Here is a 54,350-nt window from a genome sequence, read left to right as displayed (position 1 = left end):
AACCCAGAACTCGAACGGTTCCGGCGCCGATAGTGCTCACCTGCTGGCGGCTATGGAACTGAGCATTCCCCGGTTCCATAGCTCCCATTAGGCGCGTACGGCGGCGGACTCGTTCGCGGGCCGCTCGCCGTCCCGCGCGGGTTCCGGGCCGGTCGGGGCCGCCGGGTCGGCCGGGTCTGCGGGGTCGGTCGGGGCCGCGGCGGTGCGGGGCCGCTGGGTCTGGGCGGCGACCAGCGAACCGAGCACGATCACCGCGCCGAGCCCCTGGACGGGGGTGAGGTTCTGTCCGAGGACGAGCCAGCCGAGGGCGGTGGCGACCACCGGGCTGAGCAGTCCCAGGAAGGTGACCGAGGTGGCGGGCAGCGCCCGGATGCCGCGGAGCCAGAGCGCGTACGACAGGGCCGCGCCGATCAGGCCGAGGTAGCCGTAGCCGAGCAGGTTGTCGCCGGTGAGGTGGGAGGGCGGGGCGCCCTCGACGACGAGGGCGACGGGCAGCAGCAGTAGTCCGCCCGCGGTGAGCTGCCAGCCGGTGGTGGCGAGCAGTGGTGCCGGTGAGGTCCAGCGCTTGGAGAGGACGACGCCGGTGGCCATCACGACCGCGCCGCCGAGCGCGGCCGCGACCCCGAGGGCGTCGAGCTGGGCGTCGGCGCGCAGGACCAGCAGGCTGACGCCGGCGATCCCGGCGATGCCGGAGAGGAGGGTGCGCAGTGAGAGCCGGTCACCGAGCAGACCGGCCGAGAGCCCGGCGGCGATCAGCGGCTGGACGGCGCCGACGGTGGCCGCGACCCCGCCCGGCAGTCGGTAGGCGGCGATGAAGAGCAGGGCGAAGAACGCGCCGATGTTGAGCGCGCCCAGGACCAGTGAGCGCCACCACCAACTGCCCTTCGGGAGCCGGCGGGTGAGGGCGATGAGCAGCAGCCCGGCGGGCAGGGCGCGGATCACCCCGGCGAGCAGCGGGCGGCCGGGCGGGAGCAGTTCGGTGGTGACGAGGTAGGTCGAACCCCAGATGGCGGGGGCCAGCGCGGTCAGCAGGACGATTCCGAGTCGTCGATTCCTTAGCACTAAGCCAATGTATCTCAGCACTAAGGCATCTCGGGTCGGCGTCGGCCGTTCGGTCGTGTGAGGTATCTCACCGCTAAGGCATCGTTTAGGCTGGGGGCGTGGCAGATCATGTGGACCGGCTGGTCAAGCAGTGGGGCGCCGAGCGTCCCGACCTCGACGTCTCCCCGATGGAGGTGATCGGCCGGCTGAAACGGCTCACCTACCTGGTGGAGGCCGAGCTCAAGCGGAATTTCGCCACCCACGGTCTGGACGCCCCCTCCTTCGACGTCCTCGCCACCCTGCGCCGCAGCGGCCCGCCCTACCGCCTCACCCCGACCGGCCTGATGCGGACCGCGATGGTCACCTCCGGTGCCATCAGCCAGCGGCTCGACCGGCTGGAGGCCCGCGGTCTGGTCACCCGCACCCCCAGCGACTCCGACGGGCGGAGCCGGGACGTCGAACTGACCCCCGAGGGCCGCGCCCTGGTCGACCGGGCGCTCCCGGACCACCTGGTCACCGAACGGCGGCTGCTGGCCGGCCTGGACGAGCGGCAGACCGAGGCGCTGATCGACGCCCTGCGCACCCTCCTCGCCTCCCTCGGGGACAGCCCGGAGTAGCACAACCGGGACCGGGGCGGGACCGGGGCGCCACCGGCCCCGGGCGGCAACGGCAGCCGGACGGTCAGGGGTTGACCGCCACCGCCTTGAAGAAGGTGTAGTGGAACGTCCCGCCCTCCTCCGCCGTGCGCCGCAGGTCGGCGATGCCGCGGTCGAACGCGGCCGCGGTGCTGAGCCCCGCGGCGAGGGCGTCGGCGCGCACGGACTCGACCATCGCGACGAAGGTCCGCCGGGTGAACCCCTCCACCAGCGCCGGCCGGCTGTCGTCCACCGAGACGGTGAGCGGGCGGACGGCGATGTCCCGGAAGCCCGCGGCCGCCAGGACGGGGTGCAGCCGGCGGCCGAGGAGCGCGTCGCCGCCCGCGTCGGCCTGGAGCCGGACCAGGTGGTCCACGGTCGCCCGGGCGGCGGCGCTGTCCGGGTGGAAGAACGTCGACCCGTGGTCCCCCTCGATCACCGTGACGGTGCCGCCGGGCCGCAGCACCCGCCGCAGCGCGGTCAGCGCGGCCGACGGATCCGCCAGGTGCTCCAGCACGAAGCAGACGAAGAGGTGGTCGAACGAGTCGTCCGGAAAGGGCAGTTCGTGCAGGTCCCCGTGGTGCCAGGTCACCTGCGCGCCGGGCGCCTGCGCCGCCACCCGGGCGCGGGCCTGGGCGAGCGAGTCGGCCGAGATGTCGGCGGCCGTCAGCTCCGCGCCCGGGCTGGACGCCAGCAGGTGCACGGTCTGCGCCCCGACGCCGCAGCCCGCCTCCAGGACCCGGCTGCCCGCCGGGTAGGCCGTACCGGCGTGCAGCAGTTCGGCGAGGGTGTCGGCCTGGTCGCCCAGCCGCAGCGCCTCGGTGGGCGAGTAGCCGTGGACGTAGGAGTGCTCGCCGGCCTGTTCACCGCCCCGCTCGTGGGCGTGTGCGTGGGGCTGGCGGTCGTCGTGCGGGAGCGGGGTGCTCGCCCGTCCGGCGGTGGGGGCTGCTGCGGGGTCCGTCGTCTCCGTGGTCATGACCCCACCCTGGCCCGCACAATGGTCCGGTGAACAGGTCCAAAGTGACGCCCGCTCAGGGGTCCATAACCGCCGGTGCGGACTTCCTCCAGCTCGACGCCGCCGACGCCCCGCCCGGCGGCCTCGGCGACTGGCTGGCCCACCGCCTGCGCGAGGCGATCTCGGACGGCCGGCTCCCGGCGGGCAGCCGCGTGCCCGCGACCCGGGTGCTGGCAGCGGAGCTGCGGATCTCCCGGGGGGTCGTCACCGACGCGTACCGGCGCCTCACCGAGGAGGGCCGGCTCGCCGGTCGGGGGCGCGGCGGCACGGTCGTCCTCGCCGCGGCCGTCTCCGTACCGCCGCCGCCGTTCGTGACCCCGGTGCCGGCCGCGCCGGAGCCCGCCCTGTTCGCGGCCGACCCCGTCCCCGCCAGCTTCGACGCGCTGCGGGCCGCGCCCGCCCGGATCGACCTCTCGCCCGGCGTGCCCGACCTCGCCGCCTTCCCCCGGGCCGCCTGGCTCCGGGCCGAACGCGCCGTCCTCGACGCGCTCCCCGCCCACGAGTTCGGCTACGGCGACCCGCGGGGCAGCGCCGCGCTGCGCCGCGCAGTCGCCCGCTGGCTGGCCCGCAACCGCGGCATCGGCGCCGACCCCGACGAGGTGCTGATCGTCGCGGGCGCCGCCCAGGCCCTCGCCCTGCTCGGCCAGGTCTTCGGCCGGGCGGGCATCAGCGAGGTCGCCGTCGAGGACCCGGGCTCGCTCGGCACCCGCCAGCACCTCGGCCACTGGCTCCGCGCCACCCCGCCCGTCCCGGTCGACGCGGAGGGCATCCGGGTCGACGCACTGCGCGCCACCGGCGCCCCGGCCGTGCTGCTCACCCCCGCCCACCAGTTCCCGACCGGCGTGGTGCTCGGTGGCCGGCGCCGCCGCGAACTGCTGCACTGGGCGGGCGAGGGCGGTCTGGTGATCGAGGACGACTACGACGCCGAGCACCGGTACGACCGCCCGCCGGTGCCCGCCCTGCGCGCGGTCCTCCCCGAGCAGGTCTGCTACATGGGCAGCGTCTCCAAGCTGCTCGCCCCCGCGCTGCGGACGGGGTGGCTGCTCGTCCCGCCCCGCTACCGCGAGGCCGCCCTCGCGGCCAAGCGTTTCGCCGACCTCGGCAATCCCGTGCTGCCCCAGCTGGTGCTGGCCCGGCTGATGGACTCCGGCGAGCTGGAGCGGCACCTGCGTCTGCTGCGGCCCCGGCACCGGCGCCGCCGGGACGCGATGATCGCCGCGATCGGCGCGCACATGCCGGGGGCCGTCGTGCACGGCGCCGCGGCCGGGCTGCACCTGATGGTCACCTTCCCGGCCGGGCTCGGCTGCGGCGACGCCGAACTCGCCACCGCGGCGCTCGCGCACGGCGTCAAGGTGCAGCCGCTCTCCTGGCACGCCCGGCTGCCGCACCCGCCCGGGCTCGTCCTCGGTTACGCGGCGGGCACGCCGGGCGGGATCGAGGAGGGCATCGCCGTCCTGGGCCGGCTGCTGCGCGGGCCGGGGTGACGGGCCGTGGAGGCGCCCGGGGCCGGGGGAGGGCGGGTGCCGTCCGCCGTGCCGGTCGGCCGCCACCCCGGTAGCGTGGCGGACCGGGCGCGCACCTCGCCCGGTCCGCTCGAACCCGTCCGCCCGTACCCGTCCGCACTCGTCCCAGTCCCGGGGAGGCCCGATGCCGTCGCTGCCGCGGACCGCCGGTGTCGTGCTCCCGGCGCTGCTGCTGACCGCGGCGGCCCTGGTGCCGGCCTGTTCGGCGCAGGGAGGGCAGCGACCGCCGTCCGCGGCGGAGAGGACCACGTCGATGGCCACCGGTCCGGATGCCGCGTCGCCCACCACCGCGGGCTCCCCCTCGCCCACCGACCGGACCGCCGGTCTGGACTCCCGGCAGCTCGCCGGCCGGCGGATCGTCTACTCCTACCCCGGCCCGACGCCGTCGCCCACCGTGCTCCGGGCGATCCGCGAGGGCCGGGCGGCCGGTGTCATCCTGTTCGGCGAGAACGTCACCTCGCCGGAGCAACTCAAGTCAGCTGTCGGCGAGTTGCGGCAGGCCGCAGCCGAGGCGCCGGACCCCCGCCCGCTCCTGCTGCTGACCGACCAGGAGGGCGGTCAGGTGCGCCGCCTGCCCGGCGCGCCCGTGCTCTCCGCGCGCCGCACCGGGGCGTCGGCCGATCCCGTCGGCGAGGCCGCCCGATCGGGAGCCGGGGCGGCCCGCACGGTCGCGGACGCCGGCCTGAACGTCAACCTCGCCCCCGTCCTCGACGTCTACGACGCCCCGGACAACTTCATCGACCACCGCGAGCGCTCCTACGGCCAGGACCCGGCCTTCGTGGCCCGGCTGGGGAGCGCCTTCCTCACCGCCCAGCAGGACCTCGGCGTCGCCGCCACCGCCAAGCACTTCCCCGGCCTCGGCTCCGCCCCCGGGGGCCTGGACACCGACGAGGGCCCCGTCACCCTGCCCGTCCCCCTCGCCGACCTCCGGGCCCGGGGCGAGGAGCCGTACCGGGCCGCCATCGCCGCCGGGGTCCGGCTGGTGATGACCTCCTGGGCGGTCTACCCCGCCCTCGACCCCGACCGTCCGGCGGGTTTCTCCCCGGCCGTGGTCCAGGGCGAACTCCGCGACCGGCTGGGCTTCCGGGGCGTCACCGTCACCGACGCCCTGGAGGCCGGGGCCCTCGCACCCTACGGCGACACCGGCGCCCGCGCCCTGGCCTCCGCCGGGGCGGGTATGGACCTGTTGCTCTGCTCCGCCCGCGACGCCGGCCAGGGCGAGGCCGCCGCGACCGCCCTCGCGACCGCCCTCGACGCGGGCGGCCTGGACCGGACGGCCTTCCTGGAGTCCGTCCGGCGGATCGACGCCCTCCGGGACTCGGTCGGCGGGAGCTGAGCGGGAGCCGGGGGAGGGCGGCTCAGCCGTCCAGGAGGGTGCGCAGGTCCAGGATGCGGTAGCCGCGGTCGCGGACGGCGTCGATGATCAGGGGGAGCGCCTCGGCGTCCAGGCAGCGCCGCTCGGCGCTCGCGTCGGACGTGCCGACGTGGAGTTGGAGGATGGCACCGGGGGCGAGGGCGGCGAGGGCGCGGTCAACGGCCCCGGCGGTGGTCATGCCGCCGGCGGCGCCGAGGTAGCCGTTGGTGTCGGTGGTGAACTCGAGGTCGGCGAAGCCGAGCGCGTTGACGTCGGCGATCCGCTGCGGCGTCGTCTCGCTGTAGGGGAAGCGGAAGAACGGCAGGGGGTCCGTCCCGGCGGCCTTGCGGATCGCGGTGTCGGCGCGCAGCACCTCGGCCCCGGCCTGCCGGGCGTCGAGCTCGGTGAACAGCGGGTGGCTGTAGGAGTGGTTGCCGAGCCCGTGCCCGGCGGCCGCCATCGCGCGGACCGCGTCCGGGTGCCGCTCGGCGTACTGGCCGGTGGGGAAGAAGGTGGCCGGCGCCCCGCGCTCCCGCAGGGTGCTCAGCACGGTGTCCAGACCGGTCTCGTCCCAGGCGGCGTTGAAGGTCAGGGCCAGGACGCGATCCCCGGTGGGGAGCAGGCGCACCTCCGCGCCCATCAGCGGTACGGGCACCGGCCGGGCGGCGACGAGGGCGAGGGCGGCGAGCACGGCGGCGAAGGTCGTGCGGAAGGGCTTCACGCCTGCCCAACGCGTCCGGACCGGGCGGGGCACGCGGCGCACCGCCGACCGGGTGTCCCGTGCGCCCGGACCCCGGGCGGCTCGGACGGTCTCGGTCGGGACGGGCGGGGCGGCAGTGATCGCGCCATCGAAGGTCGATTTCTGGTCTGTTCAGGTTTTCCGGGGTGGATCACCACTCAGGTGTTCGAATCCCATGCCAGGGTTGAGGCATGGCACATGTGAAATGTCACATGTGAATGAGTCGATGTTTCAGAAGACGGAGAATCCGATGAACCGAATCGCTCTGCTCGCCGCCGGGGTCGCCGGGGCGGCGACCCTGCTGGCCGTTCCGGCGCAGGCCGGTGCCGCCACCACGACCGCCACCGGCACCGTCACCACCTGCGGTGCCTCCGGGCTGCAGGCCGGCCTGGCGACCAAGGTGTGCGTCGAGGTGACCGGTGACCAGGTCCAGCTGTACGGACAGGTCTCGCTGGCCGGTCCGCCGACCCCGGGCGGTCCCGCCCCGCAGACCAAGGAGCTGCTGACCACGCTGTCCGGTGAGGTCGTGGGCGGTGCCTCGCTCGGCTCGTCGAACGGGCGCACGCTGTTCACCGCCAGCACGGTGCAGGTCCGTGGCGTCGGCGGTACGGTGCCCTGCGGGTCCACCGTCCACGGCAGCTTCGGCGTGGCGTCCTTCCCGTGGAACCCGGCTCCGGTGACCGTCGACGTGGTGGTGGCCTGCTAGGCGGCACGTGCGCGGCGGCCGGGCCCGGGGGTGGTGCGAACCCCCGGGCCCGGCCACCGCGTTTCCCGGGGGCGCCCCGGGCTCGGCCCGGCGCGCCCCCGGGGTGCCCGGGCTCCGGATGATGATGACTTGAAGAAATCTTCATCTGCCAGGATGATGCTTCCCGGTCGTGGCGGCCGGGGCACGGCCCCGCCGGCGCGGGTGTGCACACCGGCACCACCGAGCAGCAGGGAGCGAGCGGACGATGGCTGTCCCGCTGTACCAGGCCAAGGCGGAGTTCTTCCGCACCCTCGGGCACCCCGTCCGGATCCGGGTCCTGGAGCTGCTCCAGGACGGGCCGCGGCCGGTGCGCGAACTGCTGGCCGAGATCGGGATCGAGCCGTCCAACCTCTCCCAGCAGCTCGCCGTACTGCGCCGCACCCGGCTGGTCACGGCCACCCGTGAGGGCAACACCGTGGTGTACGCGCTGAGCACGCCGGACGTCGCCGAACTCCTGCGGGCCGCCCGGCGGATCCTCACCGACCTGATCACCGACCAGGGCGCGCTGCTCACGGAGCTCCGGGGGCCGGACGCCGCCGGGGCGCCGGGCCCCCGCGCCGAGCGGGTGACGAGCGGATGACGGCCGTCCGGCCCGACGCCGCCGCCCGGCCGTCCGATCGCGCACCCGGCCCCCGACCGAAGGAGAACCCGGCCATGGCCAGCGGCACCAGCGACGAGAAGAGCAGGCGCAGGGCGATGCTGATCCGCGCGGGCATCTACGTCTTCGCCACCCACCTGTTCGCCGGGTTCGTGCTCCTGCTGTTCACCCTCGGCGACCGTCACTGAGGTAGCGGCGACTGGTGCTGGTCCACGCGTAGACGCCGTCGACCAACTCCCGGCTGCCGTCGAGGTACCAGTGCCCGGCGGGGTGGCGGCGCCGCAGCCGGCGGCGCAGCGTCCGGCTCTCCTCCCGCAGCCGCGCGATCCGGGCGCGCACCGACAGCTCCGCCCGGCGGCGGGTGCAGCCGCGGACCCGCTGCAGGGTCAGCACGGTGTTGAAGGCGGCGGCCGGCTGGCGCTCCTCCCGCTCCAGCGAGTAGAGGTCGTTGATCAGCGTCGCGGCGTCGGCCGTGTGGGCGCGCAGCCGGTGCAGTTCGGGATCGGCGTGCAGCCCGGCGGGCGCGTCGGCGCCGTGGACGCGCTCCAGTATGTTCATGAACGGGTAGAGGCAGCTGGCGTGGCGGCGCAGCCGCATCGTCTCGGGGAGGCCGGGGGAGGTGCCCCGCGACCGGTGCACCGCCTCGGCGATGAAGGTGTCCAGGCAGGACCGCCACTCGGTGGCGCCGCGCGCGCGCCAGGCCGGTGACATGCCCTCGTTCTGCCGCAGCCACAGCTCCCGCCAGGCACCCAGGAGCCGGTCGTCGCCGGGGGCCGGTCCGGCGGGCGCGGTCGCGCGGTCGGGGCCGGTGAGGACGGCGAGCAGCGGATCGACGAGGGCGCGGGCCCGGTCGGGGTGGCGGCCGGGGGCACCGTCGAAGCGGTCGTCGAGGATGGTGAACCAGCCCAGGACGTCGACGAGCAGGTCGAGTTCGGCGCCGCGGGCCCGGGGGTAGGCGTGGCCGATCAGCTCGGGGAGCGCGTAGGCCTGGTAGCGCGGCAGGTCGGCCGGGGTGAGCAGGCCGTGGCCGACCACCCAGTCGGCGTGCCGGGCGGTGGAGGCGCGCAGTTCGGCGGGCCGGCGTGGGCCTCCGGGGGCGGGCGGCCGGGCGGCGGGGTAGGCGGGCGGAGCAGGCCGGGGGCCGAGCGCGGCCCGGGCGGCGACCGCGGCGGGGCGGGCCGGCACCTCGTGCGGCGCCCGGTCGTCCGGCCGGCCGGCCGGTCGGTCCGGGGCGGGGGAGGTGCGCGGGGCGAGGCGGACGCGCAAGTCCTGGGCCTGGACGGTCGTCCAGACCACCTCGCGGGCCCGGGATCCCGCCACCGCCGTCGGCCGCCAGCGGCGCAGGATCGCGGCGGCGGCCACGGTCAGCTCCGCCCAGGCGAACGCCTCGCCGATGCACTTGTGCTTGCCCGCGCCGAACGGCAGGAACGCCTGCCGCCCGGCGGTCGCGGCCGAGCCGCCCTCGCGCCAGCGGCCGGGGTGGAAGCGCAGCGGCTCCGGGTAGAGGTGCGGGTCGCGGTGCAACGCGGTGAGGCTGTACAGCAACTCGGTGCCGGCCGGGATCCGGTACGGGCCGAGCTCGACCGGCACGGTCGCCGTCCGCATCAGGAAGGCGTTCGGCGCGTGCAGCCGGACCACCTCCTGGGTGACGCTGCGGGTGTAGCCGAGCCGGGCGAGCGCCTCGGGGGTCGGGACGGTGCCCGCCGGGAGGTGTTCGTCCAGCTCGGCCAGCACGCGGGCCTCCACCCCGGGGTGGCGCAGCAGTTCGTCGAGCAGCCAGGTGAGCGTGGTGGAGACGGTCTCGGTGCCCGCGCCGAACATGGTGATCGCCTCCGACCGGACGTCGGCCTCGGTGAGCGGCCGGCCGGTGGCGGGGTCGGTGGCCGCGCGCAGCAGCGCGGGGAGGGTGCGGTCCGCCGGGCCGGAGGGCCGCCCGCCGCCCGCGGAACCGCCGAACGGGCAGCCGCCCGCCGGCGCGCCGCCGGGCCGGGTGCTGCCGTCGACGGCCTGGTCGACGACCTGGTTCAGCACCCGGACGGCGGCGTCGAACCGCCGGTTGACCGGCAGCGGCAGCCGGGCGAACGCCGGGTGCGGGTACAGCGACTGGACGATCTGGCCCTTCACCAGGTCGGGCAGCGCCCGGTGGAAGGCGAGCGTGGCGTCCTCGCTCAGCCGGGCGTCGAACAGCGTGCTGGTGACGATCTCCAGCGCGAGGTGGTTCATCTCCTTCGCGACGTCGAGGACCTGGCCCTCCCGCCAGCTCCCGGCCCGCTCCTCGGCGACCCGGTGCATCACCGCGAGGTACTCGGCCGTCCGCTCCGGGCCGAAGGCGGGCTGGACGGTCCGGCGGCGGTCGCGGTGCGCCTGGCCCTCGGACATCAGCAGGCCGTCGCCGAACGCCGTCCTGAGGGTGTCCTGGACGGCGCCGCGCGGACAGTCGTACGCGAGCGCGACCAGCAGGGTGTGGACCAGGCCGGCGTCGGTGACGACGCAGACGGTGCGCGGGCCGAGCCGGATCCGCACCACGCCGCCGTGGCGGGCGAGCGAGCCGAGGAAGCCGAGCGGGTCGCGCAGCAGGGCGGGTGCGTGGCCGAGGCCGGGCAGCGCGCCCGGCGCGAGCGGGGGAGGGGCCGCGGGGGTTCTCCGGGGGGTGCTTCTGGGGGGAACGGTCGATCTCCGGGTCTCAGTCGTCAGGACCATGACATTACCTCTCACCAGATGAACCGTCGCGGCGGCACCGCCGGTGTCGTCGCCGCGACCGGGGGGAATCGGGGGCTCCGCGGAGCGGACCCCGCGCGCACCACTGCCAGAGGGCGCACGACATGGGAAACGCGCCGGTCCGGCGGGCGTTGCGCCGTACTCCGGTGGATCACCCCATCGGTGGAGCGCGCGGCGTGCGGCCCGCGAGCGGCGCCCCGGCTGCCGGGGGCACGGCGGAGGCGCGTGACGGGGACCCCCGGAGGCCCGTGCGGCCGGTCCGGTGCGGCCGGGCCCGGCCCGGTCGTCCGGCCCGGGCCGGGTGGTCCCGGGCTGCCGCACATTCCAGGTCTTTCGGCCCTCGGCGGGAGGGCCCCGGGCGGTCCAGCATGGTCCCGGACCGAGGAGGACCTGATGACCCGTCTGCACCACCCGCCGGCCCCCGACCTGCGGGTGGAGATCCGCGGCGAACTGCCGCGCGCGGATGCCGAGTACGCGCGGGCGCGGGCACTGGGGCTGGGCACGGCCCTCGGGCCGGGCGCGCACGCGGTCCGGATCCGGCTCACCCGGCTGCGCCACCGCTCGCTCACCCGGCCGGTCGTGGCGCAGGCCGCGGTCGAGCTGGACGGTGTCGGCCCGGTCCGGGTGCAACTGGCCGCCGCGACCGGGGCCGAGGCGGTGGACGTCGCGCTCGGCACGCTGGCCGGGCGCGCCACGCGGCTGCGCGAGCAGGGGGAGATCGGACTGGCCGCGGTGTACGAGAGCGCCTACCGGCCGCAGTACGCGCCGCGCCCGCTGGCCGAACGGCAGCTCGTCCGGCGGAAATCGGTCACGCCGGCCCGCTGCACCCCCGACGAGGCCGCCCGCGCGATGCTGGCCCTGGACCACCGCTTCCACCTCTTCGTCGACGCGCTCACCGGCCAGGACGCCGTCGTCCATCGCGGTGCGGTGAGCGGCGGCCTCCGGGTGGTGCGCGCCCACGCCGGCGCGCGCGCCGGCGGCTCCGGGCTCCTCACGACCGAAAGCCCGCGTCCCGCGCCCACGTCGGACCTGGCCGAGGCGGCCCGCCGGCTCTGGCTCACCGGCCGGCCGTTCGTCTTCCACACCGATCCCGGCGATGCGCGGGGCCGGGTGCTCTACCGCCGCTACGACGGCCACTACGGCTTGATCACGGCGGTAGCGCGGCCCTGCTGAGGGGCAGGTATCGGACGGCACCGGTCGCCCGGGAGGACCCCGGCCGGTCCGGTACCGCAGGACGCAGGACACAGGACGAACGAGGCGAGACGCAGGACGCACGAGGCAAAGCGCAGGACGCAGGACGCGGCACGGCACCGCCCCGAACGAGTGACGAGCAGACGAGCACCCGACCGACCGGCACACCCCTAGCGCAAGACGGGAACTGGGACCATGGACTGCGAAGAAGTCATGCTGACCGTCCGGATCTCCGCGGCCGAGCGGGCCCTGCTGCGCGCACTGGCCCGCGGCCACCGCGGTGACGTGTCGGAGGTCGCGGTGGACGGCCTGCTGGACGTCATCCCCGCCCTGCACGACGACGCGGGCGTGCCGGGGCTGCTGCGCGTTCTCGCCCGGCCCGCGCCCTGCGCCGTCACCCTCTGGCTGCCCCTGCCGGTCGCGGACCTGCTCCCGCTGGTCGGTGAGCGGGTCACCCGGGCCGCCGGGCTGCCGGTCGGCCCCGCCAGTGCGGCGCTGGCGGCCGGGCTGCGGCTCTGGTTGGCGGGTGACCCGGACCGCCTGGCGGCCTCCCTCGCCGCCATGCACGCGCAGGGTGTCCACTCCTACGGCGTGGGGCACCTGGGCGTCGCGGCCTGAGCAACCCTGAGCAACCCTGAGCAGCCCTGAGCAGCCCCGACCCGCCGTGAACTGCCCTGAGCCCGTGCCCTTCGTGCGGGGGCCGCGGTCGTCGCACCCCTCTGGTACTCCTGACGGCATGACGGAACACGCCTCGGCCGCCGACCTCGCCCTGCTGGGCGCCGCGTTCGGTGCCGACCGGGCCGGGTCGTCGCGGACACCACCACTCGGCCGCGGCGGGGTGCGCGCCTTCGAGGCCGAGCACGGCATCGTGCTGCCAGAGCCGTACCGGACGTTCGTGGCCGAGATCTGTGACGGCTTTTCGGACGGCCCGCCGCACCACGGGCTGATACCGGCCGCCGCGCTCCCGGCCGACTGGGGCGCCGGCCGTCCCGGGCAGGTCCTCGCCGAGCCGTTCCCGCTGTCGGCCGCCTGGCTGTGGGACGACGATCCACGGCCCGAGGAGGAGGTCGAGGCGCTCCTGGAGCGGGTCTTCCACCACGGCTCGATCGTGCTGGGCACGGACGGCTGCGGGATGTACTGGCACCTGGTGGTCTCCGGCCCCCGGCGCGGCGAGATCTGGCTGATCACGGGTGAGGGCGCCGTCCCCTACCGCGCCCCGGACGGCGGGTCGGCGGGGGAGCCGGGCTTCGCGGGCTGGGTCGCGCGCTGGGCGGCGGGCCTGCCGTGGTGGTCGGAGTGACAGCAGGGGCCGGGCGGGCCTGCCGGGGCGGTCCGAATGGCATGTCCTGGGCGGGAAGTTGGCTGGTCGGAGTTCTGGTCACGGCGCCGGCTCAGGTCTAGCATTCCGGTCACGGCAGCCGTGGTCCGGGCATTCGGACCAGCCGGCCGGGTGGCTCCGCCACCTCATGCCGGGGAGCGCGTACCCCCCGAGCGCGCTTCCCGGCGCCGCCGGCCGACCGTCGGCGGCGCCGTCGGCGACCGGGGCCGGGCGGTCGGTACGGGCCGGTCAGAACAGGTCGGTCAGTACGGTCCGGTCAGTACGGTCCGGTCAGTTCGGCCACCCGCGGGAACCGGGCGATCGCCTCGCCGAGGGTCGGTGGGACGGTCCGGCGGGGCCGCAGCGTGGCGAGGGCCACCGCGGGCGAGGTCAGCCGGCCGGCGGGGGCGGCGAGCGAGAAGACGTCGAAGTAGGCCGCCGAGACGGCCGGGTCGGTGAGGGCGGCGCGCAGCAGCCGCTCGGTGTACCAGCGGCCGAGTCGCGCGGTCGGCCGCTGGGCGGGGGGTTCGTTCGACCGTGCGCCGGGGAAGTCCCGGTCCTGCTCCTCGGCCATCTTCCACGGGGTGTCGACGGCGCGGGCGATCCGCCGCTGCACGGTGGCGCTGACGTGCGGGTGGAGCCCTTCGGCGTCGAGGGTGGTCCGGATGGCGACGGCGCACTGCGCGGCGACGGCCATGCCGTGGCCGTAGACCGGGTTGAGGGCGGCCAGCGCGTCGCCCGTCGCGGCGAACCCCGCGGGCGTCCCGCTCTCGTAGCAGCGGCGGCGGTTCAGCGTGCCGCGACACGTGCGGATCGGGCCGACGGGGCGGGCGGCGCGGGCCAGGTCGTGCACGACCGGGTGGGTGAGACCCTTGAGGAAGGTGTGGAACTCGGCCTCGGTGCGGGAGGGTTCGCCGGCCCGGGTGCCGGAGAGGGTGATGATCCAGCGGTCGTTCTCGATGGGGACGACGGTGGCGCCGCGCCCGGGTGTCCGCCGGCCGGGGACGGGGACGATGCTGACGACGGGGAAGCCCTGGTTGCCGCGCGGCGCGTCGAACAGGCGGGCGGCATAGGCGAGTCCGGCATCCACGGTGACCTCCCGCGGACCTGTCGAGCCGAGTGCGCGCAGCCAGCGCGGGGCCTGGGAGCGGCGGCCGGTCGCGTCCACGACCAGGTCGGCCGGGAGGGTCTCGCGCGATCCGTCCGGGTTCCGCACCAGCGCCCCGCGGACCTGGGCCGCGTCGCCGGTCAGGCCGAGGACGGAGGTGCCCTCGCGGATCGTGACGGCGGCCCGGCCGCGCAGCCGCTGCCGGACGATGTGGTCGAGCAGGTGCCGGCTGCAGGCGATCAGATAGGCGGTCGACTCGAAGGCCTGGAGCCAGCCCGGGCCGAGGCGCATCAGCATGCCGGAGGGCATCGGCCGGCGGTGTGCTCCGGCGGCCAGTAGCGCGTCGACGGTTCCCGGCAGCAGCGCGTCGAGGGCGTCGGCTCCGCCACCGAGCAGGATGTGGCTGAAGTCGCCCTGCGGTAACCCCCGGCGCGGGTGCGGCCCGTCGGGGAGGGTGTCCTGCTCGACGACGGTGACGCGGCGGGCGTGCGGTTCGAGGGCCGCGGCGGCCAGAAGCCCGGCGAGTCCGCCGCCGAGCACGACGGCGGTGCTCACCGCGCTCCGGCGGAGCGGTCGGACGCGCGGTGGTCGAACAAGCGGTGGGTGGGCGTGCGGTGGGCGGTGAGGCGCTCGGAGCCGGGGTGCGCCGAGCCGCGGTGGGCCGTCGGGCGTGGGGCGTCCGGCGGGTCGTGCGGGAGTGGCACCAGGTGCCCGACGGGCGGCCGGGGAATCATCGAGGAGCCTCCGTGCGGTAGCGGACGGCGGGGCCGCCCAGTGGACGAGGGCGCGGACGAACGGGTTCCGCTCGTGCACGAACTCCGCTTCGGGGGAGCCGACTTCGCGAAGCCGCGAGGGGGGTGCCGGCGGGGTGGGGCGCCCGGGCAGCCCGTGGCGGTGGCACCGGTGGCGGCCGGACGGGCGGCCGCCCCGACCCCCCGACCGGAGCCCGGCGAACCCGGCTCCATGCCCCCACCCCCGCTCTTCGATCGCCGGTCCCCGGCCGCCGGTCACCGGACTCCGGCGGTCACCGGTCATCGGCCACCGGTCGGTCGGCCGAGGAAGCCCATTCTGGCCAGCGGCCGCAACTGTTCAAAGGACAACCTTCGTTCTTCCCTCGCACGGGTGACCACGGCCCCCGGGTGAACGGCGGTCACGCGGGTGACCGGACCGGTCGGGCGGGGCCGTCCGGGAGCCGGTGCGGTGCGGGCCGGGCGGCCCGACCACCGGCCCGCGCCGAGGGGTTCGCCGCGTGCTCGGTGGGCCCGTTCGCGCGCCGGTTCGAAGCCATCCGCAGATCTGCGCGAGTTTCGAAAGGAGGTTTCTGTTATCCGGCCCGGTCGGCCGTGGTCTCCCTGGTGTCGGACGGTCCGGCCGCCGCGAGCAGCGGCAGGCGGACCGTCGCACCGAGGAGAGGAGACGGACACATGGGAGACCGGAGCAGCGAGCGCCGGAGTACCGAGCGGCGTCGCCGCCGGAGCGGCAGGCCCGGGCGCCGGACGGCGCTCCTGGCCGCGGCCGTGGTGGCCGGGCTGGTCGCGGGCGCACTGGGGATCCAGACCGCGTTCGAGCCGGCCGCGGACCGCAGCGTGTCGGTGGCGGCGGACGCCGCGGCCGACCGGGCGGCGGGTGGCATGGCCGGAGTGGTCGCCGACGGCGACGACCCGGGAGAGACCGGCACCGCGGAGGGGGCCACCCAGGCGCCCGCTCCGCAGCGGGAGAAGAAGGCCGCCCCACTGCAGGAGATACCCAAGGACCAGCCGGAGCGCGGTCTCGTCTACGCCGGTCTGGCCCTGCCGAGCGGCGACCGGTGCGCCGGCTCGCTGGAGGTCTCGGGCGGGCAGCTCTGCAGCCACGGGCCGGACGCGCCGCCCAAGGACGTGGACATCCGCAAGGACATCCCGCCGGTGGCCGCCGCGGCCGACCGGGCGCCGGTGCTCACCCCGGCCCCGGACGCCCAACCGCCCGCCGCCGCAGACCTGTTGAAGGGTGCGGCGCCCGTCCTGGACGCCGGGCAGAAGGCCCTGCTGGGTGAGGCCGCCGCCGGAGCGCCCGCGCCCCAGCAGGCTGCGGCCGCCGCGGGCTCCGCGCTCGTCTGCGAGGGCGACGGCAGCACCGGCAACCGGGTCCAGGCGGTGTACGTCCACGCCCCCGGCAATGACCGGTTCGCCCAGTACCTGGCCTCGTTCAAGAAGTGGGCCGCGGACGTCGACGTCATCTACAACGCCAGCGCCCAGGAGACCGGCGGCGTGCGGCACGTCCGCTTCGTCACCGAACCCGACTGCACCGCCTCGGTGCTGAACGTGCAGATCTCGGACTCCGAGATCAAGGACTTCAACGCGAGCAACCGCGCACTCGCGGCGCAGGGGTTCAACCGCAAGGACCGCAAGTACATGATGTTCACCGATGCCAAGGTCTACTGCGGCATCGGCACCTTCGCGGGCGACGAGCGCCCCGGGCAGGACAACCTGAGCAACTTCGGCCCGTCGTACGGCCGGACCGACTCCGGCTGCTGGGGCGGCTCCACGGCGGCGCACGAACTCGGCCACAACCTGGGTGCGGTGAGCAACAGCGCACCCAACTCCAGCAAGGGCGGCCACTGCGTCGACGAGTGGGACCTGATGTGCTACTCGGACACCCCGTACTACCCGGCGATGAAGACGGTCTGCCCGGACAACGCCAGTGACAACCGGCTCGACTGCCACCACGACGACTACTACAACACCGCTCCCGCGCCGGGCAGTTACCTGGCCACGCACTGGAACGTCGCCAACAACCGGTTCCTGATCCCCGGGGGCGGCACCGGCCCGAACCCCAACCCGAGCCCCACCGCCACCCCGACGGCCACGCCGACCCGGACCACCACGCCGAGCCCGACCGGCACGCCGACCAAGACGCCGGCGCCGACCCCGACCGGGAGCCCGACGGGGACCACCACCCCGTCGCCCACCGGTACGCCGACCCGGACCGCCTCGCCCACGCCGACCCCGACCGCCTCGCCCACCGGTGGCACCGCGCCTGATGTGACGGCCAGTCAGCTCACCCAGAACTCGGTCATGCTGAGCTGGACGGCCGCGCCGGCGGCCGCCGGGTACGACGTCCTGCTGAACGGCCAGACCATCGGCACCGTCCGCTCCACCGTCGTCGGTGTCGTCGGGCTGGCGCCCAACACCTCGTACACCGTCGCCGTCGCCGTCCGCGACAGCGCGGGCAGCGTCTCCAAGCCCGGTCGCTCCGCCACCTTCCGCACCCTCGCCGACGCCGGCCAGCCGCAGCCGGGCACCCGCTACACGATGGTCAACGGGCTGACCGGTCAGGCCGCCGACCTCTGGGGCAGCTCGCTCAACGACGGCACGGTGGCCATCGCCTACCAGCGCACCGGCTACGCCAACCAGAAGTGGAGCTTCGAGGACGCCGGTTCGGGCACCGTGCGGATCAAGTCGGCGCGTTCCGACAAGTGCCTCCAGCTGGGCGGCACCCCGGTGGCCGGCCAGTACCTCGCGCAGCAGCCCTGCTCCGACTCCGGCGCGCAGAAGTGGCGGCTCACCCAGTCGGGCGGCGGAGTCACCCTGACGGCCGAGGGTTCGACCCTCGTCCTCGGGGTCAGCAGCCGCTGGTACTACGGCGGTTGGCTGCTGGAGCTGCAGAAGCCCAACGGCCAGGCCTACCAGTCCTGGACGCTCCAGAAGACCAGCTGACGGCGGCCCCGCCGAGGACCGTCCGACGGCGGGTCGCCCCGCCGTACCCGTTCCCCCGCCCGTCCCGATGACCCCGGGTGCGGCCGCCACCGCTCGACAGCGGGGGCGGCCGCACCCGGCCACCCCCGAGGATGCCCCACCATGCGCACCCGAACGTTCGCCACCGCCCTCGCCCTCGCGGGGGCGGTCGTTCTCGCACCCGCCGCACTGCCCGCCGCCGCCCACGGCGACACCGTCCACCTGGAGGTCACCGGGCAGGACAGCGGACACGTCACCACCGTGGCCACCTGGGAGAACGACCACGACCCGGTCACCGAGGAGTTCGCCGGGTCGCTCGCCGCGACCTCCGCCGACGGCCGCTCGGCCGGGCCCTGGCGTCTGGTCGCCGTGCCCGGGCACCCCGGCTCCTACACCACCCGGGAGATGCTGCCGGCCGGCCACTGGCGGATCACCGTGGACTGCGCGTTCCCCTCGCTCGGGCACGGCGAGCGGGAGCTCGACATCGAACCGGCGGTCATCTCCGACCCGCCCCTGCCGACCCCCACCGGGACGTCCGGCGCGCAGCCCACCACCGCCGGGCCCACGGTGGGGCCCACCGTCGTGCCCACGCCCACGCTCACGTCCGGAGCCACGCCCGCACCCACCCCTCCGGCGGGGTCCCCCTCCGCCGGACCGACGGCCGGACCCACGGCCGGACCGACGGCCGGACCGACAGCCGGGCAGACCGTGCCCCCTGCGCAGGACACCGCCACCGGGAGCGACGGTTCGTCCACGGCGGTCCGGCTGGCCGTCGGCACCGCCGTGGCCGCCGTCGTCCTGGCCGCCACCGGCTTCGCGCTCCGCCGGGCCCGCCGGCGCTGACTCCCGGTCGAAGGATCCGCAGGTCAGCGGAACCGGCGGGCCCGAACCCACCGTCCCCCCTCTCAACCGGACGCCGCCACGGCGTCCGACGGGAGCAAGGGAGCGTCCGCGTATGAAGAAGGTCCTGATCACCGGTGGCGCGGGATACATCGGCAGCACCGTCGCGTCCGCACTGCTCGACCAGGGCATCACGCCGGTCGTGCTCGACGACCTCTCCACCGGCCGGCCGGAGTTCGTCGAGGGCCGGGAGTTCTACCGGGGCGACATCGCCGACGCGGACCTCCTGGACCGCGTCTTCGCCGAGCACCCCGACATCGGCGCCACCCTGCACTGCGCGGCCCGGATCGTGGTGCCGGAGTCGGTCGCCAAGCCGCTGTTCTACTACCGGGAGAACGTCGCCAAGACCGTCGAGCTGCTGGAGGGCCTCCAGCGCAACGGCTGTACCCGGGTCGTCTTCAGCAGCTCCGGCTCCATCTACGCGCCCACCCCGGACGCCCGGGTCGACGAGAGCTGCCCCGTCGCCGCCGGCAGCCCGTACGCGCGGACCAAGCAGATGATGGAGCTGGTCCTCCAGGACTGGACCCGGGGCGAGGGCGCCGAGGACCTCCGGGTCGTCGCGCTGCGCTACTTCAACCCGGTCGGCGCCGACCCGCGGCTGCGCACCGGGCTGCAGGACCTCCGGCCGACCCACGCCCTCGGCAAGCTGATCGAGGCCCATGCCGACGGCGTGCCGTTCACCGTCACCGGCGCGGACTGGGCGACCCGGGACGGTTCCGGCATCCGGGACTACATCCACGTGCAGGACGTCGCCGAGGCCCACGTCGCCGCGCTCACCCGGTTCGACGAGGTGATCAAGCCCGCGGCCGAGGACCGCTACCGGGTGATCAACATCGGCACCGGAGAGGGCACCACCGTCCGCGAGCTGATCGCGGCCTTCGAGGCCGCCGTCGGCGCCGAGGTCGAGGTCCGGGAGGCGGACCCCCGGCCCGGCGACGTGATCGGCTGCTACGCCGCCGTCGACACCGCCCGCGAACTCCTCGGCTGGACCGCGCGGCGCACCATCGCCGAGGCCGTCGCCGACGCCCTCGCCTGGCGCGCCAAGTGGACGGCGCACCTCGCCTCCGCCTGACGGGCGGCCGGCGCCTGACGGGCTCCGTCCCGGCCCGCGCAAGCCCCGCCCGGCGCCGGACGGGGCCTGCGCGGGCCGGAACCGCCGCACCCGCCCACCGCGTCTTCCGGCGAAGGCGAAGGCGAAGGCGAGAACCGGGCCGACGGCCGCGCGGGCGGGCCACCGGGCAGCCCGCCGGCCGCACCGGACCGTGGGGAGCGGAGCACCCGGTGGGAGAGCGGGTGGCCGGAATCAGCTGGTGGACGTGGACGTGGACGCGCAGGGCGCTGATCGGACTCTGCGGGGCGGTCCTGCTGCTTCCGGTGGCGCTGGTCGAGATCCGGCTCGCGGCTGGGACGACGGCACCCCGCCGGCGCTCCCGAGGGTGCCGCTGCTGCCCTACGCGGCGGTCGCCGGCCTGGTGGTGCTGGGTGTGCTGCTCGCCCTGCGCCCGTGGTGGGCGGCGGCCCTGGCCGGGCTGCTCGCCACCGGTCTGACGAACACCCACGCCGAACTCGGCCGGGGCGGTTCGCCCGCCTGGCCGGAGGACAATGCGGACTTCCCGCACCTACCGCCGATGATTCAGATCGGCCATGTCCTCCGTGGTGAAGGTTTGACCGCCGTGGCGGTGTCCGGGCACCGCGTGCCGGGTACGGATCACCGTGCGGTGGTGGCCGAACTCGCCGTGACGGGCTGAACGTCGAACGGTCGGTGCGGCCTGCGCCGCGCCGGTCGTCGGCATGGCTCGGACCGGCCGGCCGTCCTTTGTGCACACGAAGAGCGACATGCCACAGGCGTCACTCCGGTCACAGAAATGATCACGATCATCACCCGATCGTGTTCGACATGACGTAGAGTCTGAATCGGCATGGACAGGCCAGGGGGCGCGTCCGAGTGCGTCTTCCGGCGGGGGCCGGGGGGCGACGGCCCGCGGTGCGGGCGGGGACGGGTCTTTCCGGCATGTCGCACAGCGGGCGAGGCTGCGGGCCGAGGGGGTGGATGCTGCGTGCGGATCGAGTCGGTGGTCGTGGTGGGTCGCGACGTGTCTGAACAGCTGCGGCGGCGAGACGATCTGTTCCACGATGTGGCCAGCCCTTTCCAAGGCCTCGGTGTTCTGGGCATGCTCGTGGGGGGCCTCCGGGGGGGCGCCGCCTTCGCCGGTCACGGCGACCGGGGTCGCTGTCGCAGCCCGGGTCACCGGCCGACGGGACATCAGGGTGCCTGCGGCGAAAGCCTCTTACAGATCGGACGGTGTTCGCTGCCCTACCGTTCGCGGATGACCGACGACCCGGTCATCGCGCATTCCTCTCCCCGTCTCCTCCCGCCGGCCCCGTCCGGTGGTCGGGCGGCTGTTCAGAGCCCCGTCGACATTGTGGTCGCACCCGGCACCTCGTGACCGGAGCGGGCTCTTCCGGCTCATCGGCTGCGCGCCGCCGCGCGTTCGGCGGCCGACGCAGCGTCGCGCAGTGGTCAATCTCACGTCAGCGCCCCAGGCGGCCCCGGCAGGTCTTCCTGGAGTCGAACGACGGCTCTGTGGAAGGGGGGTGCCGAATGTTGTCCAGACGTTCCGGCGCTCCGGAACCGGCCCTTCCGTCCTGCGGACCGGGCCCCGACCGCCGGTCGACGGGCTCGGGACACGGGGGCCCGACCATGCGTCGCGGACCGCCGGGCCGCCGCTCGTCCGCGACCGACCAGGCACCACCGGCACGATCGTGTTGCAGGCCCCACATTCCCATGTCGAATCGAGTGGCGTCCGACGATGCCCGCCGAGCAGCCGGGCAGGACAGGGCGGTACCGATTCCGAGTCGGAGGATACAGTGTCATTTCGGACTTACACGGCGCCCGGTCCTTCCCTGCAGTTATCCGACGAAGTCGTCCAGTTGGCGGCGCGTTCCGCCCAGTCGTGGCTCGACGGCCAGCTCGGTAGGAGTATGGATCTGGCTGCCGCCGCCACGGGCCGGGCGCAGGCCGGAGCGCCGGGCTCCTGCTCGCTGAAGGCGAGGATCTGGCACGCGACGCTGTTGACCCGCGTCCGCGGTCTGGGGGCGGCTACCAACATGCTCGCCGACGACACGTCACCTGTCCACGGATCGAACCAAGTTGAGAAGCGTGCCGCTCATTTGCTGTGCGAGGCGGAGCTGAGCCTGGCCAAGGGCGAGCTCGACCGGGCGGTCGCCTCGGCCCAGGCCGGTCTCCGGCTGGCCCAGCAGGCCGGCAACCGGTCGCTGAACCCGAGCGGGTTCCTCGTCATGGCGGTCAGTACGACCCGGCAGCTGGACCTCACCACCGCCCTCCAGTACGCGAACCGGCTGCGGGACCACGCCCTGCTCGGACGCGCGAACCTGATGGCCGGGCAGTGCGCCTGGGCCGTCGCCCAGGTGCTGGAGGCCCGGGACGGGACGGAGAGCATCGCCCACCTCCTGAAGGGGCTGGTGCACGACGGTGCGCTGGCCCGGGAGTTGCTGGTCTCGCAGCCGGCGGCGGCGGCCTGGCTGGTCCGCGCCGCGCAGCGGCTGTCGGACGACGAGATCGCCGTCCGGACGGTCACCCAGGTCAACGAACTGGCGGCGCGCAACCCCAGCTTCCGCACCGTCCAGGCGGCGTCCGCGCACGCCATCGGCCTGTTCGAGCGGAACGCCGCGGCCCTGGAGCGGGCCGCCGGCCTGCACCTGGACCGGTGGGCGCAGGCCTCCGCGCTGGAGGACGCGAGTGCGGTGCGGTTCGTCCGCCGCTCCGAGCAGGACCAGGCCGTCGAGCTGCTGAAACGGGCGGCGGACGGCTACGGGGCGGTCGGTGCCTCCCGGGACGTCCTGCGGGTGCGCAGCAAGCTCAGGGAACTGGAGGGCAACAGCGGGCAGTTCTCGCGCCGCCCGAGCCGGACCAGAACGATGGCCAGCCAGTTGACCGACACCGAGTACGCGGTGGCGGAGCTGGTGAGCCAGGGACTCACCAACGGGCGGGTGGGGCGACAGCTCTTCATGTCCCCGCACACGGTGGCGTTCCATCTCAAGAAGATCTTCCGCAAGCTCGACGTCGCCTCCCGGGTGGAGCTGGCCGGCACCTGGAACCGGCTCGTGGAGGAGCGGACGACCGAATTGGGCGCGGACTCCGCGTTCGTGCCCGAGGTACCGGCCGGGCGGTTGGCCGTGTGAGGCCCGCGCGCCGGTGCGACGGTGTGCGCACGGTCGCGGAACGGGCCCTTCCGACGGGGCCGCCGCGGCGTGCCGCCCGGCCGTCCGGGCCGGCGCGTGGGCCCGCCGCGCGGCTCCTCACGGGCCGGTGGCCACCCGCGCTACCAGACTGAGGGATGCCCGTCCGGGGCGCTTCTCCTTAGACTCGAAGAGCGTTGGAAAAGCAGTTCTCGGTGAATCGCTCAGGACAATCCAGGGGCCCTTTGTGTCTTCTCTTCTCCACATTGATTCGAGCATCCGCGCCACCGGCTCCGTGACGAGGCAGTTGTCGTCGTATTTCGCCACCCAGTGGCGCCAGAACCACCCGGGTGACGGTTACACCTACCGGGACCTGGCGGCCCAGCCGGTCCCGCACATCACCCACGCGGTGCGCGAGTCGCTCCTGGACCCCAGCCGTGACCACGGGCTGGCGCCGGCGGAGAAGGCGCTCACCGAGGCCGTGGTGGCCGAGGTCCGCGAGGCGAGCACGATCGTGCTCGGCGTCCCGATGTACAACTACGCCGTGCCGTCGACGATCAAGTCGTGGATCGACCTGCTGGTCAGCCCGGCCCACATGGTGCCCCCGGGCGCCGAGTCGGGCCCGCTGAGCGGCAAGACGGTCATCGTGGTCACCGCCCGCGGCGGCTCGTACGCGCCGGGCACGCCGCGGGAGGGCTGGGACCACCAGGAGCCCTACCTGCGCGCGGTGCTGAGCTCGATCGGCCTCGCCGACGACCTGAAGTTCGTGCACGCCGAGCTGACCCTCGCGGCGATCGTGCCGGCGATGGCGGCGCTCAAGCCGCTGGGCGAGCAGTCCCTGGCGAACGCCAACGAGACGCTCAAGAAGCTGGCTCTCTGATTCCACGGAACGGCCCGGCCGTCATTCGCGGCCGGCGGGAACATCGCGGCGGGCTTGTGCCGGATTCGCCGCGTGATTCGCCGTGCCCGCACACCGGTGCGGGCCCGGTGAATTGTCCGGGAAACGGCTCCGTACCGAACCGGCGGGGCTGCCGTTTTCGTGCGCAGGGATATTTCGACCCGAAACGGAGAAGGTGCGTCATGAGCGAGGCGATCTCTTACGAGGATGCCTGGGCGCGGACTGACAAGTTCGACCCGCCGGCGATTTTCGACGAGCTGCGGAAGGAGCGCCCGCTGGCGCGGATGGTCTACCCCGACGGGCACGTCGGGTGGATCGCCACCAGCCACGAGCTCGCCCGGCAGGTCCTGAGCGACCCGAAGTTCAGCCACAACCTGGAGATCGGGCACTTCCCGGTCACCAAGTACGGTGGCCCGGTACCGCAGTTCCCGGCCATGCCGGGGATGTTCATCCACATGGACCCGCCGGAGCAGACCCGGTTCCGCAAGCTGCTGACGCGCGAGTTCACCGGCCGCACGATCAACCAGCTGACGCCGCAGGTCGAGGCGGTGGCCGCCGAGCAGATCAAGGTCATGCGCGAGCACGGCAACTCCGCCGACCTGCTGGAGACCTTCGCCAACCCGCTGGTCCTGCGGGTGCTGTCGGACCTGATCGGCCTGCCCTACAGCGAGCGGGACCGCTACGCCGAGGCGCCGGCGGTCATGAACAACCCGTTCGGTGACGCGCAGGAGTCGATGGCCGCGTTCGCCCAGGTGGGCGCGTTCATCCACGAGACCATCGCGCGCAAGAAGGCGGAGCCCGGGGACGACATCCTGAGCCGGCTGATCGCCACCGGGGAGCTCAGTGACGAGGAGCTGGGCAACATCACCGCCCTGCTGCTGTTCGCCGGTTACGAGACCACGGAGGGCGCGCTGACGGTCGGCGTGTTCGCGCTGCTGCACCACCCGGAGCAGCTGGCCGCCCTGCGGGCCGACCCCTCGAAGATCGACGACGCGGTGGAGGAGATCCTCCGCTACATCACCGTCAACCAGTACGAGATCTTCCGGACCGCCCTGGAGGACCTCGAACTCGGCGGCCACGCCGTGAAGAAGGGCGAGACGGTCACCGTCTCGCTGCCGGCCGCCAACCGCGACCCGGCGAAGTTCGGCTGCCCCGCCGACCTCGACCTCTCCCGGGACACCGCGGGCCACGTGGCCTTCGGCTACGGCGTCCACCAGTGCATCGGCCAGAACCTGGCCCGGCTGCAGCTGCGGGTCGGCCTGCGGGCCCTGCTGGAGGCCTTCCCCGACCTGCGCCTGGCGGTGCCGGCGGACGACGTCCCGCTGCGGACCCACGGGTCCGTCTTCGCTGTGAAGTCCCTGCCCGTTTCCTGGTAACTCCCTGCTCTCCGGAAGGAGTTCGCGGTAAGGTGCGCCCCGATCTGATCACCCCGCTCCCGGTCATCCTCCGGGAGAACGCGGTCCGTTTCACGGACAAGATCGCTTTCGAGGACGACCGGCACGCGGTCACCTACGGAGAGCTCGAAGCACGGACGCGGAGGCTGGCCGGTCACCTGGCCGGCCTCGGCGTCCGGCGCGGGGACCGGGTGGCACTCTGCCTCGGCAACTCCGTCGCCATGGTGGAGGGCTATCTCGCCGTCGTGCGGGCCGGCGGCATCGGCGTGCCGGTGAACCCGCGGGCCACGGCGGCCGAGACCGAGTACCTGCTGACCGACAGCGGCGCGGTCTTCGCGCTGGCCGACACCGGTCACGCAGAAACGTTCCTGCGATTGCTGCCGGCCCCGGCCGGTGCGTCCGGCGTGCTGGTGGCCGGCCCGGCCCCGGCCCCGGCGGGCACCCTCTCCTTCGACGAACTCGCCGTCACCGAACCCGTCACCGAGGCCCCCGACGACCTCGGACTGGACGAGGTGGCCTGGATGTTCTACACCTCGGGCACCACCGGCCGGCCCAAGGGCGTGCTGTCCACCCAGCGCAACTGCCTCTGGTCCGTGGCCTCCTGCTACGTGCCCGTGCCGGGCCTGTCCGAGCACGACCGGGTGCTGTGGCCGCTGCCGCTCTTCCACAGCCTCTCGCACATCGCCTGCGTGCTCTCCGTCCCGGTGGCCGGCGCCACCGCCCGGATCATTGACGGCAGTTCCGCGGACGACATCCTGACCGCGCTCCGCGAGGACCGCTCCACCTTCCTCGCCGGCGTCCCCACCACCTACCACCACCTGGTCACCACCGCCCGGCGGACCGGTCTGTCGCTGCCCGACCTGCGGATCGGGCTGGTCGGCGGCGCCGTCACCGGCTCCGAACTGCGCCGCTCCTTCGAGGAGGGCTTCGGGGTGCCGCTGGTCGACGCCTACGGGAGCACCGAGACCTGCGGCGCGATCACCATCAACCCGCCGGACGCCGCCCGCGTCGAGGGCTCCTGCGGCCTGCCCGTGCCGGGCGTCGGCGTGCGGATCGTCGACCCGCGCACCGGCCTCGACGTCGCGGCCGGCGAGGAGGGCGAGGTCTGGGTCAGCGGACCGAACGTCATGGTCGGCTACCACAACAGCCCGGAGGCCACCGCCGCGGCGGTGCGGGACGGCTGGTTCCACACCGGCGACCTGGCCCGGCGGGACGAGGCCGGGTACTTCACCATCTGCGGCCGCCTCAAGGACCTGGTCATCCGCGGCGGCGAGAACATCCACCCCGACGAGGTCGAAGCCGTCCTGCGCACCGTCGAGGGCGTGGCCGACGCCGGGGTCGCCGGGGTGGCGCACGACACGCTCGGCGAGGTGCCCGTCGCCTGGGTGGTCCCCGGGCCGGCCGGCCTCGACACCGCCGCGCTGATCGACCGCTGCCGCGAGCGGCTCTCCGCGTACAAGCTGCCCGAGCGGGTCTACGAGGTCGCCGGGATCCCCCGGACGGCCTCCGGGAAGATCGTCCGGCGCCTGCTGGCCGAGCAGCCCGCCCGGCTGCGCTACGCCGCCGACGGACACCATGACGCCCTGCTGGCACCGGCCTGGGTGCCGGCGCCGCCCGCACTCCCGGCGGCCGCCGGAACAGCCGCACCGGGCTGGGCGGTGGTCGGCCCGGCCGACGCGCTCGTCACCGGCCTGCGGGCCGCCGGTCTCGACGTCCGGCACCACCCCGACCTCGCGGCCCTGGACGCCGCCGTGGCCGCCGGCGAGCCGGCTCCCGGCGTGACCCTGCTCGACCCGGTGGCCACCGCCGCCGAGGGCCGTGCCTCGGCCACCCGGCCGGTACCAGCCGGGGCCCGGCTGGTCCTGCTCACCCGCGGCGCGGTGACCGCCACCGAGGGGGACGCCGCGCCCGACCCCGCGGGCGTCCCGCTCTGGGCCGTCGCGCGCTCCGTCCAGGCCGGCAGTGACCGCCCCGAGGCCGTGACCGTCCTCGATCTCGACGCCCGGCCCGGCGCCGAGGTGTCCGCCCCGGAGCTGCTGGCCGCCGTCGCCTCCGGTGAACCCCAACTCGCCCTGCGGGCCGGGCAACCGCTGGTCCCACGACTGCTCCCGGTGCCGGTCGCCGACCGTCCGCTCGGCGGCGGCCCGGCCGGACTCGGCGCGACCGTGGTGGTCACCGGGGCCGACACCCCGGCCGGCGCCGCTCTGGTGCGCCACCTGACCACCGCGTACGGGGTGGAGCGGTTGCTGCTGGTCGACGCGCCGGATGCGGGCGAGCCGCTGGACGCCGACCTCCCCACCGGGCTGGAGCTCGCCCGGGTGACCGCCGACGGCACGGACCGGGCCGCACTGCGGACGGCGCTCGCCGACCTCGGCCACCCGGTCACCGCCGTCGTGCACGCCGCCGGGGACCAGGCCCTCGCCCGGGCCCTCGACGAGCTCACGGCCGACACCGGCCTCACCGCCTTCGTCGCCGTCACCGGCACCGCCGCCGTGCTCGGCTCCCCCGGGGCCCCGGACACCGCCGTCGCCGAGGCGCTGACGGACGCACTGGCGCACAGCCGCCGGCTGCGCGGGCAGGCCGGCTCGGCCCTCGCCTGGAGCACCGGCTACCCGGTGGCCGACGCCACCGAGGAGGCCGGGGCCCGGCACCTGCGGGACGGGCTCGCCGCCTTCGACCTGCTGATCGAGACCGGCGCCCCGGCGCTGGTGGCGCTGCGGACCGGCCCGCTCGACCCGGACGGCCGGGTGCCGGCGGTCCTGCGCGCCCTCGCGGCCACGCCGCCGCCCGCCGTCCGGCCCGACGAGACCGTCACCGCCGACCTGCGCGCCCGCCTGTCGGTCCTGGACGAGCGGGCGCAGCTCGCCCTGCTCGAAGAGCTGGTCCGCACCCAGGCCGCCGCCGTGCTGAACCGGCCCGGCACCGGCGCCGTCCCGGCCGGGCAGGCCTTCCGCGACCTGGGCCTCACCTCGCTCGCCGTCGTCGAACTGCGCAACCGGCTGACCGGGAGCACCGGGCTGCGCCTGCCCGCCACCGTGAGCTTCGACCACCCGACGCCGGAGGCGCTGGCGGCCCACCTGCGGGCCCGCGTCCTCGGCCTGCGGGAGGCCCCGGAGCCGGCCGGCCGGGCGGTGCCCGCCGACCCGGACGAGCCGATCGCGATCGTCGGCATGGCCTGCCGCCTGCCGGGCGGTGTGACCGGCCCGGAGGAACTGTGGCGGCTGGTCCGCGAGGGCCGGGAGGCCCTGTCCGGCTTCCCGGAGGACCGTGGCTGGGACTTGGACGCCCTGTTCTCCGGCGATCCGGAGCAGGCCGGCACCTCCACCGCCGACCGCGGCGGGTTCCTGCGCGACGCCGGTCTGTTCGACGCCGGGTTCTTCGGCATCAGCCCGCGGGAGGCGCTGGCGATGGACCCGCAGCAGCGGCTGCTGCTGGAGGCGTCCTGGGAGGCGATGGAGCGGGCCGGTATCGACCCGGCCGGTCTGAAGGGCGCGGACGTCGGGGTGTTCTCCGGGGTCATGGGCCAGAGCTACGGCGCGGGCGGCACGGCGCCGGCGGAGCTGGAGGGCTTCACCGCCACCGGTACGGCGTCGAGCGTGGCCTCGGGCCGGGTCTCCTACGTGTTCGGGTTCGAGGGCCCGGCGGTGACGGTGGACACGGCGTGCTCGTCGTCGCTGGTGGCGATGCACCTGGCCGCGCAGGCGCTGCGGCGCGGGGAGTGCTCGCTGGCGCTGGCCGGCGGCGCGACCGTGATGGCGACCCCGGACACTTTCGTGGAGTTCTCGCGGCAGCGGGCGCTGGCGACGGACGGCCGCTGCAAGTCCTACGCGGACGCGGCGGACGGCACCGGCTGGGCCGAGGGCGCGGGCGTCGTGGTGCTGGAGCGGCTCTCCGAGGCGCGGGCCAACGGGCACCACGTCCTGGCGGTGCTGCGCGGCAGCGCGGTGAACCAGGACGGCGCGTCGAACGGTCTGACCGCGCCCAACGGGCTCTCCCAGCAGCGGGTGATCCGCAAGGCGCTGGCCAACGCGGGCCTGTCCACCGCCGAGGTGGACGTCGTCGAGGGGCACGGCACCGGCACGGTGCTGGGTGACCCGATCGAGGCGCAGGCCCTGCTGGCCACCTACGGTCAGGACCGGCCCGCCGAGCGGCCGCTGCGGCTCGGCTCGCTGAAGTCGAACATCGGCCACACCCAAGCCGCGGCCGGGGTGGCCGGCGTGATCAAGATGGTCCAGGCGCTGCGGCACGGCGTCATGCCGCCCACCCTGCACGTGGACGCGCCGTCCACCCGGGTGGACTGGTCGCTCGGCGCGGTGGAGCTGTTGACCGAGGCCCGGGACTGGCCGGAGACCGGGCGCCCCCGGCGGGCCGCCGTCTCCTCCTTCGGTGTCAGCGGCACCAACGCGCACCTGATCCTGGAGCAGGCCCCCGAGGAGGAGCCGGCCGAGGTCGAGGCCGGCCCCGCGGGTGTGCTGCCGCTGGTGGTCTCGGCGAAGAGCGCGGCCTCGCTGGCGGGCCAGGCCGGGCGGCTGGCGCCGTTGGTGACGGCCGGTGACCGGGCGGCCCTGGCCGGTGCGCTGGTCACCCGGCGGGCGCTGCTGGACGAGCGCGCCGTGGTGGTGGCCGGCACCTCGGAGGAGGCGCTGGCGGGGCTGGCCGCGTTGGCGCGCGGGGAGTCGGCGCCGGGGTTGGTGACGGGCAGTGTGTCCGGTGCGGGCCGGACGGTGCTGGTGTTCCCGGGGCAGGGTTCGCAGTGGGTCGGGATGGGGCGTGAACTGCTGGACTCCTCCCCGGTGTTCGCGGAGCGCGTCGCGGAGTGCGCGGCGGCGCTGGAGCGCTGGGTGGACTGGTCGCTGGAGGAGGTGCTGCGCGGTGAGGCCCCGGCCGAGCTGCTGGAGCGGGTGGACGTGCTCCAGCCGGCGAGTTTCGCGGTGATGGTCGGTCTGGCGGCGGTCTGGGCGTCGGTGGGTGTGGTGCCGGACGCGGTGGTCGGGCACTCGCAGGGGGAGATCGCGGCGGCCTGCGTGGCGGGTGCGCTGTCGTTGGAGGACGCGGCGCGGATCGTGGCGGTGCGCAGCCAGGTGATCGCCGGGAGCCTGGCCGGTCGCGGGGGGATGGCGTCGGTGGCGCTCTCCGAGAGCGAGGCGCTGGCTCGCCTGGTGCGCTGGGCGGACCGGGTGGAGGTCGCGGCCGTCAACGGCCCGGCCTCGGTGGTGGTGGCCGGTGATGCCGAGGCTTTGGACGAGGCGTTGGAGGTGCTGGCGGCCGACGGCGTGCGGGTGCGCCGGGTGGCGGTGGACTACGCCTCGCACACCCGTCATGTCGAGGCGATCGAGGAGACTCTCGGCGAGGCCTTCGCGGACATTCGCAGCCAGGCCCCGCTGGTGCCGTTCTTCTCCACCGTCACGGGCGAGTGGATCGATGAGGCGGGCGTGCTGGACGGCGGGTACTGGTACCGCAACCTGCGCGGCCAGGTCCGCTTCGGCCCGGCGATCGCGACGTTGCTGGACCAGGGCCACACGGTGTTCGTGGAGTCGAGCGCGCACCCGGTGCTGGTCCAGCCGGTCAGTGAGATCGTGGACGAGGCCGGGGCCGAGGCCCTGGTCACCGGGACGCTGCGGCGGGACGAGGGCGGTCCGCGCCGGCTGTTCGCCTCGATGGCCGAACTCTTCGTCCGGGGCGTCTCCGTGGACTGGACGGGAGTGTTGCCCACCGGCACCGCCCGCGTCGAGCTGCCGACCTACGCCTTCGACCACCGGCACTACTGGCTGCGGACCGCCCGGGCCACCGACGCGGCCTCGCTCGGCCAGGCCGCCGCCGACCACCCGCTGATCGGCGCGATCGTCGGTGTGCCCGGCTCGGGCGGCTTCATGACCACCGCGCGGTGGTCGCTCGGTGCGCACCCGTGGCTCTCCGAGCACGTGGTCGGCGACACCGTCCCGGTACCCAGCGCGGCGCTGGTCGAGCTGGCCGTCCGGTTCGGCGACGAGGTCGGCACCCCGACCGTCGCGGAACTGACCGTCGACCGGCCGGTGGTGCTCCCGCTGCGCGGGGGGCGCGCCGTCCAGATGACCGTCGGAGCGGCCGACGACACCGGGCGGCGCGCCGTCGAGGTGTACTCCCGCGCGGACGACGCGCCGCTGGACGCGGAGTGGACGCGCCACGCCCACGGCACCCTGGCACCCGCCCCGGCGGACACCCGGGCCGCCCGGCCCGCCGACGGCCCGGTGGCCGAGGTCTCGCTGGACGACGCGGCCGGCCCCGCCGACCGATTCGGCCTGCACCCGGCGCTGCTGGACGCCGCCGTGCGCACCGCCCTCCCGGAGGGCGCGTTCGCCGCCGAGTGGCGCGGGGTGACCCTGCTGGCCTCGGGCGCCACCGAGCTGCTGGTCCGCACCTCCGGGACGACGGACGAGGGCGCCCGGCTGGAGCTGAGCGACCCGACCGGTGCGCCGGTGCTGATCGCCGATGCCGTCCTCGCCCGGCCCTACGCGCCGGAACAGGACGCTTTCGCAGGGGAGTTGACGCAGGACGCGCTGTTCCGGCTGGAGTGGTCCGAACTGCCGCTGCCCGCCCTGGCAGAGGCCGCCCCCGGTACGGCGACCATCGCGACCGCCGGGGACGTCGAGACCCTCGCCGCGTCCGACGGTCCGGCCCCGGAGGTGCTGCGGTACGCCGTGGAGCACCCGGGGGGTGACCCCCGGGCCGCCGTGGCCGCCGCGCTGGCCGTCCTCCAGGCCTGGCTGTCCGCCCCCGCGCTGGCGCAGTCCCGGCTGGTCGTCTCGATGGGCGGGGACGGGACCGACCTCGCGACCGCCGCCGTGTCCGGTCTGCTGCGCTCGGCGCAGTCCGAGCACCCGGACCGCATCGTGATCGCCGAACTCGACGACTCCGCCGCCGCGTTGCTGCCGGCCGTGCTGGCCAGTGGCGAACCGCGGGTGCGGGTCCGGGCGGGCCTGGCCGAGGTACCCCGGCTGGTCCGGGCCACCGTCCCGGAGCGCACCACGGGGACGCCCGGAGCCGGGACCGCCGAAGCCGGGACGCCCGGAGCCGAGGCGCCCGGAGCCGGGACCGCCGCGGGCCTCGACCCCGCCGCGGGCCTCGACCCCGCCGGGACCGTCCTGGTCACCGGCGGGACCGGGACGCTCGGCGCCCTGGTCGCCCGGCACCTGGTCACCGCGCACGCCGCCCGCCACCTGCTGCTGGTCAGCCGCCGCGGCCCCGCCGCCGAGGGCGCGCAGGCGCTCCGCGAGGAACTCGCCGCGCTGGGCGCCACCGTCACCGTCGCCGCCTGCGACACCGCCGACCGCGCCCAGCTCGCCGCGCTCCTCGCGGCGGTACCGGCCGAGCACCCGCTGACCGCCGTCGTGCACACCGCCGGCGTCCTGGACGACGGCGTGGTCACCGCGCTGACCCCGGACCGGGTCGACACCGTGCTGCGGCCCAAGCTGGACGCCGCGCTCCACCTGCACGAGCTCACCCGGGGCCTGGACCTCGCGGCCTTCGTGCTGTTCTCCTCGGCCGCCGGCGTCCTGGGCAACCCCGGCCAGGGCAACTACGCGGCGGCCAACGCCTGCCTGGACGCCCTGGCCGAGCTGCGTCGCGGGCTCGGCCTGCCCGGCGTCTCGCTCGCCTGGGGCTACTGGAGCCAGGCCAGCGGCATGACCCGCCACCTCGGCACCGCCGACCTCCGGCGCACCAGGCGGCTGGGCATGGCCGGGCTGTCCGACGCCGAGGGGATGGCCCTGCTGGACGCCGCCCTGCGCGCCGGCGCCGGGACGCCCGCCGCCCTGGTGGCCGCCAGGTTCGACCTGCCCGCCCTGCGCGCGGCCGCCCGCAGCGGCCCCGTGGCACCGCTGCTGCGCGGCCTGGCACCGGCCGGACGGCGGACCGTCCGCGCCGCCGCCGGCCCCGACACCGGCTCCCTGCGGGACCGGCTCGCCCGGCTGGGTGAGGCCGAGCGGACCGAGCAACTGGTGGCCCTGGTGCGCCGGCACGCCGCCGAGGTGCTCGGCCACGCCGCCCCCGACGCCGTCCGGGCCGACCGGGCCTTCAAGGAGGCCGGCTTCGACTCGCTGACCGCCGTGGAGCTGCGGAACCGGCTGGCCTCCGCGAGCGGACTCACGCTCTCCTCGACCATCGTCTTCGACTACCCGAAGCCGGTCGCCCTCGCCGAGCACCTGCGCGTCAGGCTGTTCGGCAGCACCGCCCCGGACGGCGCCGGGACGGGCCGCGCGAGCGCCGCGGCCGTCGACCCCGACGAGCCGATCGCGATCGTGGCGATGTCCTGCCGCCTCCCGGGCGGGGTGCACAGCCCCGAGGACCTCTGGCGGCTGGTGGCCGACGGGGTCGACGCCGTCACCGAGTTCCCCGAGGACCGCGGCTGGGACATCGAGCGGCACTACGACGCCGACCCGGACAGCGCGGGCAAGACCTACGTCCGCCACGCCGCCTTCCTCGACGACGCCACCGGGTTCGACGCCGGCTTCTTCGGCATCTCGCCGAACGAGGCGCTGGCGATGGACCCGCAGCAGCGGCTGCTGCTGGAGACCTCCTGGGAGGCCTTCGAACGCGCCGCGATCGACCCCACCGGGCTGGGCGGCCAGGACATCGGCGTCTTCGTCGGCGTCAACAGCCACGACTACACCGTGCGGATGCACCAGGCGGCCGGCGTCGAGGGCTTCCGGCTCACCGGCGGCTCCGGCAGCGTCCTGTCGGGCCGTGTCGCCTACCAGTTCGGCTTCGAGGGCCCGGCCGTCACGGTCGACACCGCCTGCTCCTCCTCGCTGGTCGCCCTGCACCTCGCGGCCCAGGCGCTGCGCCGGGGCGAGTGCTCGATGGCGCTGGCCGGCGGCGTGATGGTGATGGGCAACCTGGAGACCTTCGTGGAGTTCTCCCGGCAGCGCGGGCTGGCCCCGGACGGCCGCTGCAAGGCCTTCGCGGACGGCGCGGACGGCACCGGCTGGGCGGAGGGCGTCGGCGTGCTGCTCGTCGAGCGGCTCTCCGAGGCGCGCCGGCGCGGCCACCAGGTCCTGGCGGTGATCAGCGGCAGCGCGGTCAACCAGGACGGCGCGTCCAACGGTCTGACCGCGCCGAACGGGCTCTCCCAGCAGCGGGTGATCCGCACGGCGCTGGCGAACGCGGGCCTCTCGCCGGCCGAGGTGGACGCGGTCGAGGCGCACGGCACCGGCACCGTCCTCGGCGACCCGATCGAGGCGCAGGCGCTGCTGGCCACGTACGGGCAGGACCGCGTGGACGGGCAGGAGCCGCTCTGGCTCGGCTCGGTCAAGTCGAACATCGGCCACACCCAGGCCGCGGCCGGGGTGGCCGGAGTGATCAAGATGGTGATGGCCATCCGGCACGGCGTCCTGCCCCGGACGCTGCACGTGGACCGGCCCTCGACCCATGTGGACTGGTCGGTGGGCGCGGTCGAGCTGCTGACCGAGGCCCGGGACTGGCCGGAGACCGGCCGCCCGCGCCGCGCGGGGGTGTCCTCCTTCGGCATCGGCGGGACCAACGCGCACGTCCTGGTGCAGCAGGCGCCGGCCGACGCCGCCGCCGTGCCGGAGCCCGCGCCGCCGCAGGACCCGGCCGACGCCGCCCAGGTGCCGCCGGTGCTCGTCCCGGTGCCGGTCTCGGCCAGGTCGGCGGCCGCGCTGCGCGGCCAGGCGGGGCGGCTCGCCCGCTTCGTCGACGACCGGTCCGACGTCCCGCTGGCCGGGACGGCCCACGCGCTCGCCACCGCCCGGGCCGGGCTCGACCACCGCGCGGTGCTGCTGGCGGGTGACCGCCGGCAGCTGGCCGACGCCCTGCGCGCCCTCGAAGCGGGCACGCCCGACGCCACGACCGTGGTCGGCAACGCCGCCGCCGGCGACGGCAGGCTGGCCTTCCTCTTCACCGGGCAGGGCAGCCAGTGGGCCGGGATGGGCCGCCGCCTCGCCGAGGCCTTCCCGGTCTTCCGGGACGCCTTCGCCGCCGCCTGCGCCGCCGTCGAGCGGCACCTGGACGGCGCGTCGACGCGCCCGCTGCACGAGATCGTCTTCGCCGACCCCGGTACGGCGGAGGCCGGGCTGCTCGACGAGACCCTGTACACCCAGGCCGGTCTCTTCGCCCTGGAGACGGCGCTGTTCCGGCTCTTCACCTCCTGGGGCGTACGGCCCGACCTGCTGGCCGGGCACTCGATCGGCGAGCTCGCCGCCGCCCACGCCGCCGGCATCCTCGACCTCGCCTCGGCGGGCGAACTGGTCGCCGCCCGAGGGCGGTTGATGCAGGCACTGCCGGCCGGCGGCGCGATGGTCGCGGTGCGGGCGACCGAGGCCGACGTCGCGCCGCTGCTGGCCGGCGCGGCGGGCGTGGTCGGTGTCGCGGCGGTCAACGGCCCCGACTCGCTGGTGCTCTCCGGCGCCGAGGACGCGGTGCTCGCCGTCGCGGCCGAGCTGGCCCGGACCGGTCACAAGACCCGGCGGCTCACCGTCAGCCACGCCTTCCACTCGGCCCTGATGGAGCCGATGCTGGCGGAGTTCGAGGCGGTCGCGGCCAAGCTGAGGTACCGGCCGGGCAGCATCCCCGTGGTCTCCACCGTCACCGGCCGGCTCGCCGAGGAGGGGCACCTCGGGACGGCGTCGTACTGGGTCGACCAGGTGCGCGACGCCGTCCGGTTCGGCGACGCGGTCACCGCGCTGCGCGACCAGGGCGCCGCGACCTACCTCGAACTCGGCCCGGGCGGGGTGCTGACCGCGATGGCGCTCGGCACGCTCGGCGAGCGGCAGGCCGGCGGCTGCGTCGCCACCCTGCGCGGCGACACCCCCGACGACACCGCCGTCCTCACCGCGCTCGCCGAACTGCACGTGCGCGGCGTGGACGTGGACTGGCCCGCCGTCCTCGGCCGGCCGGTCACGGCGGTCGGCGCCGAACTGCCCACGTACGCCTTCCAGCACGAGCGGTACTGGGTCGAGAGCGGCGCCGCCACGGACGCCGAGGCACTCGGCGCCCGCAGCACCGGGCACCCGCTGCTCGGCACCGTCGTCGACGTCCCCGGCGAGGACGGCGGCACCGGCGTCGTGCTCACCGGGCGGCTGACCCGGCGCAGCCGGGGCCTGCTGGTCGACCCGGCCGGCGCCGGTGACACCGCCGTCCCGGCGGCCGTGCTGCTGGACCTGCTCGTCCTGGCCGGCAGCGAGGCCGCCAGCGGCGCCGTCCGGCAGCTCACCGTGGTGACGCCGCTGGTCCTGCCCGGCCACGGGGACCTCCAGCTGCGGGTCTCGGTGGAGGCCCCGGGTACGGACGGCCTGCGCCGCGCCGGGGTGCACTCCCGGCCGGCCGGCCCGGAGCAGGGCCCCTGGGTCTGCCACGCCCGCGCCCTGCTGGCCCCCGGCCTGCCGCAGCCCGGCTTCGACCTGCGGGACTGGCCGTCCGCCAAAGACGCAGCGGACACCGCGGGCGCCGGCGAGGCGGCGGACACCGGCGAGGCCGCGGACACCGCGTCCCCCGCCGCGAAGGTGGCCGGCGTCCGCAGGCTCTGGCAGCGCGACGGCGGGCTCCTCGCCGACATCGAGCTGCCCGCCGAACTCCTGGCCGAGGCCGAGGCGTTCACGCTCCACCCGGCACTCGTCGACACCGCGCTGAAGGTCCTCGCCGCGCACACCGGAGGCGACCCCGACGGGCGCGACCGCGAGCCGGCCGCCTGCGCCGAACTCGCCGTGTACGCGGAGGGCGCCGCCACCCTGCGGCTGCGGATCACCCCGGCCGAGGGCGGCCGCCACCTGCTGGAGCTGGCCGACGCGGAGGGCGAACCGGTCGCCACCATCGGGCCGTTGACGCCGGCGGGCACCGACGGGGCCACCCGTGCCGACGCCGTTCCCGTGGCGGTTCCGGCGGCCCCGGCGGACGCCCCGCTGGCCCGGCGCGTGGTGCGGCGCGGTGTGGAGGCCGGTGGTTCGACGGCCGCCCGCCTCGCCGACCTCGCCCCGGCGGAACAGCACCGCCGGCTGATGGCGCTGGTGCAGGAGAGCGCCGCCGCCGTCCTGGGCCACCAGGGCGCCGACTCCTTCGACGCCGGCCAGCCGTTCCGCGAGCTCGGCTTCGACTCGCTCAGCGCCGTCAAACTCCGCAACCGGCTGCAGGACTTCACCGGCCTGTCCCTGCCGACCAGCCTGGTCTTCGACTACCCGACCCCGGCCGCACTGGCGGACCACCTGCGCGGCGAACTGCTCGGCGAGCGGCCGGCGGACGGGCCGGCGGCCGCGGCGGCCGCCACCGACCCGGACGAGCCGATCGCCATCATCGCCATGAGCACCCGGCTGCCGGGCGGCGTGAACACCCCCGAGGAGCTCTGGACCATGGTCGCGGAGGGGCGGGACGGGCTCTCCGCCTTCCCCACCGACCGGGACTGGGACGTCGACAAGCTGTACCACCCGGACCCGGCCCACCCGGGCACCAGCTACACCCGGGTCGGCGGATTCCTGCACGACGCGGCCCAGTTCGACGCCGGGCTGTTCGGCATCTCGCCGCGTGAGGCACTCGCCATGGACCCGCAGCAGCGGCTGCTGCTGGAGACCTCCTGGGAGGCGCTGGAGCGGGCCGGGATCGACCCGCTCTCCACCCGGGGCCGCGACATCGGCGTCTTCACCGGCATCGTCCACCACGACTACGTGACCCGGCTGCGGCAGGTGCCCGACGACGTGCAGGGCTACGTGATGACCGGGACGTCCTCCAGCGTCGCCTCGGGCCGGGTGTCCTACGTGTTCGGCTTCGAGGGCCCGGCGGTCACCGTGGACACGGCCTGCTCGTCGTCCCTGGTGGCGATGCACCTGGCCGCGCAGGCGCTGAGGCGCGGCGAGTGCTCGATGGCACTGGCCGGCGGGGCGACCGTGATGTCCAGCCCGGACGCCTTCCTGGAGTTCTCGCGGCAGCGCGGCCTCTCCGCCGACGGGCGCTGCAAGGCCTACTCGGCGACGGCCGACGGCACCGGCTGGGCCGAGGGTGTGGGCGTCGTGGTGCTGGAGCGGCTCTCCGAGGCGCGGCGCAACGGGCACCGGATCCTGGCCGTACTGCGCGGCAGCGCGGTGAACCAGGACGGCGCGTCGAACGGCCTGACCGCGCCCAACGGCCCCTCGCAGCAGCGGGTGATCCGCCGGGCGCTGGCGAACGCGGGCCTGAGCGCCGCCGAGGTGGACGTGGTCGAGGGCCACGGCACCGGCACCTCGCTGGGCGACCCGATCGAGGTCCAGGCCCTGCTGGCCACCTACGGCCAGGACCGGCCCGCCGACCGGCCGCTGCGGCTCGGCTCGCTGAAGTCCAACATCGGCCACACCCAGGCGGCGGCGGGTGTCTCCGGCGTGATCAAGATGGTGGAGGCGATGCGGCACGGCGTGATGCCCGCGACCCTGCACGTCACCGAGCCGACCCCGCAGGTGGACTGGGCGGCGGGCGCCGTCGAGCTGCTCACCGAGGCGCGGGAGTGGCCGCGCGACGGCCGGCCGCGCCGCGCGGCGGTCTCGTCGTTCGGTGCGAGCGGGACCAACGCGCACGTGATCCTGGAGGAGGGCCCCGAGCCGGTCCCGGCGGAGCCGGCCGACGGGCCCGCGCCGGACGCGGTGGTGCCGCTGGTGGTGTCGGCGCGGAGCGCCGCCTCGCTGGCGGGCCAGGCCGGCCGGCTGGTCGCCTTCGTGGAGTCGGCGCAGGCCGCGCCGCTCACCGGAGTCGCCGGGGCACTGATCGCGCGGCGGGCGGTGCTCGCCGAGCGCGCGGTGGTGGTGGCCGGTTCGCGGTCCGAGGCGCTGGCCGGGCTGGCCGCGCTGGCCCGGGGCGAGCGCAGCCCCGCCGTGGTGACCGGGACCGCCGCGTCCTCCGGCGGACCGGGCCGCACCGTGCTGGTCTTCCCGGGACAGGGTTCGCAGTGGGTCGGGATGGGGCGTGAACTGCTGGACGCCTCCCCGGTGTTCGCCGAGCGGGTGGCCGCATGCGCCCGGGCGCTGGACCCGTGGGTGGACTGGTCGCTGGTGGACGTGCTGCGCGGGGACGCGCCGGCCGAGCTGCTGGACCGGGTGGACGTGCTCCAGCCGGCGAGCTTCGCGGTGATGGTCGGCCTGGCCGCCGTCTGGGCCTCGGTCGGCCTGGTGCCGGACGCCGTGCTGGGCCACTCCCAGGGCGAGATCGCGGCGGCCTGCGTGGCCGGTGCGCTCTCCCTGGAGGACGCCGCGCGGATCGTCGCGGTGCGCAGCCAGGTGATCGCCGGCAGCCTCGCCGGGCGCGGCGGGATGGCCTCGGCGGCGCTCTCCGAGGCCGACGCGCTGGTCCGGCTGGCGCCGTGGGCGGACCGGGTGGAGGTCGCCGCGGTCAACAGTCCGACGTCCGTGGTGGTGGCCGGTGACGCCGAGGCGCTGGACGAGGCGCTGGAGGTCCTGGCGGACGACGGTGTCCGGGTGCGCCGGGTGGCGGTGGACTACGCCTCCCACACCCGCCACGTCGAGGCGATCGAGGACACGCTGGCGAAGGCCTTCGCGGACATCCGCAGCCAGGCCCCGCTGGTCCCGTTCTTCTCCACCGTCACGGGTGAGTGGATCGACGGGGCGGGCGTGCTGGACGGCGGCTACTGGTACCGCAACCTGCGCGGCCAGGTCCGCTTCGGCCCGGCCGTCGCCGCCCTGCTCGGCCAGGGCCACACCGTCTTCGTCGAGGCGAGCGCGCACCCCGTACTGGTCCAGCCGGTCAACGAGATCTTCGACACCGCCGAGGACGACAGCGTCCGGCTGCGCGCCGTCGTCGGCGGCACGCTCCGCCGCGAGGAGGGCGGGCCGCGCCGGCTGCTGGCCTCGATGGCCGAACTCTTCGTCCGGGGCGTCGCCGTGGACTGGACCGGCATCCTGCCCGCCGGGGCCGACGCCCCGCTGGCGGAGCTGCCGACCTACGCCTTCGACCGCCGGCACTTCTGGCTCCAGGAGGGCGAGACGCCCGACGCCGCCGCCTCGGCGGCCGAGGGCGCGGACGCCGACTTCTGGGCGGCCGTGGAGCAGACCGACCCCGACTCGCTCGCCCGACTGCTCGACCTGGCCGCGGCCGACCAGCGCGAGGCGCTGCGCACGCTGACCCCCGTCCTGGCCGACTGGCGGGGCCGGCGGCGGCGCCGGTCCAGCGCCGAGAAGCTGCGCTACAACGTCACCTGGCGGCCGCTCGAACGCGAGGCCGTCGGTGTGCCGGGCGGCCGGTGGCTGGTGGTCGTCCCGTCCGGGCGACCGGCGGACGCACCCGTCGACGGCCTGCCGGCCGCGCTGGCCGCGCAGGGGCTCGACCTCGTCACCCTGGAGGTCGCGGCCGAGGAGACCACCCGTGCCCGCCTCACCGAACGGCTGACCGCCGTGCTGGCCGAGCAGGACGTGACCGGCGTGCTCTCGCTGCTCGCGCTCGACCCGGGGACCACCGGGCCGGACGTGAGCGCCACGGTGGCCACCCTCGCGCTGATCCAGGCGCTCGGCGACGCCGCGCCCGGCCGCCCGCTCTGGTGCCTCACCCGGGGCGCCGTGAACATCGGGATCCAGGACACCCTCACCGCACCGGCGCAGGCCGCGCTGTGGGGCCTGGGCCGGGCCGCCGCGCTGGAGTTCCCCGACCGCTGGGGCGGTCTGATCGACCTGCCCGCCGCGCACGACGCCCGGACGGCGCAGTACCTGCTCGGCGCGCTGAACGGCGCCGCCGGCGACGACCAGCTCGCCGTCCGCCGCTCCGGCGTCTACAGCCGCCGACTGGTCCGCAAGGCCGCGCCGGAGCCCACCACGGGCGGCTGGCAGCCCAGCGGCACCGTGCTGGTGACCGGCGGGGCCGAGGGGCTCGGCCGCAACGCCTCGCTCTGGCTGGCGGAGTCCGGCGCGAGCCGGCTGATCGTCACCACCGGCCCCCGGACGGCCGAGGAGGACCTGGCCGGGCTGCGGGCGGAACTCGCCGCACTGGGCACCGGCACCACCGTGGTGGCCTGCGCCGACGCCGACCGGGACGCACTCGCCCGGCTGGTCGCCGAGGCGCCCGCGGACCAGCCGCTCACCGCCGTGCTGCACGCGGCCGACATGGCCTGGACCGGCTCCGTCACCGACACCGGCGCGGCGGACCTCGCCGAGGTCTTCGCCGCCAAGGTGGACACCGCCTTCTGGCTCGACGAGCTGTTCGCCGACACCCCGCTCGACGCGTTCGTCGTCTTCTCCTCGATCGCCAGCGTCTGGGGCGGCGGCGGGCAGGGCGTCTCCGGCGCGGCCAACACCGTGCTGGACGCGCTGGTCGAGTGGCGTCGCGGACGCGGCCTGCGGGCGACCTCGATCGCCTGGGGCGCCCTCGACCAGGTCGGCGCCGGGATGGACGAGGCGACCCTCGCCCAGCTGCGCCGCCGGGGCGTCCTGCCGATGGCCCCGCAGGTCGCGATGACCGCCTTCGAGCAGGCGGTGCGGGCGCACGAGAAGTTCGTCACGGTGGCCGACATGGACTGGGACGCCTTCATCCCGGCGTTCACCTCCGTCCGGGCCAGCCCGCTCTTCGCCGACCTCCCCGAGGCCGACGCCGCACTGCGGGCCTCCCAGCCGGACAGCGGGAACAGCGACACCACCTCCTCGCTGGTGGACTCGCTGCGGGCCGTCCCGGAGGCGGAGCAGGGCCGGATCCTGCTGAAGCTGGTCTGCGGCCACGCCGCGACCGTCCTCGGCCACAGCGGCGCCGAGAGCATCGGCCCGCTGCAGGCCTTCCAGGAGGTCGGCTTCGACTCGCTGGCCGCCGTCAACCTGCGCAACAGCCTGCACGTCGCCACCGGCCTGCGGCTGCCCGCGACCCTGATCTTCGACTACCCCACCCCGGACGCCCTCGTCGGCTACCTGCGCGCCGAACTCCTGCGGGACACCGGCGACGACCTCGACGGGCGGGAGGACGACCTGCGGCGCGCGCTCGCGGACGTCCCGTTCGCCCGCTTCAAGGAGGCCGGCCTCCTGGACACCCTGCTCGCCCTCGTCGAGACCGAGGAGGCCCCCGCACCCGACGCGGCGGCCGAACCGGCCGAGGACGACGCCGACCTGATCGATGCCATGGACGTCGCCGACCTGGTGCAGCGCGCCCTCGGCCGGAACTGACCCGGACGCCCGGCGACCACCCGTTCCACCCCGAACCGCCCTGAACCGCCCCGATGACCCGGTACGACCAGCTGACCACTGACAGCGGACTGACACGGAGGACGTAGGAACATGACGACGCCGGACGAGCAGATCGTCAACGCACTTCGTGCCTCGCTGAAGGAGAACGCGCGGCTCCAGCAGGAGAACCAGAAGCTTCTGGAGGCCCCTGCCGAGCCCATCGCCATCGTGTCGATGGCCTGCCGGTACGCGGGCGGGATCCGTACCCCCGAGGACCTCTGGCGGGTCGTCACCGACGGCACCGACGTGTACACCGCGTTCCCCGAGGACCGGGGCTGGGACCTCGAAGGCCTCTACCACCCGGACCCGGACAACCCCGGCACCACCTACGTCCGCGAGGGCGCGTTCCTGCACGACGCCGGCCAGTTCGACGCCGGGTTCTTCGGCATCTCGCCGCGCGAGGCGCTCGCCATGGACCCGCAGCAGCGGCAGCTGCTGGAGGTGTCCTGGGAGGCCCTGGAGCGGGCCGGCATCGCGCCGCACTCCGTCCGGGGCACCGACATCGGGGTGTTCGCCGGCATCGTGCACCAGGACTACGCCCCGGACCTCAGCGGCTACGAGGGCTTCCTCAGCCTGGAGCGGGCCCTGGGCACCGCCGGCGGTGTCGCCTCCGGCCGGGTCGCCTACTCGCTCGGGCTGGAGGGCCCGGCGGTCACCGTCGACACCATGTGCTCCTCGTCGCTGGTCGCCATCCACCTGGCCGCGCAGGCGCTGCGCCGCGGCGAGTGCTCGATGGCGCTGGCCGGCGGTGCGACCGTGATGTCGACCCCGGGCGGCTTCGTGGGCTTCGCCCGCCAGCGCGGCCTGGCCTTCGACGGCCGCTGCAAGTCCTACGCGGCCTGCGCCGACGGCTCCAGCTGGGCCGAGGGCGCCGGTGTCATCCTGCTGGAGAAGCTCTCCCGGGCCAGGGAGCTCGGCCACCGCGTGCTGGCGGTCGTCCGGGGCTCCGCGCTCAACCAGGACGGCGCCTCCAACGGTCTGACCGCGCCCAACGGCCCCGCCCAGCAGCGGGTCATCCGCAAGGCGCTGGACAGCGCCAACCTGTCCACGGGCGACATCGACATGGTCGAGGGCCACGGCACCGGCACCGTCCTCGGCGACCCGATCGAGGCGCAGGCGCTGCTGGCCACGTACGGGCAGGACCGCGTGGACGGCCGGGAACCGCTGCGGCTCGGCTCGGTCAAGTCGGTGATCGGCCACACCCAGGCGGCGTCCGGGGTCGCCGGTGTGATCAACATGGTGCAGGCGCTGCGGCACGGCGTGATGCCGGCCACCCGGCACGTCGACGCGCCCACCCCGCAGGTGGACTGGACGGCGGGCGCCGTCGAGCTGCTGACCGAGACCCGGCCCTGGCCGGAGACCGGGCGGCCGCGCCGGGCCGGGGTCTCCTCCTTCGGCGCCAGCGGCACCAACGCGCACCTGATCCTGGAGCAGGTTCCCGAGGACGAGCCCGCCCAGGCCGGGGCCGCGCCCGACGCCGTGGTGCCGCTGGTGGTCTCGGCGGCCTCCGAGGCGTCCCTGACGGGCCAGGCCGAGCGGCTGGTCTCCTTCCTCGACGCCGCGGAGGGGGTCTCCCTCGCCGGTGTGGCGGGGACGCTGGCCACCCGGCGCGCGGTGCTCGGCGAGCGGGCGGTCCTGGTGGCCGGTTCGCGGGACGAGGCGCTGGCCGGGCTGGCCGCGCTGGCCCGGGGCGAATCCGCCGCCGGGCTGGTGACGGGGAGCGCGACCGGGGCGGGCAAGCTCGTCCTGGTCTTCCCGGGGCAGGGTTCGCAGTGGGTCGGCATGGGCCGTGAACTGCTGGACTCCTCGCCGGTGTTCGCGGAGCGCGTCGCGGAGTGCGCGGCGGCGCTGGAGCGCTGGGTGGACTGGTCGCTGGAGGACGTGCTGCGCGGCGAAGCCCCGGCCGAGCTGCTGGAGCGCGTCGACGTGCTCCAGCCGGCCAGCTTCGCGGTGATGGTCGGTCTGGCCGCCGTCTGGGCGTCCGTGGGTGTGCTGCCGGACGCGGTGGTCGGGCACTCCCAGGGCGAGATCGCGGCGGCCTGCGTGGCCGGTGCGCTGTCGCTGGAGGACGCCGCGCGGATCGTGGCGGTGCGCAGCCAGGTGATCGCGGGCAGCCTCGCCGGGCGCGGCGGGATGGCCTCGGTGGCGCTCTCCGAGACCGACGCCGTCGAGCGGCTGGAGCGCTGGGCGGACCGCGTCGAGGTCGCCGCCGTCAACGGCCCGGCGTCCGTGGTGGTCGCCGGTGACGCCGAGGCCCTCGACGAGGCCCTCGACGCGCTGGAGGACCAGGGCGTGCGGGTGCGGCGGATCGCGGTGGACTACGCCTCCCACTCCCGGCACGTCGAGGCGATCCAGGAGACCCTCGGCGAGGCCTTCGCGGACATCCGCAGTCAGGCCCCGCTGGTCCCGTTCCTCTCCACCGTCACGGGCGAGTGGATCGACGGGGCGGGCGTGCTGGACGGCGGCTACTGGTACCGCAACCTGCGCGGCCAGGTCCGCTTCGGCCCGGCGATCACCGCGCTGCTCGGCCAGGGCCACACCGTCTTCGTCGAGTCCAGCGCCCACCCGGTACTGGTCCAGCCGATCAGCGAGCTGGTGGACGCCGCCGACGCCTCGGCCGTGGTCACCGGCTCGCTGCGGCGCGACGAGGGCGGCCCGCGCCGCCTGCTGACCTCGATGGCCGAACTCTTCGTCCGGGGCGTCTCCGTGGACTGGACCGGCCAGCTGCCGGCCGGGGCCGACACCGCCCTGGTCGACCTGCCGACCTACGCCTTCGACCACCAGCACTACTGGCTCCAGCTGACCGGATCGGCCACCGACGCCGCCTCGCTGGGCCTCACCGGCACCGACCACCCGCTGCTCGGGGCGGTGGTGCGGCTGCCGCAGTCGGACGGGCTGGTCTTCACCTCCCGGCTGTCGCTGCGCACCCACCCCTGGCTCGCCGACCACGCCATGCAGGGCGTGGTGATCGTCCCCGGCACCGTCTACGTCGACCTGGCGGTCCGCGCGGGCGACGAGTTCGGCTGCGGCATCCTCGAAGAGCTGGTCATCGAGGCCCCGCTGGTGCTGCCCGAGCAGGGCGGCGTGCGGGTCCAGGTCGCCGTCGGCGGCCCCGGCCCGACCGGCTCCCGCACGGTGGACGTCTACTCGCTGCGCGAGGACGCCGCCGGCGAGGACGGCGACGGCGAGTGGACCAGGCACGCGACCGGTCTGCTCTCGTCCACCGCCCCGAGCGGCAGCACCACGCCCGCCGTGGACTTCGCCGCCTGGCCGCCGGCCGGCGCCGAGCCCGTGGAGATCGAGGACTTCTACACCGACCTGGTCGTCCGCGGCTACTCCTACGGCCCGGCGTTCCAGGGCCTGCGGGCGGTCTGGCGGCGCGGCGAGGAGCTCTTCGCCGAGGCCGTGCTGCCGCCGGAGCAGCGGGAGCACGCCGACCGGTTCGGGATCCACCCGGCCCTGCTGGACGCCGCCCTGCACACCAACGCGTTCACCAACCCGGAGGACGGCCGCAACGTGCTGCCGTTCGCCTGGAACGGGCTGGTGCTGCACGCGCTGGGCGCCTCCGCGCTGCGGGTGCGGGTCGCCCCCCGGGGCACCGACGCGCTGTCCTTCCAGGCCGCCGACGAGGCCGGCGAGCTGGTCCTGACGATGGACTCGCTGGTCTCGCTGCCGGTCTCCGCCGAGCAGTTGGGCAGCGCGGCCGGCCAGGACGGCCGGGACTCGCTGTTCCGGGTCGAGTGGACCGGGCTGCCCGCGCCCGAGGGCGCCACGGCCGCGCCGGTCTGGGCCCCGCTGTCCGGACCGGAGGACGTGGCCGCGCTGGCCGCCCGCGAGAGCGTGCCGGCGGTCGCCGTGCTGGACGCGACCGCGGCCGACGCCGAGGCCGACCCGCTGGAGCTCACCTGCCGGGTGCTGGCCGCGGTCCAGGCGTGGACGGCCGCGCCGGGCCTGGCCGAGGCCCGCCTGGTGGTCGCCACCCGGGGCGCCGTCCCGGCCGGCGGCGAGGCCGCGGTGACCGACCCGGCCGGCGCCGCCGTCTGGGGCCTGGTCCGCGCCGCCCAGGCGGAGAACCCGGACCGGATCGTCCTGGTCGACCTCGACCCCGCCGCCGCGGCCGGGGCGGGAGCCGTCCTCGGGGCGGTGCTGGCCTCCGGCGAGCCGCAGGTCGCGGTGCGCGGCACGGCGCTCTCCGCCTCCCGCCTGGTGCGCGCCGACGCCGCCCCGGAGGAGGCCTCTGCCACCGCCTTCGACCCGGACGGCACCGTCCTGGTCACCGGCGGAACCGGCTCGCTCGGCGCCGTGGTCGCCCGCCACCTGGTCACCGAGCACGGTGTCCGGCACCTGGTGCTGGCCGGCCGCCGGGGCCCCGCCGCCGAGGGCGCCGACGAACTGGCCGACGAACTCGCCGGACTCGGCGCCACGGTGTCGGTGGTCGCGAGCGACGTCGCCGACCGGGAGGCGGTCGCCGCGCTGCTGACCGCCGTCCCGGCCGAACACCCGCTGACCGGCCTCGTTCACCTGGCCGGCATCCTGGACGACGGGGTGATCGGCGCGCTGACGCCGGAGCGAATCGCCGGGGTCTTCGCGCCCAAGGCGACCGCGGTGCGCCACCTGGACGAGCTGACCCGCGAACTCGCCCCGCAGCTGCGGACGTTCGTGGTCTTCTCGTCCGCCGCCGCGCTGCTCGGCTCGGCCGGCCAGGGCAGCTACGCCGCCGCCAACGCCTACCTCGACGCCCTGATGACCCGCCGTCGGACCGGCGGACTGCCCGGTCTATCGCTGGCCTGGGGCCTCTGGGAGCAGAGCACCGGCCTGACCGCCCACCTGAGCGAGGTCGACCAGGCCCGGATGAGCCGCGGCGGCGTCCTGGCGCTGACCCCGGCCGAGGGCCTGGCCCACTTCGACACCGGTCTGCGGGCCGAGCAGGCGCTGCTCGTCCCGATCAAGCTCGACCTGCGGGCGCTGCGCTCGGACACCGCGTCCGGCGGCGCCGTCCCGCACATGCTGCGCAGCCTGGTGCGGAGCGGGCGCCGGGTGGCACGCACCGCCGCCGGGGACGGCAGCGGGCTGGTCCGCCGCCTGGCGGGGAAGTCCGAGGCCGAGCAGGAGAGCATCCTGCTGGGCATCGTCCAGGCCGAGGCCACCGCGGTGCTCGGCTTCAACGGCCACGAACTGGCCCAGGGCACCCGGGGCTTCAGCGACATCGGCTTCGACTCGCTCACCGCGGTCGAGCTCCGCAACCGGCTGAGCGCCGCGACCGGGGTCAAGCTGCCCGCCACCCTGATCTTCGACTACCCCACGCCGGTGGCGCTCGCCCGCTTCCTGCGCGAGGAGCTCGGCGACACCGCGGCCGGTGCCGCCGCCGCCCCCACCGTGGTCGCGGCCGACCCGGACGAGCCGATCGCCATCGTCGGCATGGCCTGCCGGCTGCCCGGCGGCGTGGTCGACCCCGAGGGCCTGTGGCGCCTGGTACACGAGGGCCGCGACGGCATGGTGGGCTTCCCGGACAACCGCGGCTGGAATCTCGACGAGCTCTTCGACGACGACGCCGCGAAGCCCGGCACCTCCTACGTCCACAAGGGCGGCTTCCTGCGCGACGCCGGGGAGTTCGACGCCGAGTTCTTCGGGATCTCGCCGCGCGAGGCGCTGGCGATGGACCCGCAGCAGCGGCTGCTGCTGGAGGCCTCGTGGGAGGCGCTGGAGCGGGCCGGCATCAACCCCGGCACGGCGCGGGGCGGCAACATCGGCGTCTTCTCCGGTGTCTCCATCCACGACTACGTCGAGTCGCTGACCAGCATGCCCGCCGAGCTCGAAGGCTTCGTCACCACCGCGACCGCCGGCAGTGTGGCCTCGGGCCGGGTCTCCTACGTGTTCGGCTTCGAGGGCCCGGCGGTCACCGTGGACACGGCGTGCTCCTCCTCGCTGGTGGCGATCCACCTGGCCGCGCAGGCGCTGCGGTCCGGGGAGTGCTCGCTGGCGCTGGCCGGCGGCGTCGCCGTGATGGGCTCGCCGGTCGGCGTCCTCGGCATGTCGCGCCAGCGCGGCCTCGCCGCCGACGGCCGGGTCAAGGCGTTCTCGGCGGGCGCCGACGGCACCATCCTCTCCGAGGGCGTCGGCATCGTGGTCCTGGAGCGGCTCTCCGAGGCCCGGCGCAACGGGCACCAGGTGCTCGCGGTACTGCGCGGCAGCGCGGTGAACCAGGACGGCGCGTCCAACGGCCTGACCGCGCCCAACGGCCCCTCGCAGCAGCGGGTGATCCGCAAGGCGCTGGCCACCGCGGGCCTGGCCGCCTCGGACATCGACGCGGTGGAGGCGCACGGCACCGGAACGGCGCTGGGCGACCCGATCGAGGCGCAGGCCCTGCTGGCCACCTACGGCCGGGACCGCGACCCGGAGCGTCCGCTCTGGCTCGGCTCGCTGAAGTCCAACATCGGCCACACCCAGGCCGCGGCCGGTGTCGCGGCCGTCATCAAGATGGTGCAGGCGCTGCGGCACGGCGTGCTGCCCTCCACACTGAACGTCAGCGCGCCGACCCCGGAGGTGGACTGGTCCGCCGGTGCGGTCGAGCTGCTGACCGAGGCGCGCGACTGGGCCGCCGGCGGCCGGCCGCGCCGGGCCGGGATCTCCTCCTTCGGGATCAGCGGCACCAACGCGCACCTGATCCTGGAGGAGTCCGCCGAGGTGCCGGCCGTCCAGCCGGCGGCGGGCGACGTGCTGCCGGGCGCCGACACGGTGCCGCTGGTGGTGTCGGCCGCCTCGACCGGCTCGCTGGCCGGTCAGGCCGCGCGCCTGGCGGCCTTCCTCGACACGGCGGACCGGCCGTCGCTCGCCGCCACGGCGAACGCGCTGCTGTCCCGGCGCGCGCTGCTCTCCGAGCGCGCGGTGCTGGTGGCCGGTTCGACGGAGGAGGCGCTGGCCGGGCTGGGCGCGCTGGCCCGGGGCGAGTCGGCCCCGGCTCTGGTGACCGGCGGTTCGCTCGGCTCGGCCGGTGCGGGCCGGACGGTCCTGGTGTTCCCGGGGCAGGGTTCGCAGTGGGCCGGCATGGGCCGTGAACTTCTGGACACCTCACCGGTGTTCGCCGAGCGGATCGCGGAGTGCGCCCGGGCGCTGAGCCCCTGGGTGGACTGGTCGCTGGAGGAGGTGCTGCGCGGTGAGGCCCCGGCCGAGCTGCTCGACCGGGTGGACGTGCTCCAGCCGGCCAGCTTCGCCGTGATGGTCGGTCTGGCCGCCGTCTGGGCGTCCGTGGGCGTGCTGCCGGACGCCGTGCTGGGCCACTCCCAGGGCGAGATCGCGGCGGCCTGCGTGGCCGGTGCGCTGTCCCTGGAGGACGCCGCCCGGATCGTCGCGGTGCGCAGCCAGGTGATCGCCGGTCAGCTGGCCGGTCGCGGTGGCATGGCGTCGGTCGCGCTCCCCGAGAGCGAGGCCGACGAGCGGCTGGAGCGCTGGGCGGACCGCGTCGAGGTCGCGGCCGTCAACGGCCCGGCGTCCGTGGTGGTCGCCGGTGACGCCGAGGCCTTGGACGAGGCGCTGGAGGTCCTCGCGGCCGACGGCGTGCGGGTGCGCCGGGTGGCGGTGGACTACGCCTCCCACACCCGTCATGTCGAGGCGATCGAGGAGACCCTCGGCGAGGCCTTCGCGGACATCCGAAGCCAGGCCCCGCTGGTGCCGTTCCTCTCCACCGTCACGGGCGAGTGGATCGACCAGGCGGGCCTGCTGGACGGCGGGTACTGGTACCGCAACCTGCGCGGCCAGGTCCGCTTCGGCCCCGCCGTCGCCGCACTGCTCGAAGCGGGCCACACGGTGTTCGTCGAGTCCAGCGCCCACCCGGTGCTGGTCCAGCCGATCAACGAGATCGTCGACGAGACCGCGGCCGACGCCCTGGTCACCGGCTCGCTTCGACGGGACGAGGGCGGTCCGCGCCGGCTGTTCCTGTCGATGGCCGAACTCTTCGTCCGCGGCGTGGCCGTGGACTGGAGCGGCGTGCTGCCCACCGGCACCGCCCCGCTCGACCTGCCGACCTACGCCTTCGACCACCGGCACTACTGGCTGCAGACCGCCCCGGCCACCGACGCGGCCTCGCTCGGCCAGGCCACCGTCGACCACCCGCTGATCGGCGCCGTCGTCCGGCTGCCGCAGTCGGACGGGCTGGCGTTCACCTCCCGGCTGTCGCTGCGCACCCACCCCTGGCTGGCCGACCACGGCGTCGGCGGGGTCGTCCCCGTCCCCGGCGCCGCGCTGGTCGAGCTGGCCGTCCGCGCCGGTGACGAGGTCGGTTGCGGCACCCTCGACGAGCTGGTGATCGAGGCCCCGCTGGTGCTGCCCGAGCACGGCGGCGTCCGGGTCCAGGTCACCGTCGGCGGCCCCGACGAGAGCGGTGCCCGTAGCGTCGACGTCTACGCCGCCCGCGAGGACGCCGGCGACGACACCGGCGCCTGGACCAGGCACGCCACCGGTCGGCTCGCCCCGGCGGCGGCCCGCACCGAGGCGCACGCCGACCTCGCCGTCTGGCCGCCCACCGGCGCCCGGCAGGCGAGTGCCGACGAGCTGTACGACGACCTGCTCCGCCTCGGCTACGCCCTCGGCCCGGCCTTCCAGGGCGTCCGCGGGCTCTGGCGGCGAGGCGAGGAGGTCTTCGCCGAGGTCGCCCTGCCCGAGGACCAGCGTGCCGACGCCGGCCGCTTCGGCATCCACCCGGCGCTGCTGGACGCCGCCCTCCAGTCCGGCCTGCGGCACGCCGCCGTGGCCGACGGGACCGCGGGCGGACCGCGGCTCTGGCAGCCGGCCGAGTGGACCGGCCTGACGCTGCACGCCGCCGGCGCCTCGGCGCTGCGGGTGCGGCTCGCGCCGTCCGACCGGAACGGGCTCTCGCTGGAGGCCGCCGACGAGACCGGCGGCCCGGTCCTGACCCTGGAGGCGCTCGCCTTCCTGCCGGTCTCCGCCGAGCAGCTCTCGTCCGCCGCGGCGGACGCCGGCCCGGACGCCCTCTTCCGGGTGGACTGGACCGACCTGCCCGAGACCCCCGCCGGCGGCGAGACGCTGCCGCCGTGGGTGCCGCTGTTCCACGCGGACGAGGTGCAGATCCTCGCCGACAACGTCACCTCCCCGGTGGTGGCGCTGGTGGAGGCGACCGACCGGCGCGGCGACGCCCTGGCCCTGACCGGCCGGATCCTGGACCTCGTCCAGACCTGGCTGGCCGCACCGAGCCTGGAGGACTCCCGGCTGGTGCTGGTGACCCGGGGCGCGGTGCCGGCCGGCGGCGACGCCGCGGTGACCGACCCGGCGGGCGCCGCCGTCTGGGGCCTGATCCGCGCCGCCCAGGCGGAGAACCCGGACCGGCTCGTCCTGATCGACACCGACACCGCCACCGACCTCACCTCCGGCACCGACGTCGAGCCGCTGCTCACCGCCGTGCTGGGCTCCGGCGAGCCGCAGGTCGCGGTCCGGGCCGGGGTGCTCTCCGCACCGCGGCTGGTCCGCGCGGCCGGTGGCGACGCGATCACCGCCGAACCGGCCTTCCGCCCGGACGGGACCGTCCTGGTCACCGGTGGCACCGGCTCGCTGGGCGCGCTGCTGGCCCGGCACCTGGTCACCGAGCACGGCGTCCGGCACCTGGTGCTGGCCAGCCGGAGCGGTCTCGGGGCCGAGGGCGCGCCGGAGCTGGTGGCCGAACTGGACGGGCTGGGCGCGGCGGTGACGGTCGCCGCCTGCGACGTCGCCGACCGGGAGGCGGTGGCCGCGCTGCTGGCCGCCGTCCCGGCCGAGCACCCGCTGACCGGCGTCGTGCACACCGCCGGTGTGCTGGACGACGGTGTGATCGGCGCACTGACGCCCGAGCGGATCGCCGGGGTCTTCGCGCCCAAGGTGACCGCCGTACATCACCTGCACGAGCTGACCCGCGACCTGGGCCTGACGGCCTTCGCGGTGTTCTCCTCCGCCGCCGGCCTGTTCGGCTCGGCCGGTCAGGGCAACTACGCGGCCGCCAACGCCTACCTGGACGCCCTGATGGCCCGCCGGCGGGCCGACGGGCTGCTCGGTGTCTCGCTGGCCTGGGGCCTGTGGGAGCAGAGCACCGGCCTGACCGCGCACCTGAGCGAGCTGGACCAGGCCCGGATGAGCCGCGGCGGCGTCCTGGCGCTGACCCCGGCCGAGGGCCTGGCCCTGTTCGACGCGGCCCTGCACGCCGACCGGGCCCTGGTCGTGCCGATCAAGCTCGACCTGCGGGCGGCCCGCGCCGACGCGGCCTCCGGCGGCGCCGTCCAGCCGCTGATGCGGGGTCTGGTCCGGGCCGGCCGGCAGGCCGTCCGGGCGGCGGCCGCCCAGCGCAGCGGCGGCGGGCTGGCGGACCGGCTGGCCGGGCTGTCGGCCAGCGAGCAGGAGGCCCTGCTGCTCGACCTGGTCCGCGGCCAGGTGGCGACCGTCCTCGGCCACGCCGGGGCGGACAGCGTCAAGGCGGAGAAGGCCTTCAAGGACGCCGGCTTCGACTCGCTGACCTCCGTCGAACTGCGCAACCGGGTCCGTGAGGCGACCGGCCTCAACCTGCCCACCACCGTGGTCTTCGACTACCCGACCCCGCTCGCCCTGGCCCGCCACCTGCACGGCGCGTTCGGCCACGTGGCCGCCGCGGCCGGGCCGGCGGCGCCGGCGGTCCTGGCCGCCGACCCCGACGAGCCGATCGCGATCGTCGGCATGGCCTGCCGGCTGCCCGGCGGCGTGGCGAGCCCGGAGGACCTCTGGCGGCTGGTCGCCGACGGCCGGGAGGCCCTCTCCCCGTTCCCGGAGGACCGCGGCTGGGACCTGGACGGCCTGTTCGACGCCGACCCCGGCCGGATCGGCACCTCCTACGTCGACCGGGGCGGCTTCCTGCACGAGGCCGGCCTGTTCGACGCCGGGTTCTTCGGGATCTCGCCGCGCGAGGCGCTCGCGATGGACCCGCAGCAGCGGCTGCTGCTGGAGGCGTCCTGGGAGGCGCTGGAGCGGGCGGGCATCGACCCGGCCGCGCTGAAGGGCACCGACGTCGGCGTCTTCTCCGGCGTCATGAGCCAGGGCTACGGGTTCGGCGGCGAGGTGCCGCCGGAGCTGAGCGGCTTCACCGCGACGGGCTCCGCCGGCAGCGTGGCCTCCGGCCGGGTGTCCTACGTGTTCGGCTTCGAGGGCCCGGCGGTCACCGTGGACACGGCGTGCTCGTCGTCGCTGGTGGCGATCCACCTGGCCGCCCAGGCGCTGCGCCAGGGCGAGTGCTCGATGGCGCTGGCCGGCGGCGCGACGGTGCTGGCCAACCCGCACACCTTCGTGGAGTTCTCCCGCCAGCAGGCGCTCTCGCCCGACGGCCGTTGCAAGGCCTTCTCCTCGACGGCGGACGGCACCGGCTGGGCCGAGGGCGCGGGCGTGGTGGTGCTGGAGCGCCTCTCCGAGGCGCGGCGCAAGGGGCACCGGGTGCTCGCGGTGGTCCGGGGGTCGGCGGTGAACCAGGACGGCGCGTCCAACGGTCTGACCGCGCCGAACGGGCCCTCGCAGCAGCGGGTGATCCGCAAGGCGCTGGCCAACGCGGGCCTGTCCACCGTCGAGGTGGACGCGGTCGAGGCGCACGGCACCGGCACGGTGCTCGGTGACCCGATCGAGGCGCAGGCGCTGCTGGCCACCTACGGCCAGGACCGGGAGCCGGGACGTCCGCTCTGGCTCGGGTCCGTGAAGTCCAACCTGGGGCACGCGCAGGCCGCCGCCGGGGTCGCCGGTGTGATCAAGATGGTGGAGGCGCTGCGCCACGGCGTGCTGCCGCCCACCCTGCACGTCGAGGAGCCCTCGACCGAGGTGGACTGGCAGGCCGGCGCGGTCGAGCTGCTGACCGAGGCGCGGGACTGGCCGGAGACCGGCCGCCCCCGGCGTGGCGGGGTGTCCGCCTTCGGCGTCAGCGGGACGAACGCGCACCTGATCCTGGAGCAGGCCCCGGTCGAGGCCGAGGCGCAGGCCGTCGCGGTCGAGGAAGCTCCGGCCGGTGCGGTGCCGCTGGTGCTGTCGGCGAAGAGCGCGGGCTCGCTGGCCGGGCAGGCCGACCGGCTGGCGCCCTTCGTCGAGACGTCCGGGGCGGGGACGGCGGA

At 75.7% G+C, this 54,350-nt stretch carries 23 protein-coding genes; 18 read left to right on the top strand and 5 right to left on the bottom strand.

Features of this window, described 5'->3' with window-relative positions; translation table 11 throughout:
• Nucleotides 1-87 precede the first annotated feature (87 nt).
• Nucleotides 88-1,062: an EamA family transporter gene (locus ACZ34W_RS31965; protein WP_465609073.1), complete on the bottom strand. Its 975-nt coding sequence runs from the start codon at nt 1,060-1,062 to the stop codon at nt 88-90.
• Between the two features lie 98 nt (nt 1,063-1,160).
• Here ACZ34W_RS31965 and ACZ34W_RS31960 point away from each other — a divergent pair, with 98 nt between their 5' ends.
• Nucleotides 1,161-1,658: a MarR family winged helix-turn-helix transcriptional regulator gene (locus tag ACZ34W_RS31960; protein ID WP_465609071.1), complete on the top strand. Its 498-nt coding sequence runs from the start codon at nt 1,161-1,163 to the stop codon at nt 1,656-1,658.
• Between the two features lie 64 nt (nt 1,659-1,722).
• Here ACZ34W_RS31960 and ACZ34W_RS31955 read toward each other — a convergent pair whose 3' ends face one another.
• A complete protein-coding gene (locus tag ACZ34W_RS31955) occupies nt 1,723-2,652 on the bottom strand; it encodes a methyltransferase domain-containing protein (RefSeq protein ID WP_465609069.1) in 930 nt (309 codons plus the stop codon).
• Nucleotides 2,653-2,681: 29 nt separating this feature from the next.
• Between ACZ34W_RS31955 and pdxR the strand changes: the two genes are divergently transcribed.
• Nucleotides 2,682-4,175 (top strand): MocR-like pyridoxine biosynthesis transcription factor PdxR, encoded by a 1,494-nt coding sequence (pdxR, locus tag ACZ34W_RS31950; protein ID WP_465609067.1) that lies wholly within the window; start codon nt 2,682-2,684, stop codon nt 4,173-4,175.
• Between the two features lie 163 nt (nt 4,176-4,338).
• Nucleotides 4,339-5,550 carry a glycoside hydrolase family 3 N-terminal domain-containing protein gene (locus tag ACZ34W_RS31945; protein ID WP_465609065.1) on the top strand — a complete coding sequence of 404 codons (1,212 nt, stop codon included), beginning with the start codon at nt 4,339-4,341 and terminating at the stop codon, nt 5,548-5,550.
• Nucleotides 5,551-5,572: 22 nt separating this feature from the next.
• Here the strand turns inward: ACZ34W_RS31945 and ACZ34W_RS31940 are convergent, their stop codons facing one another.
• Nucleotides 5,573-6,289 carry a polysaccharide deacetylase family protein gene (locus ACZ34W_RS31940; RefSeq protein WP_465609063.1) on the bottom strand — a complete coding sequence of 239 codons (717 nt, stop codon included), beginning with the start codon at nt 6,287-6,289 and terminating at the stop codon, nt 5,573-5,575.
• 268 nt (nt 6,290-6,557) lie between these two features.
• Between ACZ34W_RS31940 and ACZ34W_RS31935 the strand changes: the two genes are divergently transcribed.
• From ACZ34W_RS31935 to ACZ34W_RS31925, 3 genes are all read left to right on the top strand, one after another.
• The gene (locus tag ACZ34W_RS31935; RefSeq protein WP_329491246.1) at nt 6,558-7,013 is read left to right on the top strand and encodes a hypothetical protein; all 456 of its coding nucleotides are present in this window, start codon (nt 6,558-6,560) and stop codon (nt 7,011-7,013) included.
• Between the two features lie 244 nt (nt 7,014-7,257).
• Nucleotides 7,258-7,632 (top strand): ArsR/SmtB family transcription factor, encoded by a 375-nt coding sequence (locus ACZ34W_RS31930; RefSeq protein WP_329491247.1) that lies wholly within the window; start codon nt 7,258-7,260, stop codon nt 7,630-7,632.
• 74 nt (nt 7,633-7,706) lie between these two features.
• Nucleotides 7,707-7,838 carry a DUF6126 family protein gene (locus ACZ34W_RS31925; RefSeq protein ID WP_465609060.1) on the top strand — a complete coding sequence of 44 codons (132 nt, stop codon included), beginning with the start codon at nt 7,707-7,709 and terminating at the stop codon, nt 7,836-7,838.
• Here ACZ34W_RS31925 and ACZ34W_RS31920 read toward each other — a convergent pair.
• Nucleotides 7,816-10,350, bottom strand: coding sequence for a cytochrome P450 (locus ACZ34W_RS31920; protein ID WP_465609058.1), 2,535 nt, complete (start codon nt 10,348-10,350; stop codon nt 7,816-7,818). The genes ACZ34W_RS31925 and ACZ34W_RS31920 overlap by 23 nt on opposite strands.
• Nucleotides 10,351-10,761: 411 nt before the next feature.
• Here ACZ34W_RS31920 and ACZ34W_RS31915 point away from each other — a divergent pair, with 411 nt between their 5' ends.
• The 3 genes from ACZ34W_RS31915 (at nt 10,762) to ACZ34W_RS31905 (ending at nt 12,859) form a co-directional block, all read left to right on the top strand.
• Nucleotides 10,762-11,541 (top strand): sigma 54 modulation/S30EA ribosomal C-terminal domain-containing protein, encoded by a 780-nt coding sequence (locus ACZ34W_RS31915; protein WP_465609056.1) that lies wholly within the window; start codon nt 10,762-10,764, stop codon nt 11,539-11,541.
• Nucleotides 11,542-11,754: 213 nt separating this feature from the next.
• The gene (locus ACZ34W_RS31910) at nt 11,755-12,177 is read left to right on the top strand and encodes a hypothetical protein (RefSeq protein WP_329491251.1); all 423 of its coding nucleotides are present in this window, start codon (nt 11,755-11,757) and stop codon (nt 12,175-12,177) included.
• A gap of 118 nt (nt 12,178-12,295) precedes the next feature.
• Entirely contained in the window at nt 12,296-12,859 is a 564-nt protein-coding gene (locus tag ACZ34W_RS31905; RefSeq protein WP_465609054.1) for an SMI1/KNR4 family protein, read from the top strand.
• A 295-nt stretch (nt 12,860-13,154) separates the two neighbouring features.
• Here ACZ34W_RS31905 and ACZ34W_RS31900 read toward each other — a convergent pair whose 3' ends face one another.
• The gene (locus ACZ34W_RS31900; RefSeq protein WP_465609052.1) at nt 13,155-14,540 is read right to left on the bottom strand and encodes an NAD(P)/FAD-dependent oxidoreductase; all 1,386 of its coding nucleotides are present in this window, start codon (nt 14,538-14,540) and stop codon (nt 13,155-13,157) included.
• Nucleotides 14,541-15,409: 869 nt separating this feature from the next.
• On the opposite strand from ACZ34W_RS31900, the gene ACZ34W_RS31895 reads away from it, so the two are divergent.
• From ACZ34W_RS31895 to ACZ34W_RS31855, 9 genes are all read left to right on the top strand, one after another.
• Nucleotides 15,410-17,680: an RICIN domain-containing protein gene (locus ACZ34W_RS31895; protein WP_465609050.1), complete on the top strand. Its 2,271-nt coding sequence runs from the start codon at nt 15,410-15,412 to the stop codon at nt 17,678-17,680.
• A gap of 141 nt (nt 17,681-17,821) precedes the next feature.
• Complete coding sequence (locus ACZ34W_RS31890) at nt 17,822-18,541, top strand: hypothetical protein (RefSeq protein ID WP_465609047.1); 720 nt, start codon at nt 17,822-17,824, stop codon at nt 18,539-18,541.
• A 112-nt stretch (nt 18,542-18,653) separates the two neighbouring features.
• Entirely contained in the window at nt 18,654-19,670 is a 1,017-nt protein-coding gene (gene galE, locus ACZ34W_RS31885) for a UDP-glucose 4-epimerase GalE (RefSeq protein ID WP_329491256.1), read from the top strand.
• A 250-nt stretch (nt 19,671-19,920) separates the two neighbouring features.
• Complete coding sequence (locus ACZ34W_RS31880) at nt 19,921-20,346, top strand: hypothetical protein (protein ID WP_465609045.1); 426 nt, start codon at nt 19,921-19,923, stop codon at nt 20,344-20,346.
• Between the two features lie 1,234 nt (nt 20,347-21,580).
• Nucleotides 21,581-22,801: a helix-turn-helix transcriptional regulator gene (locus ACZ34W_RS31875; protein ID WP_465609043.1), complete on the top strand. Its 1,221-nt coding sequence runs from the start codon at nt 21,581-21,583 to the stop codon at nt 22,799-22,801.
• Between the two features lie 244 nt (nt 22,802-23,045).
• The gene (locus tag ACZ34W_RS31870) at nt 23,046-23,678 is read left to right on the top strand and encodes an FMN-dependent NADH-azoreductase (protein WP_329491259.1); all 633 of its coding nucleotides are present in this window, start codon (nt 23,046-23,048) and stop codon (nt 23,676-23,678) included.
• Between the two features lie 200 nt (nt 23,679-23,878).
• Nucleotides 23,879-25,072: a cytochrome P450 gene (locus tag ACZ34W_RS31865; protein WP_329491260.1), complete on the top strand. Its 1,194-nt coding sequence runs from the start codon at nt 23,879-23,881 to the stop codon at nt 25,070-25,072.
• Nucleotides 25,073-25,104: 32 nt separating this feature from the next.
• Nucleotides 25,105-42,192 (top strand): type I polyketide synthase, encoded by a 17,088-nt coding sequence (locus ACZ34W_RS31860; protein WP_465609040.1) that lies wholly within the window; start codon nt 25,105-25,107, stop codon nt 42,190-42,192.
• A gap of 111 nt (nt 42,193-42,303) precedes the next feature.
• Nucleotides 42,304-54,350 (top strand): SDR family NAD(P)-dependent oxidoreductase (locus ACZ34W_RS31855; RefSeq protein ID WP_465609038.1); only part of this gene is annotated, 12,047 nt, incomplete at its 3' end.

It is taken from the genome of Kitasatospora sp. NPDC022856, from assembly GCF_055561235.1.
This window is presented reverse-complemented; position numbering and strand designations above follow the sequence as displayed.

Excerpts from the sequence above, each read along its gene's own strand:
- ACZ34W_RS31955 (WP_465609069.1), bottom strand. The coding sequence starts at position 2,652 with ATGACCACGGAGACGACGGACCCCGCAGCAGCCCCCACCGCCGGACGG.
- ACZ34W_RS31945 (WP_465609065.1), top strand. The coding sequence starts at position 4,339 with ATGCCGTCGCTGCCGCGGACCGCCGGTGTCGTGCTCCCGGCGCTGCTG.
- ACZ34W_RS31935 (WP_329491246.1), top strand. The coding sequence starts at position 6,558 with ATGAACCGAATCGCTCTGCTCGCCGCCGGGGTCGCCGGGGCGGCGACC.
- ACZ34W_RS31930 (WP_329491247.1), top strand. The coding sequence starts at position 7,258 with ATGGCTGTCCCGCTGTACCAGGCCAAGGCGGAGTTCTTCCGCACCCTC.
- ACZ34W_RS31925 (WP_465609060.1), top strand. The coding sequence starts at position 7,707 with ATGGCCAGCGGCACCAGCGACGAGAAGAGCAGGCGCAGGGCGATGCTG.
- ACZ34W_RS31920 (WP_465609058.1), bottom strand. The coding sequence starts at position 10,350 with ATGGTCCTGACGACTGAGACCCGGAGATCGACCGTTCCCCCCAGAAGC.
- ACZ34W_RS31915 (WP_465609056.1), top strand. The coding sequence starts at position 10,762 with ATGACCCGTCTGCACCACCCGCCGGCCCCCGACCTGCGGGTGGAGATC.
- ACZ34W_RS31910 (WP_329491251.1), top strand. The coding sequence starts at position 11,755 with ATGGACTGCGAAGAAGTCATGCTGACCGTCCGGATCTCCGCGGCCGAG.
- ACZ34W_RS31905 (WP_465609054.1), top strand. The coding sequence starts at position 12,296 with ATGACGGAACACGCCTCGGCCGCCGACCTCGCCCTGCTGGGCGCCGCG.
- ACZ34W_RS31895 (WP_465609050.1), top strand. The coding sequence starts at position 15,410 with ATGGGAGACCGGAGCAGCGAGCGCCGGAGTACCGAGCGGCGTCGCCGC.
- ACZ34W_RS31890 (WP_465609047.1), top strand. The coding sequence starts at position 17,822 with ATGCGCACCCGAACGTTCGCCACCGCCCTCGCCCTCGCGGGGGCGGTC.
- galE (WP_329491256.1), top strand. The coding sequence starts at position 18,654 with ATGAAGAAGGTCCTGATCACCGGTGGCGCGGGATACATCGGCAGCACC.
- ACZ34W_RS31875 (WP_465609043.1), top strand. The coding sequence starts at position 21,581 with ATGGATCTGGCTGCCGCCGCCACGGGCCGGGCGCAGGCCGGAGCGCCG.
- ACZ34W_RS31865 (WP_329491260.1), top strand. The coding sequence starts at position 23,879 with ATGAGCGAGGCGATCTCTTACGAGGATGCCTGGGCGCGGACTGACAAG.